General features: G+C 63.6%; 50 protein-coding genes (1 of these 50 running past the window's edge). 21 read left to right on the top strand and 29 right to left on the bottom strand.

Going from position 1 to position 57671, the window contains the following annotated elements:
- Positions 1-16: 16 nt before the first annotated feature.
- Positions 17-1135 (bottom strand): alanine dehydrogenase, encoded by a 1119-nt coding sequence (gene ald, locus D3I60_RS07315; RefSeq protein WP_262775479.1) that lies wholly within the window; start codon positions 1133-1135, stop codon positions 17-19.
- A 286-nt stretch (positions 1136-1421) separates the two neighbouring features.
- Between ald and D3I60_RS07320 the strand changes: the two genes are divergently transcribed.
- Genes D3I60_RS07320 through D3I60_RS07330 form a run of 3 tightly spaced genes read left to right on the top strand, consistent with a single transcriptional unit; the run spans position 1422 to position 6062 of the window.
- Entirely contained in the window at positions 1422-1658 is a 237-nt protein-coding gene (locus tag D3I60_RS07320) for a hypothetical protein (RefSeq protein WP_346659557.1), read from the top strand.
- A 4-nt stretch (positions 1659-1662) separates the two neighbouring features.
- Positions 1663-3021 (top strand): type I glutamate--ammonia ligase, encoded by a 1359-nt coding sequence (glnA, locus tag D3I60_RS07325; protein WP_062242448.1) that lies wholly within the window; start codon positions 1663-1665, stop codon positions 3019-3021.
- Positions 3021-6062: a bifunctional [glutamine synthetase] adenylyltransferase/[glutamine synthetase]-adenylyl-L-tyrosine phosphorylase gene (locus D3I60_RS07330; protein ID WP_262775480.1), complete on the top strand. Its 3042-nt coding sequence runs from the start codon at positions 3021-3023 to the stop codon at positions 6060-6062. The genes glnA (D3I60_RS07325) and D3I60_RS07330 overlap by 1 nt, the downstream gene beginning before the upstream one ends.
- Positions 6063-6139: 77 nt before the next feature.
- Here the strand turns inward: D3I60_RS07330 and D3I60_RS07335 are convergent, their stop codons facing one another.
- Together D3I60_RS07335 and glnA (D3I60_RS07340) are read right to left on the bottom strand one after the other, a co-directional pair.
- On the bottom strand, positions 6140-7606 hold the full coding sequence (locus D3I60_RS07335) for a mycothione reductase (protein ID WP_262775481.1): 1467 nt from the start codon (positions 7604-7606) through the stop codon (positions 6140-6142).
- A gap of 150 nt (positions 7607-7756) precedes the next feature.
- The gene (gene glnA / locus D3I60_RS07340) at positions 7757-9181 is read right to left on the bottom strand and encodes a type I glutamate--ammonia ligase (protein ID WP_262775482.1); all 1425 of its coding nucleotides are present in this window, start codon (positions 9179-9181) and stop codon (positions 7757-7759) included.
- A gap of 143 nt (positions 9182-9324) precedes the next feature.
- Here glnA (D3I60_RS07340) and D3I60_RS07345 point away from each other — a divergent pair, with 143 nt between their 5' ends.
- Positions 9325-9765, top strand: coding sequence for an RDD family protein (locus D3I60_RS07345; protein ID WP_262775483.1), 441 nt, complete (start codon positions 9325-9327; stop codon positions 9763-9765).
- A gap of 171 nt (positions 9766-9936) precedes the next feature.
- Here the strand turns inward: D3I60_RS07345 and D3I60_RS07350 are convergent, their stop codons facing one another.
- From D3I60_RS07350 to lipB, 3 genes are all read right to left on the bottom strand, one after another.
- Positions 9937-10674, bottom strand: a complete 738-nt coding sequence (locus D3I60_RS07350) for a DUF4191 domain-containing protein (RefSeq protein WP_262775484.1) — start codon at positions 10672-10674, stop codon at positions 9937-9939.
- Between the two features lie 63 nt (positions 10675-10737).
- Positions 10738-11790: a lipoyl synthase gene (gene lipA, locus D3I60_RS07355; RefSeq protein WP_262775485.1), complete on the bottom strand. Its 1053-nt coding sequence runs from the start codon at positions 11788-11790 to the stop codon at positions 10738-10740.
- Positions 11791-11800: 10 nt separating this feature from the next.
- Positions 11801-12439 (bottom strand): lipoyl(octanoyl) transferase LipB, encoded by a 639-nt coding sequence (gene lipB, locus D3I60_RS07360; protein ID WP_262775486.1) that lies wholly within the window; start codon positions 12437-12439, stop codon positions 11801-11803.
- Positions 12440-12597: 158 nt separating this feature from the next.
- Here lipB and D3I60_RS07365 point away from each other — a divergent pair, with 158 nt between their 5' ends.
- On the top strand, positions 12598-14016 hold the full coding sequence (locus D3I60_RS07365; protein ID WP_262775487.1) for a hypothetical protein: 1419 nt from the start codon (positions 12598-12600) through the stop codon (positions 14014-14016).
- Positions 14017-14078: 62 nt separating this feature from the next.
- Here D3I60_RS07365 and sucB read toward each other — a convergent pair whose 3' ends face one another.
- The 3 genes from sucB to D3I60_RS07380 form a co-directional block, all read right to left on the bottom strand.
- Positions 14079-15896, bottom strand: coding sequence for a 2-oxoglutarate dehydrogenase, E2 component, dihydrolipoamide succinyltransferase (gene sucB / locus D3I60_RS07370; RefSeq protein WP_262775488.1), 1818 nt, complete (start codon positions 15894-15896; stop codon positions 14079-14081).
- Positions 15897-15917: 21 nt separating this feature from the next.
- Complete coding sequence (gene lpdA, locus D3I60_RS07375) at positions 15918-17306, bottom strand: dihydrolipoyl dehydrogenase (RefSeq protein ID WP_262775489.1); 1389 nt, start codon at positions 17304-17306, stop codon at positions 15918-15920.
- Positions 17307-17459: 153 nt separating this feature from the next.
- Entirely contained in the window at positions 17460-18935 is a 1476-nt protein-coding gene (locus tag D3I60_RS07380; RefSeq protein ID WP_262775490.1) for a leucyl aminopeptidase, read from the bottom strand.
- A gap of 121 nt (positions 18936-19056) precedes the next feature.
- Between D3I60_RS07380 and D3I60_RS07385 the strand changes: the two genes are divergently transcribed.
- Entirely contained in the window at positions 19057-20163 is a 1107-nt protein-coding gene (locus tag D3I60_RS07385; RefSeq protein WP_262775491.1) for a quinone-dependent dihydroorotate dehydrogenase, read from the top strand.
- Here the strand turns inward: D3I60_RS07385 and D3I60_RS07390 are convergent.
- Positions 20138-20749: a DUF3043 domain-containing protein gene (locus tag D3I60_RS07390; RefSeq protein WP_262775492.1), complete on the bottom strand. Its 612-nt coding sequence runs from the start codon at positions 20747-20749 to the stop codon at positions 20138-20140. The genes D3I60_RS07385 and D3I60_RS07390 overlap by 26 nt on opposite strands.
- A gap of 23 nt (positions 20750-20772) precedes the next feature.
- On the opposite strand from D3I60_RS07390, the gene D3I60_RS07395 reads away from it, so the two are divergent.
- The 6 genes from D3I60_RS07395 to D3I60_RS07420 all read left to right on the top strand — a co-directional run bounded on the left by D3I60_RS07395 (position 20773) and on the right by D3I60_RS07420 (position 26364).
- Positions 20773-22146 (top strand): dipeptidase, encoded by a 1374-nt coding sequence (locus D3I60_RS07395; protein WP_262775493.1) that lies wholly within the window; start codon positions 20773-20775, stop codon positions 22144-22146.
- Positions 22147-22228: 82 nt separating this feature from the next.
- Positions 22229-22582, top strand: a complete 354-nt coding sequence (locus D3I60_RS07400) for a HesB/IscA family protein (RefSeq protein ID WP_262775494.1) — start codon at positions 22229-22231, stop codon at positions 22580-22582.
- Between the two features lie 29 nt (positions 22583-22611).
- Complete coding sequence (gene aat, locus D3I60_RS07405) at positions 22612-23289, top strand: leucyl/phenylalanyl-tRNA--protein transferase (RefSeq protein ID WP_262775495.1); 678 nt, start codon at positions 22612-22614, stop codon at positions 23287-23289.
- Positions 23290-23399: 110 nt separating this feature from the next.
- A complete protein-coding gene (gene ctaC, locus D3I60_RS07410) occupies positions 23400-24272 on the top strand; it encodes an aa3-type cytochrome oxidase subunit II (protein WP_139467187.1) in 873 nt (290 codons plus the stop codon).
- Positions 24269-25966 carry an aa3-type cytochrome oxidase subunit I gene (gene ctaD / locus D3I60_RS07415; RefSeq protein WP_262775496.1) on the top strand — a complete coding sequence of 566 codons (1698 nt, stop codon included), beginning with the start codon at positions 24269-24271 and terminating at the stop codon, positions 25964-25966. Before ctaC ends, ctaD begins: the two co-directional genes overlap by 4 nt.
- Positions 25963-26364, top strand: a complete 402-nt coding sequence (locus tag D3I60_RS07420) for a cytochrome c oxidase subunit 4 (RefSeq protein ID WP_139467189.1) — start codon at positions 25963-25965, stop codon at positions 26362-26364. The genes ctaD and D3I60_RS07420 overlap by 4 nt, the downstream gene beginning before the upstream one ends.
- Before the next feature lie 1020 nt (positions 26365-27384).
- On the opposite strand, the gene qcrB is transcribed toward D3I60_RS07420, so the two are convergent.
- Genes qcrB through ctaE form a run of 4 tightly spaced genes read right to left on the bottom strand, consistent with a single transcriptional unit; the run spans position 27385 to position 31617 of the window.
- Positions 27385-29010, bottom strand: coding sequence for a cytochrome bc1 complex cytochrome b subunit (gene qcrB, locus D3I60_RS07425; protein WP_262775497.1), 1626 nt, complete (start codon positions 29008-29010; stop codon positions 27385-27387).
- Positions 29007-30050, bottom strand: coding sequence for a cytochrome bc1 complex Rieske iron-sulfur subunit (gene qcrA / locus D3I60_RS07430; RefSeq protein ID WP_139467191.1), 1044 nt, complete (start codon positions 30048-30050; stop codon positions 29007-29009). Before qcrA ends, qcrB begins: the two co-directional genes overlap by 4 nt.
- 49 nt (positions 30051-30099) lie before the next feature.
- On the bottom strand, positions 30100-30885 hold the full coding sequence (gene qcrC, locus D3I60_RS07435; RefSeq protein ID WP_101544143.1) for a cytochrome bc1 complex diheme cytochrome c subunit: 786 nt from the start codon (positions 30883-30885) through the stop codon (positions 30100-30102).
- 57 nt (positions 30886-30942) lie between these two features.
- Positions 30943-31617, bottom strand: coding sequence for an aa3-type cytochrome oxidase subunit III (gene ctaE, locus D3I60_RS07440; RefSeq protein WP_172169436.1), 675 nt, complete (start codon positions 31615-31617; stop codon positions 30943-30945).
- A 179-nt stretch (positions 31618-31796) separates the two neighbouring features.
- Between ctaE and trpD the strand changes: the two genes are divergently transcribed.
- Positions 31797-32918 (top strand): anthranilate phosphoribosyltransferase, encoded by a 1122-nt coding sequence (gene trpD, locus D3I60_RS07445; protein WP_262775498.1) that lies wholly within the window; start codon positions 31797-31799, stop codon positions 32916-32918.
- Here trpD and D3I60_RS07450 read toward each other — a convergent pair.
- Genes D3I60_RS07450 through D3I60_RS07460 form a run of 3 tightly spaced genes read right to left on the bottom strand, consistent with a single transcriptional unit; the run spans position 32886 to position 35960 of the window.
- Positions 32886-34643: a DEDD exonuclease domain-containing protein gene (locus D3I60_RS07450; RefSeq protein WP_262775499.1), complete on the bottom strand. Its 1758-nt coding sequence runs from the start codon at positions 34641-34643 to the stop codon at positions 32886-32888. The genes trpD and D3I60_RS07450 overlap by 33 nt on opposite strands.
- Before the next feature lie 47 nt (positions 34644-34690).
- Positions 34691-35143, bottom strand: a complete 453-nt coding sequence (locus D3I60_RS07455; RefSeq protein ID WP_262775500.1) for a hypothetical protein — start codon at positions 35141-35143, stop codon at positions 34691-34693.
- Positions 35144-35171: 28 nt separating this feature from the next.
- Positions 35172-35960, bottom strand: a complete 789-nt coding sequence (locus D3I60_RS07460; protein ID WP_262775501.1) for an alpha/beta hydrolase — start codon at positions 35958-35960, stop codon at positions 35172-35174.
- A gap of 106 nt (positions 35961-36066) precedes the next feature.
- On the opposite strand from D3I60_RS07460, the gene D3I60_RS07465 reads away from it, so the two are divergent.
- Positions 36067-36819 (top strand): lysophospholipid acyltransferase family protein, encoded by a 753-nt coding sequence (locus D3I60_RS07465; RefSeq protein ID WP_262775502.1) that lies wholly within the window; start codon positions 36067-36069, stop codon positions 36817-36819.
- Between the two features lie 249 nt (positions 36820-37068).
- On the top strand, positions 37069-37650 hold the full coding sequence (locus D3I60_RS07470; protein WP_101544153.1) for a MerR family transcriptional regulator: 582 nt from the start codon (positions 37069-37071) through the stop codon (positions 37648-37650).
- A gap of 201 nt (positions 37651-37851) precedes the next feature.
- Here the strand turns inward: D3I60_RS07470 and D3I60_RS07475 are convergent, their stop codons facing one another.
- Positions 37852-38697: a ParA family protein gene (locus tag D3I60_RS07475; protein ID WP_262775503.1), complete on the bottom strand. Its 846-nt coding sequence runs from the start codon at positions 38695-38697 to the stop codon at positions 37852-37854.
- Positions 38698-38872: 175 nt separating this feature from the next.
- On the opposite strand from D3I60_RS07475, the gene D3I60_RS07480 reads away from it, so the two are divergent.
- Genes D3I60_RS07480 through D3I60_RS07490 form a run of 3 tightly spaced genes read left to right on the top strand, consistent with a single transcriptional unit; the run spans position 38873 to position 43678 of the window.
- Positions 38873-42274: a pyruvate carboxylase gene (locus D3I60_RS07480; protein ID WP_262775504.1), complete on the top strand. Its 3402-nt coding sequence runs from the start codon at positions 38873-38875 to the stop codon at positions 42272-42274.
- Positions 42267-42773: a peptide deformylase gene (locus tag D3I60_RS07485; RefSeq protein ID WP_262775505.1), complete on the top strand. Its 507-nt coding sequence runs from the start codon at positions 42267-42269 to the stop codon at positions 42771-42773. Before D3I60_RS07480 ends, D3I60_RS07485 begins: the two co-directional genes overlap by 8 nt.
- A gap of 50 nt (positions 42774-42823) precedes the next feature.
- On the top strand, positions 42824-43678 hold the full coding sequence (locus D3I60_RS07490; protein WP_262775506.1) for a 3-hydroxybutyryl-CoA dehydrogenase: 855 nt from the start codon (positions 42824-42826) through the stop codon (positions 43676-43678).
- An 86-nt stretch (positions 43679-43764) separates the two neighbouring features.
- On the opposite strand, the gene D3I60_RS07495 is transcribed toward D3I60_RS07490, so the two are convergent.
- Entirely contained in the window at positions 43765-45024 is a 1260-nt protein-coding gene (locus tag D3I60_RS07495; protein ID WP_262775507.1) for an aminotransferase class I/II-fold pyridoxal phosphate-dependent enzyme, read from the bottom strand.
- Positions 45025-45153: 129 nt separating this feature from the next.
- Between D3I60_RS07495 and D3I60_RS07500 the strand changes: the two genes are divergently transcribed.
- Positions 45154-45888: a class I SAM-dependent methyltransferase gene (locus D3I60_RS07500; protein ID WP_262775508.1), complete on the top strand. Its 735-nt coding sequence runs from the start codon at positions 45154-45156 to the stop codon at positions 45886-45888.
- 112 nt (positions 45889-46000) lie between these two features.
- Here D3I60_RS07500 and D3I60_RS07505 read toward each other — a convergent pair whose 3' ends face one another.
- Complete coding sequence (locus D3I60_RS07505) at positions 46001-46471, bottom strand: Hsp20/alpha crystallin family protein (RefSeq protein WP_262775509.1); 471 nt, start codon at positions 46469-46471, stop codon at positions 46001-46003.
- Positions 46472-46553: 82 nt separating this feature from the next.
- Here D3I60_RS07505 and D3I60_RS07510 point away from each other — a divergent pair, with 82 nt between their 5' ends.
- Complete coding sequence (locus tag D3I60_RS07510; RefSeq protein WP_262775510.1) at positions 46554-47486, top strand: AEC family transporter; 933 nt, start codon at positions 46554-46556, stop codon at positions 47484-47486.
- 144 nt (positions 47487-47630) lie between these two features.
- On the opposite strand, the gene D3I60_RS07515 is transcribed toward D3I60_RS07510, so the two are convergent.
- The 5 genes from D3I60_RS07515 to D3I60_RS07535 form a co-directional block, all read right to left on the bottom strand.
- Entirely contained in the window at positions 47631-48146 is a 516-nt protein-coding gene (locus tag D3I60_RS07515) for a ferritin (RefSeq protein WP_139467206.1), read from the bottom strand.
- A gap of 159 nt (positions 48147-48305) precedes the next feature.
- Positions 48306-49739 (bottom strand): amidase, encoded by a 1434-nt coding sequence (locus D3I60_RS07520; protein ID WP_262775511.1) that lies wholly within the window; start codon positions 49737-49739, stop codon positions 48306-48308.
- The gene (locus D3I60_RS07525; RefSeq protein WP_262775512.1) at positions 49736-50977 is read right to left on the bottom strand and encodes an amidohydrolase; all 1242 of its coding nucleotides are present in this window, start codon (positions 50975-50977) and stop codon (positions 49736-49738) included. Before D3I60_RS07525 ends, D3I60_RS07520 begins: the two co-directional genes overlap by 4 nt.
- 104 nt (positions 50978-51081) lie before the next feature.
- Positions 51082-51819 (bottom strand): hypothetical protein, encoded by a 738-nt coding sequence (locus D3I60_RS07530; RefSeq protein WP_262775513.1) that lies wholly within the window; start codon positions 51817-51819, stop codon positions 51082-51084.
- Positions 51820-51828: 9 nt separating this feature from the next.
- Complete coding sequence (locus tag D3I60_RS07535; protein WP_262775514.1) at positions 51829-52575, bottom strand: DUF5058 family protein; 747 nt, start codon at positions 52573-52575, stop codon at positions 51829-51831.
- Positions 52576-52817: 242 nt separating this feature from the next.
- Here D3I60_RS07535 and D3I60_RS07540 point away from each other — a divergent pair, with 242 nt between their 5' ends.
- Entirely contained in the window at positions 52818-53378 is a 561-nt protein-coding gene (locus tag D3I60_RS07540) for a maleylpyruvate isomerase N-terminal domain-containing protein (RefSeq protein WP_262775515.1), read from the top strand.
- Between the two features lie 37 nt (positions 53379-53415).
- On the opposite strand, the gene D3I60_RS07545 is transcribed toward D3I60_RS07540, so the two are convergent.
- The 4 genes from D3I60_RS07545 to D3I60_RS07560 all read right to left on the bottom strand — a co-directional run.
- Positions 53416-53934, bottom strand: a complete 519-nt coding sequence (locus D3I60_RS07545; RefSeq protein ID WP_262775516.1) for a hotdog fold domain-containing protein — start codon at positions 53932-53934, stop codon at positions 53416-53418.
- Between the two features lie 48 nt (positions 53935-53982).
- Positions 53983-54408 carry a DUF1801 domain-containing protein gene (locus D3I60_RS07550; RefSeq protein ID WP_262775517.1) on the bottom strand — a complete coding sequence of 142 codons (426 nt, stop codon included), beginning with the start codon at positions 54406-54408 and terminating at the stop codon, positions 53983-53985.
- Between the two features lie 314 nt (positions 54409-54722).
- A complete protein-coding gene (locus tag D3I60_RS07555; RefSeq protein ID WP_262775518.1) occupies positions 54723-55160 on the bottom strand; it encodes a transglycosylase family protein in 438 nt (145 codons plus the stop codon).
- Between the two features lie 170 nt (positions 55161-55330).
- Positions 55331-57671 carry the 3' portion of an excinuclease ABC subunit UvrA gene (locus tag D3I60_RS07560; protein WP_262775519.1) on the bottom strand. Its footprint extends 32 nt past the window's final position, so the window shows 2341 of its 2373 coding nt (coding positions 33-2373); the start codon falls outside the window, past its right edge; its stop codon occupies positions 55331-55333.

Here is a 57671-nt window from a genome sequence, read left to right on the forward strand (position 1 = left end):
TAGTAATAGGGGTTCTTCAGTTGGCTAGGGCGTGGGCCACGGACACTGCTTCGAAGCCGAATGCCTCGGCGACGTTGTCGTTCGTGACGTGCCCGTTGTGGATGTTGAGACCACGGGCCAGAGCCGAATCGTTCGACAGTGCCTTGTGCCACCCCTGGTCGGCGATCTTCACGGCAAAGGGCAGAGTCGCGTTCGTCAGCGCCGCCGTAGCTGTGTTCGGCACCGCACCCGGCATGTTCGCCACGCAGTAGTAGACCGAGTTATGGACGGTGAACGTCGGATCGTCGTGAGTCGTCGGACGAGAATTCTCGAAGCAGCCGCCCTGGTCGATGGCGATATCGACGAGCACCGATCCCGGCTTCATCCCGGCGACCATTTCGTCGGTGACGAGCTTAGGCGCCTTCTTGCCCGGGATGAGCACCGAACCGACGACGAGGTCGGCTGTGGCCAGAGACTTCGTGATCTCGTACTTGTTCGACACTTTCGTGCCGATGGCACCGGCGAAGGTCTCATCGATCTGCCGCAGACGCGGAATGTTGATGTCGATGACCTCGACGGTCGCTCCGAGGCCCAGAGCCATCCGGGCGGCATTCGTCCCGGCCACACCGGCACCGATGACGACGACATTCGCGCGCTCGACACCGGGGACTCCGGACAGCAGGATTCCGCGGCCGCCGTTGGCCTTGAGCAGGCTGTGAGCGCCGACCTGAGTCGACAGGCGTCCGGCGATCTCGCTCATCGGAGCCAACAGCGGCAGTCCGCCGCCGTCGGGCTGGACGGTCTCGTAGGCGATGGCGGTGGTGCCGGCCTCCATGAGAGCAGTGGTGAGCGCCTCATCCGCGGCCAGGTGGAGGTAGGTGAACAGGACGAGATCCTTGCGCAGGAAGCCGTACTCCTGGGCGATCGGCTCCTTGACCTTGAGCACGAGGTCGCCGGCTGCCCATGTGGTGGCGGCGTCGGGGGCGATCTTCGCTCCGGCAGCCTCGTATTCGGCATCGGCGATGAAGGAGCCCTCGCCTGCTCCTGCCTGCACGGTGACCTCGTGGCCGTGGGCGACGAGTTCATGGACGCCGGCAGCGGTGATGGCGACTCGGAACTCATTGTTCTTGACCTCGGTGGGCACTGAAATGCGCATGGTGTGTCCTTCTCTCCTGATTGTGTGCCGCAGGGGCGGAGGCGACCGACTTCTCCGTCGGTCGTCGATGGTGTCAACTCTATTCCTTAGAAGGTTTGGAGAGCAAACCTTTAAATCTGTTTTCGTCACCAATCATGCGAAATCAGTGCGTCTGGGTGCCAGATAACGCGGAAAACATGATTCCAGTCGGGCTCAGGCTGCACCAAAGATGCAGATAGGGCGCTTCCGACGCATTAGCGACACATGCCGTCAGTTCGCGACTTGAAACGGTAAGCTGAAAGCGTCAATGCAGAACCTCGCAGAGGAGAGAAGGCTCGCCATGGGACTCTACGAAGATATCGACGACCCGAACTCGAAGTACTACTTCAACCTCGAGACGAACACCGTGGAAAAGGGCCTGGTCAGCGACTGGACCCACCGCATGGGGCCCTACGAGACCGAGGAAGTTGCCCGCGCCGCCCTGGAGAAGGCACGTGAGCGCAATCAGCAGTGGGACGAAGACGACGAGAAGTGGAACGGCTGAATAGATGTCGCGTCAGGAGGAATTCGTTCTCAGGACCGTCGAAGATCGTGAAGTGCGATTCATCCGACTCTGGTTCACCGATGTCCTGGGACAGCTGAAGTCCGTGGCCATCGTCCCCGCCGAACTCGAAGGCGCCTTCTCCGAAGGCATCGGATTCGACGGCTCGGCAGTCGAAGGGCTGTCCCGGGTGTTCGAGGCCGATATGGTGCTCAAGCCCGATCCCTCGACGTTCTCTCTGCTGCCCTGGCGCGGGGAGACCGAGCCCACCGGAAGGATGTTCTGCGATATCCACGTGCCCGGGGGAGAGCCGGCGCCGGCCGATCCGCGCAACGTCCTCAAACGCACTCTGGCCAAAGCTGCCGAACGCGGCTTCACCTTCTATGTGCATCCTGAGATCGAGTTCTACCTCTTCAAGACCGACAACCTCGACCCTGTGTCCGGGATCAGCGACGGCACAGCGCCGATGCCCGTTGACACAGCCGGCTACTTCGACCATGTCAACGGGGGAACGGCCAATGACTTCCGCCGCGAAGCTGTCACCATGCTCGAAGCAATGGGGCTGTCCGTGGAATTCTCCCATCATGAGGCCGGGCCCGGTCAGAACGAGATCGACCTGCGCTATGCCGACGCGCTGACCATGGCCGACAACGTCATGACCTTCCGGTCGGTCATCAAAGAGGTCGCGATCTCCCAAGGCGTCTACGCTTCGTTCATGCCCAAGCCGATGGCCGACCACCCAGGCAATGGGATGCACACGCATGTCTCCCTGTTCGAGGGCGAGAACAATGCCTTCTTCGAACCGGGGGCGGAATATCAGCTGTCGAAGACCGGCCGACAGTTCATCGCCGGACTGCTCACCCACGCCGCCGAGATCTCGGCAGTGACCAACCAGCACGTGAACTCCTATAAACGCCTCTGGACCGGCCATGAAGCCCCGTCGTACATCTCCTGGGGCCACCGCAACCGTTCTGCTCTCGTGCGGGTCCCGCAGTACAACTCCGGAAAGTCCTCATCCGCCCGTGTCGAGTACCGTGCTCTGGACTCCTCGGCCAATCCGTACCTGTCGTATGCGCTCATGCTCGCAGCGGGACTCAAGGGGATCGAAGAGGGCTACGAACTGCCCGAAGAGGCCGAGGACAACGTCTGGCTGCTCTCTTCCACCGAACGTCGGGCGATGGGGATCGAAGCGCTGCCGCGCAGCCTGTCCCATGCCCTGGAGCTGATGGAGGGATCGGATCTCGTCGCCGAGACCCTGGGCGAAGAGGTGTTCGACTTCTTCCTGCGCAACAAACGGCAGGAATGGACCGATTACCGCGCGCAGGTGACTCCATATGAGCTCGCGAAGCACTTCACCTCGATGTGATGGCCGCTATCACCTCACGCACGACCAGCGTCCCGGAGGCCACCTCTCGGTTCCTCCATGAGCTCGATGAGCTCCTCGGCGTCCCTCTGGCCACTGATTCGCGGTTCGTTGATCTCCTCATGGCAACCCCGGATCCGCATGGAGCGGCGCTGGGTCTGCTGCGCGTGATCGAGGCCGCAGGGGAGGGTTCCGCGGCCCTGCTGGATGCAGTGCGGACCGGATCGGAGAGCGAGCTGGCCGAGGACGAACTCAACCGCCCCCTCCTGGCCCGGCTCCTCGCGGTCGTCGGCACCTCGGAGGCGATGGTCGACCATCTGGTCCGGCATCCCGACTCCCTGCCGCTGCTGCTCGTTCCCGACCCGTTCCTGCTGATCTCCACGCCTGCCGCCTCGGCGGTATCCCTGCGAGCAGAGATGCTCACGGTCCTCGGTGCGGATCCCGAGGATCCGGCTCCGCGCGCGACTGTGACCGGAGATGACGGGGTCAAGGCGCTGCGACGGAACTATCGAGATGCGGTGCTTCGCATCGTCGCCGATGATCTGTCGTCGGAGTCTCCGGACGAAATCGTCGACCATGTCATGGCAGTCCTCTCCGACCTGGCCGCCGCTGCCCTCGACTCGGCCCTGGCCATCGCACGAGCCGAACTCGACGAGGCGGCCGACATCCGTCTGGCGGTCATCGCCTTGGGCAAGACCGGAGCACGAGAACTCAACTACGTCTCCGATGTCGATGTCGTCTTCGTTCTCGATTCCGCCGAGACCGAAGGGGCCAGGAGCCTGGCCACCGACCTCGCTCAACGCATGCGCGGCATCCTCTCCGATGCCGGTGGTGAGCCTGCACTGTGGGAAGTCGATACGGCGCTGCGCCCGGAAGGCAAAGCCGGAGCGCTCGTGCGTACGCTGTCGGAGTTCGAGCACTATTACGCCGATATCGCGGAGAACTGGGAATTCCAGGCTCTCCTCAAGGCCCGGCCTGTGGCCGGCGATGTCGAAGTAGGGGAGGCGTTCTCCGAGTCCCTCCTGCCCTTGGTCTGGCAGGCGGCCAGCCGTCCCGGCTTCATCGACGGGATCCGGGCGATGCGTCGGCGGGTCGTCGACCTCATCCCGGCGGTCGAAGCCCCGCGTCAGATCAAACTGGGTCGCGGCGGTTTGCGTGATGTCGAATTCTCCGCACAGATGCTCCAGCTCGTCCATGGACGCAATGATGAGGACATCCGCACCCCGAATACGCTCGTCGCCCTCGGCGAGCTCGGAGAACATGGCTATATCGGGCAGCAGGACGCCTCCGTATTCTCCACAGCATACCGGTTCATGCGCGTCGTCGAACACCGAGTGCAGATCCCGAGGATGATGCGCAATGCGCTCATCCCCGTTGATGAAGCCAAGCTGCGGTCGTTGGCCCGTTCCGTCTTCCGGTCCGGATCTCGGACCGGGGATCGCCTCGAAGAGGCCCGCCGCGACTATGCCAGACAGGTCACCCGCCTCCACGAGCAGATCTTCTATCGGCCCATCCTCGAGGCGGCTGTCGGCGTCCACGGTGCCGTCGTCGATGCACAGAAGCGGGGGTCGAGCCTGCAGGCTGCCGCCGATCGTCTCCAGGCGTTCGGATACGTGGACCCACAAGGAGCTTTGGCTCATATCAAGGCGCTGACGACTGGGATGTCACGCACTGCCATGGTCATCAAGCAGGTGCTTCCTGCTCTGCTCGATTGGTTCTCCGATGGAGTCGAGCCCGACCGAGCACTGCTGGCCTTCCGTCGGCTGAGCGAATCGCTGTCCTCCTCCGGCTGGTTCCTCAAGATGCTCCGCGACTCCGGTCTCGCGGCCAAATCTGTGGCCGAAGTGCTCTCCCTGTCCGGATATGCGACGGAACTTCTGCTGCGCCAGCCCGCCGCAGTCGCCTGGTTGGACCGCCACGAGAACCTCGAGGCCCGTGACCTGGAGATACTCAATGCTGAGGTCGATGGACTGCTCAAGCGCCATGGCGCCGAGGCGGTGACTCCGATCCGTGAGACCTACAGCCGTGAACTTCTGCGGATCGCGTTGCGCGACGTCCTCGGGGTCGGGGACCGAGTCGCCATACCCGGTGATCTCTCCGACCTCATGGACCTGGCGGTCAGAGGTGCTCTGCAGGCGGTCCGAGCAGACCTCGACGGGCCCGAGACCCCTGACTACGAATTCGCAATCGTCGCCATGGGCCGGTGGGGCGGACGGGAGATCGGCTACTTCTCCGACGCCGATGCGATGTTCGTCTACCGTCCCGTGTCAGACGACCTCGACGCCGAGGGGCGCGGAAGACTGAGCAAGCACGTGACGAAGGTGGCCCTCCAGCTGTCGACTCGTCTCAAAGCCAGCGAAGGCGCTCAAGGGGTCGATCTCGATGCTGATCTGCGTCCGGAGGGCAAGAACGGCCCGTTGGTGCGCAGCTTCTCGTCTTACCAGGCCTATTACGCAAAGTGGTCCCAGCCATGGGAGGCGCAGGCGCTGCTGCGGGCTAGGCCGGTGGCAGGCGATGACGGACTCATCGCCGACTACCTGGCACTCATCGATCCGCTGCGCTATCCCTCGGAGATGCCGCAGAAGGCACTGACGCAGGTGCGCACTCTCAAGGCGCGGATGGAAGATGAGCGACTGCCGCGCAATGCCGATAAGCGCCGACATCTCAAGCTCGGCCGGGGCAGCCTATCCGATGTCGAATGGACCGTTCAGCTTCTGCAGCTCCAGCACGGGCATCAGGTGGAAGGGCTGCGCACGACCTCGACGCTGCCGGCCCTCGACGTGGCCGCTGACGAGGGTCTGCTGCCGACCGATGATGCCGAACAGCTGGCCGCTGCCTGGCAGCTGGCCACCGATGTGCGTTCGGCCTTGATGCTCTTCCGTGGGCGGACCGCCGAGTCGCTGCCGGCCGACCATACCGAGCTCGAGGCCACAGCCCGCCTGCTCGGCTATCCGGCCGGGGCGGGCCATGACCTCGAAGACGACTATCTGCGCACCACCAGGCACGCACGTTCAGTGATGGAACACCGCTTCTACGACTTCTGACTCACCGGGTGCGGCAGTCCGTCTACGTGCGATCTGCTCCTCCCGGTCATCGGCCGAATCGACTGTCGGGGATGTGCTCAGTCGTCGAATTCGAGTCCGAGCAGGGCGTTTTCGACCACCTCGGGCAGGGCGGGGTGGATCCAGTACTGGCCGGTTGCCACCTCGTCGGCTTTCTGGCCGAAGGCCATGGCCTGGATGAGCGGTTGAATGAGCATCGAGGCTTCGTGACCGACGATATGAGCGCCGAGGATGCGCCTAGTGCTGCGATCGGCGATGATCTTCACGATTCCCGGATCATCGGCCATCGCCCAACCGTAGGCGACATCGGAGAACTTCTGCACCTTGGTCGTGACATCGTGTCTGGCATCAATGGCCTCTGCTTCGGTCATGCCCACATAGGCTACCTGTGGGGAGGAGAAGACGGCACCGGGAACGGCATGGTGATTGACTGCGGCGAGATCGTTCGCCCGAGCACTGCCGGGCGACCCTGCGGCAACGTCTGCGGCCAGATTGGCGCCGACGATCTTCGCTTCGTGGTTGGCGACGTGTTTGAGCTGATGGGGTGAGGAGATGTCTCCGAGAGCGAATACTCCGGGAACGGGCTGACCGGCCGAGAGGACTCTTTGGTGCTCGTCCACGGACAGGCGGTTGCCGTCGGTGATGTCGAAACCGGCGGCCTCGACGTCGAGCTCGGCGGTGTTGGGAACCCTTCCCGTGGCCACGAGCACGCCGTCGGCGGTGATCGTCTCCGGCAGGTCCGCCTCGGCGAGGCGGCCGCTGGGTTCGAGGGTCAACGTGACTTCACCGTCGACGATGTCGATCTGCTTCGACTGGGCACCGTGGAGGACGGTGTGGGAGGAGTCGAAGATGCGGGTGAACTCGTCGGCGGCCTCCTCGTCGATATTGCCCAGGAGGCGGGAGCCGCGGGCGAGGACGGTCACCTCGGTGCCGAGGGCGGCGAAGACGTGGGCGAATTCCATGGCGATGATCCCGGAGCCGATGATGACCAGTCGCTTCGGCTGTGCGGCGCGGCGCATCACCGTGTTCGATGTGAACACCGGGTAGCCGTCGGTGTCGATGCGGGCTGTGTCGAGCCCGGCGATGTCGGGGATGATCGGGTGTGCGCCGGCGGCGATGACGATGCGTTCGGCGGTGATCTCCTCACCGGAGGCGGTGCGCACGGTCTTCTGCCCGGTGAAATGAACATGTTCAGCGACAACGGTGATATTGGGCTGGCGGTCGCTGCTGCGGTACTCGCGTCCTCCGGACTCGATCGCGTCGATGCGCGAGAAGATGCGGTTCTGGAGTCCGGCCCAATCGACTTTCGGGTGGGTCGGTGTGAGGTTGTAGCGATCGGCCTGGCTGGCCTGCTCGGCGAGGGTGGCGGGGTAGACGAACATCTTCGTCGGGATGCACCCGACGTTGAGGCAGGTACCGCCGAAGTGCCATTCCTCGGCGATGGCGGTCTTCAGTCCGGCGAACCGCTTGTCGAGGAACATGTTTCCCGATCCGGTGCCGATGAGCAGCAGGTCATAATGCGTCAAAGTCCATCCCTCCGATGGTGCGTGGTCCGACCGGCCGCGTCGACGACCGCAGAGCCGAAAGGGCGCCACGGGTGATAACCCGTGACGCCCTCACTCTATTCCACCCGGCGGCGGGATCTCAGTTCAACTGGAATCGACCGCCGACCGAGGTCAGAGTGCGTAGTAGAGCTCGAACTCGGTCGGTGTCGGACGCAGTCGAGCGACATCGAGTTCGTTCTCACGCTTGATGCGGATCCACGTCTCGATGAGGTCGGGAGTGAACACATCGCCGGCGGTGAGGAAGTCGTGGTCCTTCTCGAGCTCGTTGAGCGCCTCGTCGAGGGTGCCGGGGACGAGCTTGATGTCCTTGGCCTCCTCGGGCGGGAGCTCGTAGAGGTCCTTGTCGATGGGCTCCGGCGGTTCGATGCGGTTGCGGATACCGTCGAGCCCGGCCATGAGCTGGGCCGAGAAGGCGAGGTAGGGGTTCGACGAGGGGTCCGGAACGCGGAACTCGAGCCGTTTGGCCTTCGGCGAGGATCCGGTCACCGGAATGCGGATCGCAGCAGAACGGTTGCGGGCGGAGTAGACGAGGTTGACCGGAGCCTCATAGCCGGGCACGAGGCGGCGGTAGGAGTTGATAGTCGGGTTCGTGAACGCCAGCACCGCGCCGGCGTGCTCGATGAGTCCGCCGATGTACCAGCGAGCCAGGTCGGAGAGTCCGCCGTAGCCGTTCTCATCGTAGAACAGTGGCTCGCCGTTCTTCCACAGCGATTGGTGGCAGTGCATGCCGGAGCCGTTGTCGTCGAAGAGCGGCTTGGGCATGAAGGTCGCGGACTTGCCGAGCTCGAAAGCGGTGTTCTTGATCACGTACTTGAAGTCGAGCAGCTGATCGCCTGCGTGCTGGAGCGTCTTGAACTTGTAGTTGATCTCCTGCTGACCGGCGGTGCCGACCTCATGGTGCGCCCGCTCCATCTCGAAGCCGATCTCCTCGAGCGTCAGCGACATCTTGTCGCGGACATCTGCGTACTGATCCTGCGGCGAGACCGGAAAGTAGCCGCCCTTGAACGGGGTCTTGTAGCCCTGGTTTCCGCCGACCTCATCAGAGCCGGTGTCCCACGCGGCTTCCTGCGACCCGATCTTGTAGAAGCTGCCGCCGGGAGTGTTCTCGTAGCGGATGGAGTCGAAGAGGTAGAACTCAGCCTCGGCGCCGAAGAAGACAGTGTCGGCGATTCCGGTGGATTCGAGGTAGGCCTCGGCCTTGGCTGCGACCTGACGCGGATCACGCGAGTAGGGCTCGTCGGTGAACGGATCGACGATCGAGTGTGTGACGACCAGCGTCTTGGCCTCACGGAAGGGGTCGATGTACGCGGAGGTGACATCGGCCAAAAGCTTCATATCCGATTCGTGGATGCCCTGGAAGCCTGTGATGGAGGACCCGTCGAAGAGCAGACCTTCGGTGATCTCCTCGGTGCCGTATGAAGCGGCGGGGAGGTTGAAATGCTGGACCACACCGGGCAGGTCGCAGAACCGGACATCGACGAATTTGACGTCATTGTCCGATATGTAGTTGACGAGTTCTTCAGCAGACGAGAACACTTAGGTCTCCTAGTTCGTGTACGGTGGCCGTTTGTCTTGACCACGGTCAATCTTAGTCGCCGAAGAATGAAGTGGTGATGTCGACCATGTTTCGGGCATGTTTCCTGAGGATCCATTCAGGCCGGATTTCGTAGGCTGGGGGAGTGATCAATCGTGACGACCTTGGTTCCTGGCTCGAAGGACCCCGGTTCGACAGGGAAGAAGACGACTGGCCCGGAAAGCGGCTGGGTCTGCCTGTCAACGGCTCGCATTCTCTGGCCCCGGCGTGGAAGCGTATCCTCGCCCTGCTCGTCGACTGGATGATGTGTCTGGCGATCGCCAATCTCATCGATCCGGCGAATCCGATCCTCGCGCCCGCGTTCTTCGCCCTCGAGAATTTCGTGCTCGTGGGAACTCTCGGGTATTCGGTTGGGCACCGCCTCTTCGGCATCGAAGTCCGACGCCTCGACGGCCACGTGCCGGGACTGCTCAAGTCGCTCATCCGCGCCGTTCTCGTCGTGCTCGTCATTCCGGCGCTCATCTTCAACCGCGACAACCGAGGAGTCCACGACCTTGCGGCAGGAACAGTCATCCTCCGCCGCTGACCGCCCAATTGCTACCTGACGGCGGCCCAGCAACCTCGCGCGAGGTTGCTGGGCCGCCGTCAGGTAGCAAGTAGGGAATGGGTGGGAAAGGGAAGCGGCGCCGACTCTCGAGAAGTCAGCGCCGCTTTCTTTTCGCCTTGGCCGAGGGGCTTCGGCGGAGGGGATGTGGGATCAGCGTCCGCGCATCGCCTTGTGGTTCGGGCGGGCCTTGTTCGGGTCGATGCCTTTCGGGATCGGCGGGCGCGTGCCCTGCGTCCCGAGAGCAGCCAGACGATTGCGCACGGCCAGGACCTCGGCGCGGTTGAGCTTGCGCGGCAGCTTCTGCACGGCCGGGACGACCTGCTTCATCGCGAGCTGGCCCTCTTCCTTGCCGCCCTGGAAGGTGTGGACCGGAACATTGGGGAGGATGCGCTCGTGGCGCTTCTTCTCCTTGGCCAGCAGCTTTGCGCTGCGTCCCTTCGGACCTTCGCTCAGCAGCACGACGCCGGCGCGACCGGTCGACCGGAACACGAGGTCGCGGCTCTTCGGATCGACGGCGATGGGCTTCTCATCCATGAGGTAACCGCGGCGGGCCGTGTTGAGAACGGCGCCGAAGGCTCCGGGCTGTCCGTCCATCTGAGCGAAAGCGGCGGTCTCGGCGAAGCGGCCGAGCATGAACATGCCCAACAGCAGACCGACCATGAAGCCGAGGATCGTCGTGAAGATCGCGGTGGTGCCGCCGATGAGCAGACCGATCAGCAGACCGATGAGCGTGCATCCGAGGATCGCCGCAGCCAGCAGCCACGGGGTCGCTTTGTTGTGTTTGGCGGACAGCTCGTAGACCTGACGCATCTGCGCCAGTCGGCCGGGCTTCTTGTTCGGATCCTTTGGCTTGCGCCGGAAGAGTCCCTTACGCTGTTCTTCGCTCATTCTCTCACTTGCTCTTGAGGGGCGTTGCGACGTCGCCTCCGGAAATCAGGGGGAGGCCGACGCTCATTGCTCAGCAGTCAAGTCTACCTCTTCGCCGGGGCCGAAGGTATCCACAACGGCCTGCGCCTCCTGCTTGGCGGGGGTGTGCTTGTCCAGGTGCGCCAGATGCGAGGGGATCTCCTCTCCACGGCGACGCATGGCGGTGGCCCACAGGCGGCCGGCACGGTACGACGAACGCACGAGCGGACCCGACATGACACCGAGGAAGCCGATCTCCTCGGCCGCATCGCGCAGCATCACGAAGTCGGCGGGCTTGACCCACCGGGTGACGGGATGGTGCCGGGGAGAGGGACGCAGGTACTGCGTGATGGTGATGAGGTCGCAGCCGGCATCGTGGAGGTCCTGCAGTGCGGAGATGATCTCGTCATTCGTCTCACCCATCCCGAGGATGAGGTTCGATTTCGTGACCAGGCCGGCCTCGCGGGCCTGAGTGATCACCGACAGCGATCGTTCGTAGCGGAATGCGGGACGGATGCGCTTGAAGATGCGCGGAACCGTTTCGACATTGTGCGCGAGCACTTCGGGTCGGGAGGAGAACACCTCGGCGAGCTGATCCGGCTTGGCATTGAAGTCGGGGATGAGCAGCTCGACGCCGGTGCCGCGTCCGTCGACATACGAGAGGTCGTGGATCTGGCGCACGGTCTCTGCATAGAGCCAGGCGCCGCCGTCTTCGAGGTCGTCTCGTGCCACACCGGTGATCGTCGAGTAGCGCAGACCCATCTCCGCCACCGAGGCGGCCACGCGGCGAGGCTCGTCAGCATCGACTTCGGCCGGTCGGCCGGTATCGATCTGACAGAAGTCACAGCGCCGGGTGCACTGTTCGCCGCCGATGAGGAAGGTCGCTTCGCGATCCTCCCAGCATTCGAAGATGTTCGGGCAGCCTGCCTCTTCGCAGACAGTGTGCAGCTCCTGCTTGCGCACGAGCGACTTCAGCGCGGTGTATTCGGGGCCGATATGGGCCTTCGCTTTGATCCAGGCCGGCTTGTCCTCGATGGGAGTCTCGGAGTTGCGGGCTTCGACGCGGAGCATGCGGCGGCCCTCTGGTGCGATCGTCATCTGAGTTCTCCTAAGCGGTGATGGTCTCGTGCAGGATTTCGTCGAGTCGCGATGCCACATCTTCGGGAGCGACCGTGCGACCGAGCTCGGCACTGATGGACGTGGTGTCGGCGTCTGTGATCCCACACGGGATGATGGACTCATAGGCGCCGAGGTCATTGCTGCAGTTCAGGGCCAGGCCGTGCATCGTCACGCCTTCGTGGATGCGGATGCCGATGGCGCCGATCTTGCGGTCACGACGGAGTTCGTCGCCGCGCAGCCAGACACCGGCACGGCCCTCGATGGTGGTCGCCTCGATCTCGTATTCGGAGAGCAGTCGGATCATCGCGTCCTCGAGTTGGGACACGAAGAGTCGGACCTCTTTGGGGTCGTTGAGTTTGTAGATGAAGTAGGCAACCAGCTGTCCCGGGCCGTGCCAGGTGATCTTCCCGCCGCGGTCGACGTCGATGACATCAGTGCCGTCGGTCGGTCGTTCGAAGTCCTCGGTGCGCTTGCCGGCCGTATAGACCGGGGAATGCTCGAGGAGCAGGATCGTCGATCGACGGTCACCTGCGAGCACTTCGTCGTGGTATCTCTTCTGCAATTCCCAAGTCTGCCGATAGTCCGAGAGGACAGGGGCGAACCCGAGCGTTTCTGTGGCCAGGGGCATGGCTCCACACTAAGACTCTTGTCCCCAGTGTTCAATTTGTTTCCAATCACATCTGGCGTCCGCCACCGAGGCTGTGGCCCTTGACACATAGCGACATCGGCGAGCATCATTAAACAACACTAAACGCGATCTAGCATCATCAATGGAGATGACGAACGATGACATGGAAATTCCAAGCAACGATCGCGGATGATATCCATTGCGTGGTCGATTCCGACGGTCGCAGTGCGTGGGGCGTCGTCGTGCACAATGATTTCGATGCCGACGATCCCCGTGTTCTCGCCATCACCGAGGTGGCCCTTCCGACCGGCGTGCGTTCCGTGCTCATCGTCCCCGCATCGCCCGGTGGGCTCGTTCTCGACGTGATCCGCGCCTATCAGGGATTGACCGAGGCCGAGCTGTGCACCCTGTTCCTGGGCATCATCGAGGAGCTCACGACGTGCACGCGGCCAGAGGATCGGCTCACTCTGTCCGCGTTCTCCCTTGACGCCCGCGGTCGACCGGTCATCATTCCCGGAGTCTCGGCGTCCACAGCGACGACACCACGCCGCGCGGTGGGAGAGATGATCTATCACGCCGTCTACGGGCGGCCGTGGGCCGAGGTGCTGCTTCCCGTCGATCTCGCGCTGTCCGAATCATCGTCGGCTCTGCGGTCGCTCGTGGCAGGTCTACTGGACGATGCGGCGTCCGATATCGGGTTGGTCACCGCCCTCGCCGAGGCGGCCGGTTCCCTTCGTACGCTCGACCGTCCCGCTGCGCTTCCGCTGGTGCCGGCCGAGAGCGGAACGTCGCCGGAATCGGCCCTCACGGCTCGTCTGCGCGTGGCAACCGGGCTCAAACCGAACCGGCGATCCGAGGAGGACAGCGGTTCGACGCTCAGCGCACCGGCTCCGCCTCTGCGCGGGGGCGGAGTGTCTCCGCTGCGTGCCGAGGCGAAGAGCTCGCGACGCTCGAGACGCGACCGCAGGCGCGCAGATGGCCGAAGGGTATGGATGACACCGCTGTTGCACTCCGTGAACTCCCTGCGGACCCGCGTGCCGGCGGTGGACCTGCAGCGTTGGTTCGGACGCAGCACCCTGCTCATCGGCCTCACCGTGTTCCTGACTGTTCTCGGCGGAATCGTCGTCTGGTCCTCATGGTCGTCAACCGCGGCCGTGAGCGGAGAAGAGGCGTCGTCCGCCGAGGGGGCCGACCGGTCGGCCGAAGCGACGTCGACGCCGAGCGCAGGCGACGTGGCCGCAGTCCTCGAGGAACTGTGTGAGTCACGGGCCACAGCTCTCAGCAATGGCGACGAGGACGCGCTGAAGGCGCTGACAGTGCCCGAATCGGCCGCCGCAGCGGCCGATGAGCTCATCGACCTTTCGGCGTATGCCGACTCCGACTATTCGATCGATGTCGAGGAGGTGGAGATCGTCACCGCCGACGATTCCCGGGTGGTCGCCTCGGCGCTCATGCGTTCGAGCGGAGGCACCGGGGCCGCCCTGGTGGAGTTCGCCGAGCAGACCGTTGAGTTCGAACTCCACAGAGTCGAGGGGGCATGGCTCGTGGCGGAGGTCCGGGAGGCGACGACGGGGTGAATGGCCCGAGGGGCCGACCACGAATGGTCGGCCCCTCGGAAAGGTGTGTCGGAGAGTCGGGCTCAGAGGTCGAGATCGGCCTCGAAGTTGCCTTCTTCCAGACGTGCCTTGATGGTCTGCAGGAATCGTCCTGCATCCGCACCGTCGACCAGCTGGTGGTTGTAGGTCAACGGCAGGTACACCATGTCGCGGATGGCGATCGCCTCATCACCGTCGGCCGTCTTCACGGCGATGGGACGGCGGACGATCGCACCCGTGCCGATGATGCCCATCTGCGGCTGGTTGATGATCGGCGTGTCGAACAGCGCCCCGACGGAACCGATGTTGGTCACCGTGAAGGTTCCGCCCGAGAGCTCGTCCGGCATGATCTTGTTGTTGCGAGTCCGGTCGGCGACATCGTCGATGGCCTTCGACAGACCTGCGACGCTGAGATCACCGGCATCCTTGATCACGGGCACGAGCAGTCCGCGCGGGGTATCGACCGCGACGGCCAGGTGCTCGTGATCGAAGTAGGTGATCTGCTGCGACTCGAGATCGTACTGGGCGTTGACCTTCGGGTGCACCTGAAGCGCTTCGACGATGGCCTTGGCGAAGAACGGCAGATAGGTCAGCTTCGAACCGTGCTTGGCCTGGAATGCCTCCTTGTTGGCCTTGCGCAGCTTGACGACGCGAGACATATCCACTTCGATGACCTGCGTGAGCTGAGCGGAGACATCGAGGGACTCGCTCATGCGCTTGGCGATGGTCTGGCGGATACGCGAAGCCTTCTCCGTGGTGCCGCGCAGCTTCGCGGCCTCCTCGGGGATCTCAACCTTGAACGGAGCCTTCGGAGCTCCGGCCGACGCGCCGGACTGTGCCGCGGGAGCGGCAGCAGGGCCGTTCTTCGCGGCCGACTCGACATCCTGCTTGCGGATGCGTCCGCCCACTCCGGTGCCGGAGACCTGCGAGAGGTCGACACCCTTCTCGCGGGCCAGACGGCGCACGAGAGGAGTGACGTAGGCAGCGTTCTCACCGACAGTGTCGGCGGCGGCAGGTGTCTGTGCAGCTGCCTCAACCGGCTCTTCGGCCTGAGCGGCCGAGGCGGACTGCGCCGATGCGGTCGCGGCCGGCTTGGGAGCCGATTCCTGCTTGGGCGCCTCCTCCTTGGGGGCTGCCTGTTTCGGAGCCTCTTCGGCGGGAGCTTCCTGCTTCGGACTTTCCTCGGCGGGGGCCTCTTCCTTGGGCGCTTCCTCAGCCGGTGCGGATTCGGCCGGGGCACCGGAACCGATGCGGGCCAGAGGCGCGCCGACTTCGACGGTGTCGTCCTCTTCCGCCAGGTGAGCCTGAACGACTCCGGCGACGGGGGAGGGGACCTCGGTGTCGACCTTGTCGGTCGAGACCTCGAGGAGCGGTTCGTCGACCTCGACCTCTTCACCGACCTCCTTGAGCCAACGGGTCACGGTGCCTTCGGTGACGGACTCGCCGAGCGCGGGCATCGTGATCTCGGTGCCTTCGGAGGATCCGGAATCCGAAGCGGCAGGTGCCGACTCCTCGGCCGGTGCCTCTTCGGCAGGTGCTTCTTCGACCGGGGCCTCTGCAGGCTGTTCTGCAGGCTCCTCGGCGGGTTCCTCGGTCGGTGCCGCTTCGTCGGATGAAGCGCCGCTGCCGTCGCCGATGTAGGCGAGGTCGCCGCCGACCTCGACCACGTCATCTTCTTCGGCCAGGATCTTTTCGAGGGTGCCTGCGTAGGGGCTCGGGATCTCAGTGTCGACCTTGTCGGTCGACACTTCGAGCAACGGTTCGTCTACCTCGACTTCTTCGCCCACTTCCTTGAGCCAGCGAGTGACAGTGCCCTCGGTGACCGACTCTCCGAGAGCCGGCATCTGAACGGAATTCGACATGAGTATTCGTCTCCTCGGATCTTATGAGTGGAAGTGCAGGGGTTTGCCGGCCAGGGCCAGGTGGGCCTCGCCGAGTGCTTCGTTCTGCGTTGGGTGCGCGTGGATGAGCTGCGCGACTTCCTCGGGGAATGCTTCCCAATTGACGATGAGCTGAGCTTCACCGGCTTGCTCGGACAGACGAGCACCGATTCCGTGCACGCCCACGACCGGACCGTCCTTTTCGCGGATGACCTTGATCAGGCCCGTGGTGCCCAGGATCACGGACTTGCCGTTGCCGCCGAGGTTGTACTCGAGCGATTCGACCTGATCCTTGCCGTACTTCTCGTCCGCCTGAGCGGAGGAGAGTCCGACGGAGAAGATCTCCGGTTCGCAGTAGGTCACGCGCGGGATGCCGGATTCGACGACCGGTGCCGGGTTGAGACCGGCGATCTCCTCGGCCACGAAGATGCCCTGACCGAAGGCGCGGTGGGCCAGCTGGAGTCCGGGGACGATATCGCCGCAGGCGTAGATGTTGCCGACGCCGGTGTGGAGACGTTCATTGGCGAGGACGAATCCACGATCCATCGGGATGCCCTGCTCTTCGAAGCCGAAGCCCTCGGTGACCGGACCGCGGCCGACGGCCACGAGGAGGTACTCCGCCTCGAGCGTCGAACCGTCTTCGAGAGTGACCTTGACGCCATCGGCCGTCTCCTCGACGCCCTTGAACATCACGCCGAGCTTGAACTTGATCTTGCGCTTCTTGAAGGCGCGCTCGAGGTTCTTCGAGATGGTCTCGTCCTCGTTCGCAACGAGGTGCTTGAGGCCCTCGACGATCGTGACGTCAGCTCCGAAGGAGTTCCAGACGCTGGCGAACTCGACGCCGATGACGCCGCCGCCGAGCACGATGGCCGAGCTCGGGACCTTGTCGAGCTGGAGAGCCTCGGTGCTCGTGATCACGCGGTCGGTGACCTCGAGACCGATGGTCTTCGATGTCGAACCGGTCGAGAGCAGAACGTTCGCGCCCTTGACGGTGTGGTTGCCGTCTTCGCCGGTGACCTCGACAGTGTCTTTGCCGACGAGCTTGCCGGTGCCGAAGTAGGTGTCGATTCCGCGAGCCTTGACCAGACCCTGCAGACCTTTGTAGTTGCGGGTGATGACCCCGTCCTTGTACTCGAGCACCTTGGCGATGTCGATCCCCTTGAACTCGGCTTCGATGCCGAAGGTCTCAGAGTTCTTGGCGGTGTCGGCGACTTCTGCGGCGTGCAGAAGAGCCTTCGTCGGCACGCAGCCACGGTGCAGGCAGGTGCCTCCCACCTTGTCGCGTTCGATCAAAGCGACCTTCATGTCGAGCTCTGCGGCTCGCAGAGCAGCGGCATAGCCACCGGTTCCGCCACCCAGAACGACAAGGTCGTAGGTCAATTCGTCACTCACGGATTTCTCCTCGTAGCTGTGAATAAGCCTGCAGTACGCAGCTTTCAGTCTTATCTTTCCACTTTTCTCGCGCGGGGCGAAGAAAAACGCTGTCTGATTGGACACAGGTGGGCATCATCACGTTCACCTCGACAGCGTGTAGAACCACTGTGCTCAGGCCGTCGCCTTCGCGATTTCGATGAGGGTGCGCACCGCGGCGCCGGTCGCGGCCTTCGGTGTGTAGCCGAAGGGTGCTGAACCGTTGAAGCTCGGTCCGGCGATGTCGATATGCGCCCAGTTCGCATCCTCTCCGACGAATTCACGCAGGAACGCGGCAGCGGCGAGCATGCCGCCGGGACGGGGTCCTGAGTTCGTGAGATCGGCGGCGGTGGAGTCGAACCCGGAGAGCATTTCCTCGGGGATCGGCATCGCCCACATCTGCTCACCGGCCGCGGACGCCGAGGCGATGACCTCTGCCCGTGCGGCTTCGGCGCCCATGACACCGGAGGTGCGTTCGCCGAGTGCGACGATCTGAGCACCGGTGAGTGTGGCCACATCGATGAGCAGATCCGGTTTCTCGGCCCCGGCATCGGTGAGCGCATCAGCGAGGACGAGTCGGCCCTCGGCGTCGGTGTTCGTGACCTCGACGGTCTTGCCGCTGCGCATCTTCAGCACATCGCTGGGGCGTTGTGCCGAAGACCCGGGCATGTTCTCCGCCATCGGCAGCCACGCGGTGACACGCACCGGAAGCTTGAGGTCGGCGATGCCGAAGAGCGCCTGCACGACGGCCGCGGAACCGGCCATATCGGACTTCATGTCCTCCATGCTCTTCGCCGGCTTGAGAGAGATGCCGCCGGAGTCGAAGGTGATTCCCTTGCCGACGAAGCTCAGGTGGCGCTTGGCACCGCGAGGTGCGTATTCGACCTTGACGAGGCGGGGTCCGCGGGTCGAGCCCTGGCCGACGCCGATGATTCCGCCGTAGCCTCCGGCCTTGAGCTCCTTCTCGCCGAGCACTGTGACCTTGAGCTTGCGGTCCTTGGCTTGGTCCTTGACGATCTCGGCGTAGGACTCCGGGTAGAGATCCAGTGGGGGAGTGTTGACGAGATCGCGAGCCCTGTTCGTCGCGGCCGCGATCACTTCGCCGGCGTCATGGGCTGCGGCGAAGGTCTTGCCCTTGGGGCCGATGACGGTGATCTCGCCCGGAGTCGTGCCTTCGCTGCGGTACTCGAGGAAACGGTAGGTTCCGAGTCCCGCGCCCACCGTGATCGCTTCGACTTCGGTCGGAGTGGCGGCGGGCAGGGCCAGTGCGATCGACTCGACACCGTCGAGTGCGCGCAGCGCCGCTCCCGCGCCGCGACGCAGCGTTTCAGCAGTTGCGGCGACCTCGGGGTCATCGGGATCGAAGTCGCCGAGCCCCACGAGCATGACGGAGTCGGCGGCGACACCCTTCGGAGCGGGAACACGAGCGGTGGAGCCGGCCTTTCCGCTGAATCCGATGGCGCGGGCGGCTTCGTCGAGAGCGGTCTTCGCCGTCTTCGCTCCTTCGAGGCCGAGGACCGTCGAGTCCGCTGCCGCCAGCACCAGAACGGAAGCGGTGGCCTTCACCGGTGAGGTCGTGGAGTAGCTGCTGAGGGTGGATGCACCAGCCATGAATTCCCTTTCAGTCGTCTTTGAACGTTGATTCGATCCTAATGCCAAACACCTCGACTTGCTGAAGCAGTGCGTCGAGCGCCTGCTGAAGCGATGAGGGACTTTGGCATATTCTGGGTGCGTGTACTCATTGATCTTCAGACTCCTCTTCGTTCCCATGGATGCCGAACGGGCCCATCACCTCTCGTTCTCCGCTCTGCGCCTTCTTGACTCCATTCCTCTGCTCGGTCGCCTGCTCCGCGTCGTCTGTGCCCGCGGAACCGTCCGTCCCGCAAAGGTGATGGGACTGCCCTTCCCCAACCGAGTGGGTCTGGCCGCGGGGTTCGATAAGAACGGTGTGGGGGTCCGTGCTCTGTCGTCGTTGGGCTTCGGACATATCGAAGTCGGGACGATCACCGCCCATGCGCAGCCGGGCAATGATCGTCCGCGGTTATTCCGTCTGCGGAAGAATCTCGCCCTGCTCAATCGGATGGGGTTCAACAACGACGGAGCCCGGCAGGCGTCGTTCAACATCGCCGCCGAACGGAGGAAGATCGAATCTCTCCCGCAGCGCCTGCGTCCGATCGTGGGCATCAACATCGGCAAGACGAAGGTCGTCGAGGCGGCCGATGCGGTAGCCGACTACGCCGCCTCGACCCGTGCGCTTGCTCCCTTGGCCGACTATCTCGTCATCAATGTCAGCTCACCGAACACACCCGGTCTGCGGGACCTGCAGTCCGTGGGCAGCCTGGAGCCGATCATCACCGCCGTCCGCGACACCGCCGCCGAGGTGGTCGAGCGACCGCGGTCGACGCTGGGTCATGTGCCCCTGCTGGTCAAGATCGCCCCGGATCTCGCCGACGAGGATGTGGTCGAGATCTGCGACCTCGCTCTGCGCACCGGCGTCGACGGACTCATCACGACGAACACGACGATCGATCGCGGTGTGCTGACCGGTGCCGAGGCGGACTTCGCCGAAGGTCAGGCAGGCGGCATCTCCGGACGTCCGGTGGCCGAACGCTCACTCGAGGTGCTGCGTCTGGTCAAGAGGCATGTGGGCGACGAGCTCACCGTCATCTCCGTCGGCGGTGTCGCGGATGCGAACGACGCCCGGGCTCGAGTGGCCGCGGGCGCCGATCTGGTTCAGTTCTATTCGGAGATGATCTACTCCGGTCCGTTCTTCCCCGGCCGCATCGCACGCGGCCTCGAGTCGAGCCGACTGCTCACTCGGGGTACTGGCGGCGCTTGACCTGAGGCTTGGGCATGCGCAGCGGACGCAGCTGGATGCTGCGCATGACTGCGTAGAAGGTGATGCCCCGTTCGACCTCGCCGAACTTGTTGCGCAGTCGGTTCTTGAGGATGTAGTTGAGCACGAACCCGTCGAGGACGATCAGTGCGATGAGACCCCAGACGGCGTAGGTGAAGTACTGCTGGATCTGCACCGGCTGCGTGAACGCGATGACGAGGATGAGGATCGCGGCAGGGATGAAGATCTCGCCGATCGAGAAGCGGGCATCGATGTAGTCGCGGATGTACCGGCGCTGCGGACCCTTGTCACGGCGGGTGAGGTATTTCTCTTCGCCGTTCATCATGCCGATGCGTGCGCGGTCGCGCTCCTGCCGCTGCCGCTCCTTGGCTTGTCTGTTCGCAACCTTGCGATCCTTGTTCACCAAGGGCTGACGGCGCGCAGACTCCTGTTGGCTGCGCTTGGGCGTGGGCCGTCCCTTCTTCGCCTCCGCTTCGCGACGGGCGTCGGATTCTGCGGAGAGGTCGTCATGGACTGGCTGAGAGGCGGAGGTTTCGTCCTCCGCGCGAGATTTTTTGCTTCCGAACACGAGATGAATACTACCTTTGGAGAATGAGCGAATCGACTTCAGCACTTGACGGTGCACAATTACACGCCGAATTGGACACCATCTTCGACGAGGTCCTCGGCAATCTCACGGATCTCGTCGCCATCCCCTCCGTCGCCTGGCCGAGCTTCGACGCCGGGAATGTCACGGCCAGCGCCGAAGCGGTCGCGGGCTTGGCGCGTCAGCTCGGCCTCGAAACGGAGGTCCTCACCGCGAAGCAGTCGGACGGCACCGACGGGTACCCGGCCGTCGTCGCCTCCGTGCCGGCGCCGGAGGGCGCCCCGACCGTCCTCCTGTACGCCCATCACGATGTGCAGCCGCCCGGACGCGCCGAGGATTGGGACACCGAACCCTTCGTCGCCACCCGGAAGGGCGACCGTCTCTTCGGCCGCGGCGCCGCCGATGACAAGGCCGGGATCATGGTCCATCTCACGGCTCTGCGTCTGCTGGCCGACCGCCTCGGCGTCGGTGTGACCCTCTTCTTCGAAGGTGAGGAGGAAGCCGGCAGCCCGAGCTTTCGCAATTTCCTCGAGACCTACCGGGACCGTCTGCGCGCCGATGTCATCGTCGTCGCCGATTCGGGCAACTGGGCCGCGGGTACTCCGGCCCTGACGACGAGCCTGCGCGGAATGTGCGCCGTCGAATTCGAGGTCTCCACCCTCGACCACGCTGTGCATTCGGGAATGTACGGGGGAGTGGCACCGGATGCGATGCTCGCGATGACGAAGCTGCTGGCCACCCTCCATGACGACAACGGCTCCGTCGCGGTCGCCGGCCTGCACTCGAGCACAGAGACGTCCATCGACTTCGACGAGACGACTCTGCGCGCCGACTCCGGGGTGCTCGCGGAAACCGAGCTCATCGGCACGGGCACTTTGGCCTCCCGTCTGTGGACCCAGCCGTCGATCACCGTCATCGGTCTCGACATTCCCGATGTGGCGGTCTCCTCGAATACCCTGCAGTCCTCTCTGAAGGCCAAGCTCTCGATCCGGCTCGCGCCCGGGGACACCCCCGCCTCGGCGGTCAAGGCCGTCGAAGAGCATCTGCGCGCGAATCTGCCCTTCGGTGCGCGGCTGCGAATCGGGGAGACCGAGGGCGGTAGCCCCTGGCAAGCCGATGAGAACGACCCCGTGGTCCGGATCGCCCGCCAGGCGCTCACTGACGCTTGGGGCACCGAATCGGTGACGATGGGCATCGGCGGATCGATCCCCTTCATCGCCGATCTGCTCGATGTGTTCCCCCGCGCATCGATCCTCGTCACGGGCGTCGAAGATCCCGACGCCAGGGCTCACAGCGCCGACGAATCGCTCTACCTGCCCGATTTCAAAGCCGCGATCGTCGCCGAAGCCCTGCTACTGCAGCGCCTCGGCGACCACTGATGACACAAACGGGGAATAGCTTGCCGGGCACCGACGTTGTCACCGGTGTAGCCTGGGGACAGGAACGCGATAAGGAGTAACCATGACTGTGACCGAAAAAGCAGAAGCCACCCACGAGGTGGAGCTGTCGTCGACCGCTGCCGACAAGGTCCGCAGCCTTCTGGAACAGGAAGGTCGTGACGACCTGCGCCTGCGCGTGGCTGTCCAGCCCGGCGGATGTTCCGGACTGATCTATCAGCTCTATTTCGATGAGCGTTTCCTCGACGGAGACGCGGTCCGCGACTTCGACGGCGTCGAGGTCATCGTCGACCGGATGAGCATTCCCTACCTCAGCGGTTCGACCATCGACTTCTCCGACACCATCGAGAAGCAGGGCTTCACCATCGACAACCCCAACGCCGGCGGGTCCTGCGCCTGCGGAGACTCGTTCCACTGATCAGCCTCGGCTGAGGAGGAGCGATTCTCATGGACCTGGAGGATCTGCGTGCCGTGTCATACACGGCAACGCAGCCCCAGGTCCTTTTGTCGTATCGGGCCGGACTCTTCCCGATGGGCGTCGGCCACGGGGGCACAGGTCGGATGGGATGGTGGGCTCCACGACGACGTGGAGTTCTGCTTCCCGGTGACCTGCGCGTGACGAAGAGCCTGCGCAAATCGATGAAGCACTTCACCTTCACCACCAACCGGGCCTTCATGCACGTCATCCGGTCGTGTGCCGACCCGCGGCGGACGGGCAGCTGGATCACCGAGGAGATGATCGAGCTCTACCAGGGCCTCCACGATGACGGGTGGGCGCATTCGGTCGAGGTCTGGAACGACGATGAGCTTGTCGGCGGACTCTACGGAGTCGCCATCGGTTCGTTCTTCGCCGGCGAATCTATGTTCCACACTCAGCGGGACGCCTCGAAGGCCGCGCTGGCCCACCTCGTCGGACTATTCGACGGAGCTGACGTCGTCAGCGGAGAAAGCCGATCCACCTCGGCGGATGCGGATACGGGACCGGGGGACTGGCTCATCGACACCCAGTGGCAGACATCACACCTCGCCACCCTCGGCGTGTCGGAGATCAGCGGCCTGGAGTACTCCGCGCACCTAGATTCCGCGCTCAGGGGCGGTGTCTGTCAGCATATTCTCAACAAATGAACATCTGCAGGTGAATTTCTACCGCGTGTAGCGGTAGTCTTATGGGTGACAGAGTAAGTACACGTCTCTCGGCCTGACCTGGAGACGCAGAACGTTGTGAAAGGCTGCACGTGGATTCTCCGAATCAGTCAGGACCGCAGCGGTCCTGGGCGAAGCGGCTCGGCATTCTGAGCGCCGTGTTGATACCGGCGTTGCTATCGGGTTGCACTAAAGAGCAGATCGCCACAGGATTTTTTCCCGTCGAATCGCAAGGCGCGACGAACCACACGGATGCCTATACAGCGCTGTGGAACGGCGGCTGGATCGCCCTTCTCATCGTGGGCCTCATCGTGTGGGGACTCATCCTGTGGGCCATGGTCGCCTACCGCCGCCGCAAGAACGATCGCGGACTGCCGGTGCAGATGCGCTACAGCATGCCGATCGAAATCCTCTTCACGGTGACTCCGGTCGTCCTCGTCCTCGGCTTCTTCTTCCAGAACGTCCAGGTCATGGAGAAGACGACGGATGACTCCACCCCTGGCGAGCAGGTCATCGAGGTCGCTGCCAAGCAGTGGGCCTGGGACTTCAACTATGAGACCGAAGACGTCTACTACGCCGGCACTCAGGTTGCCCTCGACGGCACCGAAGCCCCCGAGAAGACCGCTCCCGTCCTCTACCTCCCCGTCGACACCGACCTGGAGATCCGCCTGCACTCCCGCGACGTCCTCCACTCCTTCTGGGTTCCCGCCTTCCTCGAGAAGCGCGATATGATCCCCGGCCACGATCAGAGCCTGCATCTGCGTGCCGAGAAGGAAGGCGAGTACGTCGGCAAGTGTGCCGAGCTGTGCGGTGAGTACCACTCGGAGATGCTTTTCAACGTCAAAGTCGTGTCCAAGGAAGAATTCCAGGAGTACACGCAGTCGCTTGCCGATCAGGGCAACACAGGCCAGCTGGGACCGGAGTACGATCGCAACTGGTACCCGAAAGAAGGTGCTGAGAAATGACCGCCACGATGGATCAGGCGGCTCTTGATGCTCCGGTAGTTCCACGGAGCAAGGGCAAGATCATCGTCGACTGGATCACGTCGACGGACCATAAGACGATCGGGTACATGTACCTCATCGGCTCGTTCTTCTTCTTCTGCGTCGGCGGTGTGATGGCGCTCATCATCCGCCTCGAGCTCTTCGAACCCGGGATGCAGATCGTTGAGACCAAGGAACAGTACAACCAGCTGTTCACCATGCACGGCACATTGATGCTGCTGATGTTCGCCACCCCGCTGTTCGCCGGCTTCGCCAATGTCATCATGCCGTTGCAGATCGGCGCTCCGGACGTGGCGTTCCCGCGGCTGAATGCCTTCGCCTTCTGGATGTACCTCTTCGGCAGCCTTGTGGCCATCTCCGGATTCCTCACCCCTCAGGGTGCGGCATCCTTCGGCTGGACCGCCTACGCGCCATTGAGCAATACGACGTTCACACCGGGCGCCGGTGGTAACTTGTGGGTCCTCGGACTCGCCCTGCAGGGCTTCGGAACCATCCTCGGCTCCGTCAACTTCATCACCACTGTGATCACAATGCGCGCCCCCGGCATGACTATGTTCCGCATGCCGATCTTCACCTGGAACGTCCTGGTCACCGGCATCCTCGTGCTCATGGCCTTCCAGCCGCTGGCGGCTGCGCTGCTAGTGCTCGGTTCCGACCGCGTCCTCGGTTCCCATGTGTTCAGTCCGGGCAACGGCGGACCGATACTCTGGCAGCACCTGTTCTGGTTCTTCGGCCACCCCGAGGTCTATGTCATCGCGCTGCCGTTCTTCGGCATCGTCACAGAGATCTTCCCCGTCTTCAGCCGCAAGCCGCTCTTCGGATACAAGGAACTCGTCTTCGCGACAGTAGCCATCGCTGCTCTGTCGGTGACCGTGTGGGCCCACCACATGTACGTCACGGGCGTCGTGGCACTGCCGTTCTTCGCGTTCATGACGATGCTCATCGCAATTCCGACAGGTGTGAAGTTCTTCAACTGGATCGGCACGATGTGGAGAGGCTCGATCACATTCGAGACGCCCATCGTGTGGTCGATCGGCTTCCTCGCGACGTTCCTCTTCGGCGGTCTGACCGGAGTCATCCTGGCCAGCCCGGCCCTCGACCAGCATGTGTCCGACACCTACTTCGTCGTGGCGCACTTCCACTACGTCGTCTTCGGCACCGTCGTGTTCGCGATGTTCGCCGGATTCTACTTCTGGTGGCCGAAGTGGACGGGCAAGATGCTCAACGAGAAGCTCGGACACATCCACTTCTGGATGCTGTTCATCGGCTTCCACGGAACCTTCCTCGTCCAGCACTGGCTGGGTGTCGACGGCATGCCGCGTCGTTACGCCGACTACCTGCCGCAGGACGGCTTCACCTGGATGAACCAGGTGTCGACGGTCGGTTCGCTGCTGCTGGGTCTGTCCATGGTTCCGTTCTTCTGGAACGTGTGGATAACCCACCGCAATGCACCCAAGGTGACGGTCGACGACCCATGGGGCTACGGAGGATCGCTCGAATGGGCAACCTCCTGCCCGCCCCCGCGTCACAACTTCACCTCGCTGCCGCGGATCCGCTCCGAACGTCCTGCCTTCGACCTCAACCACCCCGAGCTGCTTGAGTACAGCGGTCACGGTCAGGCAGAACCCCAGCTCACAGGAGACAATGCCAAATGAAGTCATCGATCTACGTCTTCAACCTCTGCGGCCTGTTCTTCATCGCAGTCGGGATCTTCTACGGCTTCTTCACCGACTTCACCGAGCTCGTCGGATTCCCGGCGCTGCTCCTCGTCGGACTGATGGCCCTGATGATCGGCGTGTACCTCTGGCTGACGGATCGACGCGTCGGTCGTCAGCCTCAGGACAACGACGACGCCGAGATCTCCGACGCCGATGCCGACTACGGTATGTTCAGCCCGTGGAGCTGGTGGCCGATCGTCAGTGCGGGTGCCGCCGCCGTCGCATTCTACGGAATCGCCATGGGTTGGTGGATCTTCCCGTTCGGTGTCGTGCTCGGCATCGTTGCTCTGGTCGGTCTCACCTACGAACACGATCGCGGCGATTTCGCCCACTGATTCAGTGATCTGATCGCCCGGCCACTGTGGCCCGGACTCAAGTCGAGTCCGGGCCACAGTGCTATTCACAGAACTTCTGGCGGGCCTGTTTCGCCGGGATTTTCGCCGAGGTTGGTGACTGAATGAGGTCTGTGCCGGTGTGGCTGGCGGACGCATACGTGGTCCACTGCGGCCCCATATGTACCTCCGCAGGGTAACACTTCTGCCGTTCGCAGCCGGGGCTAGCGGAGGAATGCTCTTCCGGAGCAAGCGGCGGACTGCTGTTTGGTCTAGGTTGTTCTGAACTCATCACTTTCTTCGGTGAGCATTTCAGAATATTCAGTATCAATTCGACAGAGCACACCGCGAGGAAGGAGGCGTTGTGCCGACGCAATCGCCAAGAGCAACATCAGGTCCACCACTGTTCGCGGCGAGCGTCCACGGGGGCTCCGGCGCCAGCGAGTGTATGACTGGAGCCTGACTCTTATGCAGTCGTTGAGATGTCAGATAAGTGTGGACGAACCGAATCCGTGCAGTCGCCTCGACACGTGGAATCCACTAGGGCGGACGCAGTCGCAGCCGGAGACGACTCTAGGCTGAAGAAAGCCCTGGTGACACTCGTTCGCTGGCCACGCTGTGGCAGTGAGTCACTGTACCGCTCAGCTCATTCTCATTCTGCCAAGCGTGGGGCCGATGAGCCTAGATCGGCAGTCGCGGCTTTCAGAGCAGCTATGCGGCGCCAGGCAACGGGCAGGGGAGAGGCAGAGCTCTCATAGCCTTCGGCGGGTGTTCCGATTCGCGGAGAATCGGATCGGATCGACACGACACTATTTCGATCAACTCGTTAGCGGCGCAATCCAGGTGGTGCGGCCCATAGCGAGCAGGGCCTGAGACCGACAGGCTCAGGTGCAGATCTCCACGTCAGGAGGCGGAGGGCGGAGTACGCGACGGGGAGTGACGAGTGACCGCCTCTTCTGTGAATGGAGCGAGGGGCTCAGCAGTTGAACTGCTGAGCCCCTCATATCTGGCGTGGCGAACCTGTCAGTGTCCGAGTTCCTTGTTGTTCGAACCCTCGACAGCGTCATGGTCGTGGTGCGAAGCTTCGAGTTCCTGCTTCGTCACCGGAGCCACACGATCTTCGAAGAAGAAGCGAGACAGACGTGCGCGCAGCTTCTCCATCCCCGTGATCTTGCCGTCGGCATTCGGCTCGGCCGGTACGTAGGCCGGCGACTCGAACGCGGTGATCTTCCACAGCTTGTGCGGGGGAAGAGCCTCGTGACGTTCGAGGAACTCACCGTGGGGCAGACGGATGATATGGGCCGTCTCCCGTCCGTGCAGAGCGATCTCACGGTCCTTGCGCTGAAGCGCGAGGCACATGCGCTTGGTGATGATGTAGCCGATTATCGGTCCGAAGAAGAACACGAAGCGGAAGATGTAGATCATGTCGTTGAGCGACATCTGGAAGAACACTGCGATGATGTCACCCGATGCAGCCGCCCACATGTTGCAGTAGAAGATGATTCCTGCAACACCGATGGCGGTACGAGTCGGGTTGTTGCGCGGACGATCGAGGATGTGGTGTTCCCGATGGTCCTTCTGCAGCCACGCCTCGAAGAACGGGTAGATGAACATGACAGCGAACACGCCGCCCATGACGATCACGGCACTGTTGATGTTGAGCGAGATCGGCCATCCGAAGATGTAGAACTCGAACCAGCCCGGAACGATGCGGAGGAATCCGTCGGCCCAGCCGATGTACCAGTCAGGCTGGGTACCAGCCGAGACGGGCGAGGGGTCATACGGACCGTAGTTCCAGATCGGGTTGATCGTGAACAGAGCCGAGATCAGCGAGAGCAGACCGAAGATGAGGAAGAAGAATCCTCCGCCCTTGGCCGCGAAGGTCGGCAGAACAGGTTCTCCGACGACGTTCTTCTCGGTGTTTCCAGCACCAGGGTACTGAGTGTGCTTGTGCACGACGACGAACATCAGGTGGATGCCGATGAGTGCGATGAGCAGAGCCGGCACGATCATGATGTGCAGGGTGTAGAGGCGGGCCACGATGTCGATGCCCGGGAACTCTCCACCGAAGAGGAAGAACGAGATATAGGTTCCGACGAGCGGCAGCGACTTCAGGATGCCGTCGATGATTCGCAGGCCGTTGCCCGACAGCAGATCATCGGGGAGCGAGTAGCCGGTGAAGCCGGCAGCCATGCCCATGATGACGAGCAGAACACCGACGACCCAGTTGAGCTCACGCGGACGGCGGAAGGCACCGGTGAAGAACACGCGGAGCATGTGGACGCTCAATGCGGCGACGAAGAGCAGCGCGCCCCAGTGGTGCATCTGTCGGATGAACAGACCGCCGCGGATCTCTAGGGAGATCGCGAGTGTCGAATCATAGGCTTCGGAGATCTCGACGCCGCGCAGCGGCAGCCAGGGTCCGTCGTAGTGCAGTTCGCCCATGGCCGGCTGGAAGAAGAACGTGAGGAACGTTCCGGACAGAACGACGATGATGAAGCTGTAGAGAGCAACCTCGCCGAGCATGAACGACCAGTGGGAGGGGAAGATCTTGCGACCGAACTCGCGCACGAGGACAGATGCCCCGACGCGGGTTTCGGCGAAGTTCGCCGCCTTCCCGATGGTGGTGGTTGGCTGTGTAGTACTCATGGGTGGTTGATCTCCCAGAACGTAGGTCCGACAGGCTCAGGGAAGTCCGACTGGGCAACCAGGTAGCCTTCGCTGTCCACGGTGATGGGCAGCTGAGGAAGCGGTCGTTTGGCCGGTCCGAAGATGACCTTGCAGTGTTCCGTCACGTCGAAGGTCGACTGGTGGCAGGGACACAGCAGGTGGTGCGTCTGGTGCTCGTACAGTGCGACGGGGCAGCCGACGTGAGTGCAGATCTTCGAGTAGGCGACGATTCCGTCGTGCGACCAGTCCTTGCGATCCGGATCCTCTTTGAGTTCCTTGGGATCGATGCGCATGAGAAGCACGGCCGCTTTGGCCTTCTCGTTCAGCGGGTGCTCGCTGGCCTCCTCGTCGCCGATGCCCGAAGGCAGGACGTGGTAGGCCGAGCCGATTGTGACTTCGTCAGCCTTGATCGGACGTTCGGAATCCACCGAGGGGATTCCGCCGACGTCGCGGATGAGGCGAGTGCCCTTCTGCCAGAGCGTGTTGAACATCTTGTCGCCCGGCAGCGGACCGAGGTCGCGGAAGACGAGAACTGCCGGCAGCGGCGCGATCGCCAGAGCGGCGATGAGCGTATTGCGCAGCAGTGGACGGCGGGCGATGCCCGACTCTTCCTTGGCCTGGTGGAGGATCTCGAGCGCAATCGCCTGATCCTCTTCGCTGCCGCCGATGTCATGGCGTTCGTCGATGCCCTCGTGATCGCTCATGAGGTTCTTGGCCCAGAGCACTGCACCGAAGCCGATGGAGAACATCGCGACAGCGGCGCCGAGGCCGACGAACATGTTGTGAAGGCGGATGCTCTGCATCGATTCGCCCGGGGTGAACAGGAAGTACGCCACGATGAACCAGATGGTTCCGATCATCGAGAGGATGAACCAGGCGGCTACCTGTCGTTCGGCGACTTTCTCGGCGCGCGGGTCCGAGTCGGCCAGGCGCGGTTTGTGCTCGGGCAGACCTGGGTTCGTGAACCCGTTCAACTCCTCGAGCTGGCTGCCGCCGCCGGAGTGCTCTTTCGAGGTCATTGAATTCCCCGTCTATTCTCGTAATTGATGGTGAACGACACTGTCAGCCTCACTTGGCCCTGGATGACAGCCACACTGTCAGACCGATGACGGCAGCAAGTCCGAAGAACCAGATGAACAGGCCCTCTGCCACTGGGCCCAGCGATCCGAGCTTGAAGCCGCCGGGGGAGGGGTTGTCCGAGACTTCCTTGACGTAGGCGATGACATCGCGCTTGTCTTCGGGAGTCAGGTTCGCGTCGTTGAAGATCGGCATGTTCTGGGGGCCGGTCTGCATCGCTTCGTAGAGGTGCTTCTCAGATACTTCGGACAGGTTCGGTGCGTACTTGCCGCGGGTCAGCGCACCTCCGGAGCCGACCACGTTGTGGCACATGGCGCAGTTGGTGCGGAACAGACCGCCGCCGGCAGCGGGGTCCCCCTTCGAAGCATCGAGGTACTCGTCTTCGGGAACTGCCGGCCCGGGGCCGAGCGAAGCAACGTAGGCCGCGATCTGAGCGGTCTGCTCTTCGTCGAACTGCGGTTCCTTGACGCGAGCCTGCGGGCCGTTGGCCTGCAGCGGCATGCGTCCGGTTCCGACCTGGAAGTCCACTGCAGCAGCACCGACGCCGATGAGGCCGGGACCGGCCTTCGAGCCTTCGGCGTTCATGCCGTGACAGGTGGCACAGTTTGCCGCGAAGAGTTTCTTGCCTTCTTCGATATCAGAGGCGCTGGCTGTGTCCGCCTTGGCGCTCGAAGTCTGCGTGAAGAGTGCATAGGCTCCGCCGGTCAGCAGCAGTCCCACGAGAAGAAGCGCGACCAGCGCCATGGGATGTCTGCGGCGATCTGCTAGAAGCTTCACTTGATCGTCCTTTGCTTGAAGTGTTGTGAGTCCTGGGCGCCGAGCATCTCGGGCCGGCTACTGGAGCAGGTAGATGACGCCGAACAGACCGATCCAGACGACATCGACGAAGTGCCAGTAGTAGGACACGCAGATTGCGAATGTGGCTTCATGGTGACCGAACTTCTTCGCTCCGTAGGCGCGTCCGATGACGAGCAGGAAGCAGATGAGTCCGATGGTCACGTGAATGCCGTGGAAGCCCGTGGTCAGATAGAAGACGGAACCGTAGCCGTCGGAGCTGATCGAGATGCCCTCGCTGACGAGGGTCGCGTACTCCATGACCTGACCGGAGACGAAGATCGCGCCCAAGGCGAAGGTGAGGTAGAACCACTCGACCATTCCCCATTTGGCGATGTTGAACAGCGACCCGGTCCGCCGGGGGCGGAACCGCTCGGCAGCGAACACACCGATCTGGCAGGTGAACGAAGACGACACCAGGATCAACGTGTTGCCGAGAGCGTAGGGGATGTCGAGGATCTGGGTCCTCGCCTCCCACAGCTCCGGAACAACGGACCGGACGGTGAAGTACATGGCGAAGAGCGCGGCAAAGAACATCAGGTCGCTCGCGAGGAACACGATGAAGCCCACCGTGGTCACATTCGGACGATTGACAACCGGATGTGCTGGCGCTGTTTGAGATGCAGTGGCAGTTGACACAACCCCATTATTACCCGTCTCGGGGTGAGTTTTCATCTTTTACCCAGGTTTCGAGAAAGAAATTTCTACACGACGTAGCAAAAACCGCGATCTGGTGCCGAAATCTCGTTTCGGATGCCGCTTCGGCCCGCGTGTCGAAGTCGCGATAGTATGCCGCAGGTAAGGTCCGCCCTGAGCTTCAGGGCGGCGTCAGCCCCTAGTGAGAGTTCAGACGGATGACCGATTCCACGCCCATGACCACCCCGGCAGCTCAGGCTTCCGGGGCCCGCACCACGGTTCCGGCGACCGCTGAGAACTGGCCCGACCTGCTCATGGCTCTCATGCACCAGCAGGACCTCGATGGCGTTCAGGCGGCTTGGGCGATGGATCAGATCATGTCGGGCAATACCCCGGATGTGACAATGGCCGCATTTCTCGCCGCACACCATACGAAGGGCGAGACGGTCGAGGAGATCGCCGGCCTCGTGGCGGCCATGATGGATCATGCCGTTCCCTTGCCGGGGCTGGAAGACTCTGTCGACATCGTCGGCACCGGAGGCGACCGCGCGAAGACGGCGAACATCTCGTCGACCGCGGCCATGATCATCTCCGCCACCGGACAGCGGGTCGTCAAGCACGGAAACCGCGCGACATCCTCGGCGTCGGGATCGGCCGACGTGCTCGAAGCCCTCGGCGTGCGGTTCGACATCACACCCGAACAGACAGGTCAGATCGCCCAAGAGGTCGGACTGGCCTTCTGCTTCGCCAACGTGTTCCACCCGTCGATGCAGTTCGTCGCTGCAGTGCGGCGCCAGATCAACGTCCCCACCGCGTTCAACATCCTCGGCCCTCTGACGAACCCGGCTCGGGCCAGGCATACGGCCATCGGCGTCGCCGATGCCCAGATGGCCCCGCTCGTCGTCGGCACGCTGGCCAAACGCGGGCACCAGGCCGTGGTCTTCCGGTCACGCGACGGTCTCGACGAGTTGAGCAACACCGATGTCAACGATGTGTGGGAAGTCCGTCACGGCGAGATCGAACACACGACGTTCGACGCCCTCGACCTCGGCATCGAGCGGGCGACGAAGGACGATCTGCGCGGCGGCGGCCCGAATGAGAACGCGGCCATCACGCGCGCGGTCCTCGACGGCGAACGATCGGCCGTGCGCGACATCGTGGCCATCAACGCCGCGGCGGCGCTCGTCGCCGCCGACGAGTCGGCTGTGGGCACCTTCACGGAGCGTTTGGCCCTCAAACTCGAAACTGCGGTGGCGACGATCGACAACGGGGGCGGCGCGGACAAGCTCCAGCAGCTCATCGACGTCTCACACAGAGTCGCTGAGACGAACCGCTCCTGAGCTGCGTGCATGGCTGGTCGCTCCCTGACGGGGCAGCGACCAGCCATGATCGCCTGCGGGCGTCACAGAGACGAGCTCGGCGGTCTCCAGCCAGCCGGCCAGCAGACGCGACTCCTCCGGGAGCGAGTCGGTCTCCTGCGGCAGCGCTCCGGGGGCAGGGACCCATTCGGCCGTCGAACTCAGCGCCGACAGGGAATCTCCCATGGCTTGTCTGGTCGACACATGGCCGGCGGCGGCGAGTTTCCCGTGGCGGATGATCGCCAGATCCCAGCCGGAGTCGAAACCGGGGGCCGCCGCAATCAGTTCGGGAACTCTCCGCAAGGCCGTCACCTGTTCGGCTCGCGCCGCGATGGACACTGCCGAGCGCATTGAGTCACGGACCTCGGCGGCCGTTTCGAACCGGGCTTCTCCTGACAGTCGCTGCATCCGCTCAGCGGCCAAGCGCTGCAGTGAGGACAGGTCCCCATCGAGCAGAGCGAAGAGCTCGCGGATCGAGTTCCGGTAGTCATCGACATCGGTGATCCCCGCGCAGGGACCGCCGCACTGACCGACCTGTGCACTCACACAGGGACGATGTTCGCCGAGGCTGCGCTGCGTGACCGCTGCCGTGCACCTCTTGACGGGGTAGAGGGTGTCGAGGAGTTCCTTGACGGCCTGTGCCGACTTCCGTGAACGGAACGGTCCCAGCGGCGGAGCGGGGGAGCGTTCGAGCGCCGAGTTCGCCCGAACCACCGACAGTCGGGGGAAGAGCTCATCGCTGAGGACTATCCAGGAATTGCGTTCCGGGTTCTTCGACCGTCGGTTGTACGGCGGCGCCAACTCTCCGATGAGGCGGATCTCGCGGACTTCGGCTTCCAGCGCGTGGGCGCAGGGCAGACAGCTGACCTCCTGTGCCGCTGTGATCATCTCGGCCATGCGGCCACGGTTCTCCGAGGCGTTGAAGTACCCGCGCACCCGCCTGGCCATATTTCCGGACTTGCCGATGTAGAGCACACGGCGAGTGCCGTCGAGGAACATGTAGACGCCGGGCTCCGCGGGAACGCCCCTGGCCAGATGGGATTTGGCCTGTCGCTTCGCCCACCCCGACTGCCTGACGGTCGACAGCTCCTCCAGCGTCGTCACTCCGTAGCCGCCGAAGCGTTCGAACAGATGGTGGAGGACCTCGCCGGTCGCTCGCGCATCGGAGAGCGCACGGTGATCGGGCTCGACCTGCGTGCCGAAATGAGCGGCGAGCGTCGAGAGTTTGTGGTTGCGCACTTCGTCGCGTCCGACGACGCGCCGGGCCAGCGTGACGGTATCGAGGACTGTAGGCGCCGGCCAATGGTAGTCGAGACGTTCACAGGCCGAGCGGAGGAATCCGATGTCGAAGGGCGCATTGTGTGCGACCAGCACCGCACCGACGGAGAATTCCAGAAAACTCGGCAGAACCGAGCTGATCGGAGGTGCGTCATCGACCATCGCATGAGTGATGCCGGTGAGCCGGGCGACGAATGGGCTGATCACGGAGTGTTCCGGTTTGACCAGGGTCTGGAACTCGCCGATGACCTCGCCGCCGAGAGTCTTGACCGCGCCGATCTCGGTGATCTCCGATTGCCCGGCTCGGGTGCCCGTCGTTTCGAGGTCGACGATGACGAAGGTGACGTCGGACAGGGGAGTTCCGAGGCTGTCGAATGACAGCTGAGTGTTGTGCAGTGCGCTGGGCGCGCGGTCGAACGGGACGGTCATGATGCACAGTCTCTCAGGAGTCGCTGACACAAAGCGGTCAGCATCGCTCACACCGAGGATCCGTCGCCGTCGTCGGCGGAACGATGGCTCGGCAGATGGAAGAACAGACCGACCGCGCCGCCGATGCCGACCGCCAGACCGATGAGCAGGTACCACCCCGGCAGCGGCCTGAAGAAGATCACGCCGATGAGCAGGAGCACGACCGCGCCGAGAGCCGCGGCCCAGGACAGCACCAGAGTGGGCGAAGCGGTGCGCCACCCGATCGGCTCCGCCGGTTCGCGCTCCCAATGCTCGGTGTCCTCGAGTGCGTCGCGAACATCCTCGGCGGGCATATCACCCGTCGTCGCCGAGGGTTCGGCGATCTGCCGGACGAGGTCGTCCCATTCTTCGTCGCTGATGCGCGATCGGTCGTGCCCGATCCTCTCCGGATCGGGTACCTCACCTCGCCAGTCCTCCCGGCCCTCGTCGTCGGGAGTCGAAGCGGTGCCCTCGTCGTTCATACCTGAGTCAGCAATTCCGCGGCCTCAGCTATTCCCCGGTCTCGGACTGCCGTGGCACGGCAGTTTCGGTGGAGACCGCCTGCAGGACCGCCTCCGCGATGGATTTCGCATCGAAGTCGAGGGTCGCCACATGGCGGGATCGGCGGAGGGCGACTATCCTCGGCGGGTGCGGAAGGTTCGATCTCAGCGCACGCAGCGTCCGCGGACTCACGACATTGTCCTCACCGGAGACCATGGCAGTGACGGGACAGTTGACTTTCCACAGATCGTCGCGCAGAGTCCGCAGCGCACGATGGAACGTGGCCAGGGGAGCCACCGGCGTCCGTTCATAGGCGTACTCGTCGCGGTCCGGGTGCGCGATGTCGCCGCCGATCGACGGGATCGTGCGCACGACGTGCCTGAGCACCGGCAGCAGGGGAGCGAAGGGAGAGTCGATGTAGAGAGCAGGATTGACCACGACGATCTCGTCGGGCGCTCCCTCTGCCGCCGCCAGGGCAAGTGCCAGGGCTCCACCCATCGACAGACCGGCGACGACGACACGCTCGTGGTCGGCCTGCAGCCGACCCATCTCGGTGCGCGCCTCGCCGAGCCAGTCGGACCACCCCGTAGCGTCCATGTCCTGCCATGAGGTGCCGTGCCCGGGCAGCTGGGGGACGCTGACGTCGACGCCCTCCGCCGCGAGCGCGCGGGCGATCGGCACCCAGGAGACGGGCGAACCGGTGAGTCCGTGCAGGAAGAGGACAGCGGAGGCTGAACCGCTGTCGAGGCTGCAATAGGCGGCCGTCGGATCCGCCCCGAGTGTGAAATCGATCTCCATGCTCCCAGCATGGCACGGATGAGTCCAAGACAGACTTCGCTGTTCACCGTTCGTGTCGATATATGATTGCCGAGGACGACAAAGAGTCGTAATCGGAAGGGTGCGCGTGATCTACTGGTTTCTCAAGCGAGTCCTCGCCGGACCCATCCTGCGGATCCTCTTCCGCCCGTGGGTGCGGGGCCTGGACAATCTGCCGTCCGAGGGCCCGGCGATCATCGCCGGAAACCACAACCACTTCATGGACTCGATCTTCGTTCCGCTGCTCGCTCCGCGTCCCGTCGTCTATCTGGCGAAGAAGGACTACTTCACCGGTCGCGGAATCAAGGGTGCGGTGACTCGATGGTTCTTTAAGCTGAACAATCAGCTGCCCATGGACCGCGGCGGCGGATCGGGATCTCAGGCTTCGCTCGAATCGGGTCTGAAGGTTCTCCGTGAGGGAAACTCGCTGGGCATCTATCCCGAAGGCACTCGCTCGCCCGACGGGAAGCTCTATCGCGGACGTACCGGCATTGCGCGTCTCGTCCTCGAGTCCGGCGCGCCAGTGGTTCCAGTGGCGATCATCGGCACGGACAAGCTGCAGCCTGCCGGTCGCCTCGTTCCCAAGCTCCGGCGTGTCGGAGTCGTCTTCGGCGCACCGATGGACTTCTCGAAGTATTCGGGTCTTCCTGTCGACCGTTTCATGCTGCGGTCGGTCACCGACGAGATCATGTACGAGATCATGCGCCTGTCCGGACAGGAATACGTCGACACCTATGCGTCGACGGTCAAAACCAGGCTGCTGACGAGCGCCAAGCCGAAGAAGGCGGATCCTCCGAGCCGGGCTGAACCGAAATCAGACGGCGAAAGCCCGTCGAACTAGGCTCTTCGGACCCCGGCTCCTTCCGCTCCGAGTCGCCTGAATGACATCCATGTGACATGTTCGAATACTGCGGTAACGGCGACACGCGGAAATTGTTACCTCGAGATGTTTGTCCTGGCGGGGACGGCAGAATAACTTGGAGTTGTTGAATCCCACTGTAGGTTCGCTGGGAAGAGGGCTAGAATGACTATGTTCTCGGTCCTTCCAAGCGACCTTCGCTTCCCCCAGGGACTTTAAGGAGGAGTCGGTGTGAACCGCTCAAGTCATGAAAGCGTCGACATGACGCCGATGCCGTCAGCAGCCCAAGGGCTGCTGTTCGATGATGATCTGCCCGTACTCGATGAAGAGGCCGGCTACCGCGGTCCCACCGTCTGCAAGGTCGTCGGCATCAGCTATCGTCGCCTCGATTACTGGGCGCGCACCGATCTGGTGACCCCTTCTATCCGCAACGCGACCGGATCCGGCAGCCAGCGGCTCTACAGCTTCCGTGACATCCTCGTCCTCAAGATCGTCAAGCGACTTCTCGACACCGGCGTCGGACTGCAGTCGATCCGCACCGCGGTTGAGCACCTGCGCTCCCGCGGAGTCGACGATCTCTCTCAGATCACCCTCATGTCCGATGGCGCCAGTGTCTTCGAATGCACCTCGCCTGATGAGGTCGTCGACCTCCTCCAGGGCGGGCAGGGCGTCTTCGGCATCGCCGTCGGCCGCGTCTGGAACGAAGTCGAAGGTTCGCTGTCCGAGTTCCCGAGCGAACGAGTCCCCGAAGACGATGCGGCTCTCGAAGCCATGGATGAGCTCGCCGCCCGTCGCGCACGCAAATCCGGCTGACGGCCGACAGAGTACTCACACCACCACCGAGGCGGTCCGCTCAGTTCGAGCGGACCGCCTCGTTTGTCGTATGGAACGGAAAGGTGAGGTGCAGGTGCCTCGAATGCGTCCGAGGCACCTGGGAACAGAGAACTGCCGTCACGAACCTGAGTTCGCGACGGCAGTCGACGTGTTGGTGGGGGAGCGTGGGCAGCTGGTCGTTCACTTCTTCTCGGGCTGCTGAGCGCCGTTCTTCGCCGGGGCGGCACCGCGCCGACCGCGGATGTTCTCCGAGCGCAGTGCTCGTTCGAGAAGAGCATCGAACGAGCCGGCGACTTCTTCGGCGGGTTTGCCTGGCCAGGAGTGGATCGGACGCGCCGATCCCTGAGCCTGCTGCATGACGGCCCGTTCGGCCAAAGGCGGATTGAGGACGAGAGGACCGAACATCTCACGCATCTCCTGGATGCGATAGTCATGTTCGGTCGAACCGGCACGCACTCGATTGACGACCAGGCCGAGTGGCTGCAGATCGGAAGCACCACGCTGCCGCAGCTCGTCCGTCGCCCGCAGGGCACGGTCGGCAGCCGCTACGGAGAACAGGCTGGGCTCGGTGACGACCGCGACTCGGTTGCTCGCTGACCATGCCGTACGGGTGAGACCGTTGAGGCTGGGCGGACAGTCGATGAGGACGAGTCGGTAGCCTTTCGCGATGCGAGTCAGGGCATCTTCGAGCCGGCGCAGATAGCGCTCGGACAGCGAAGGCCGATCGAATTCCGCGGCACGCGGAGATCCGGAGATCACATCGAGGTGGCCGAGCCTGTCACCGACCCACCCGGAGGGGATGATCGCCTCGGACAGGATCTTCTGGGACTTCGGAGCAGCGAGCACATCGGCGATGTCGACACGCGTCGAGGTCGGCACATCGAGGCCGGTCGACGAGTCCGCCTGCGGGTCCATGTCGACGACCAGGGTGGGAATCCCCCTGTTGTAGGCCGCCGAGGCCAGACCGAGCGTCACGGATGTCTTACCGACTCCGCCTTTGAGGCTGCTGATACTTAGGACAAGCACCCTCCTACGTTAACGTATCGGCGGCTGCCGAGCCGTGCCGACCACGCCGAGACTCACGTCTCAGTCCAAAGTCGACCCCCGGGCGCAGGGGTGTTCCAGGTCACTTGTAGAGTATGTTCCCGACAGCTTGTCGACCAGTCGCCCAGTGCGGCCGATACAGAAGTGAGAGACACCTATGTTCTCTAAAGTCCTCGTGGCCAACCGCGGAGAGATCGCCGTCCGCGCGTTCCGTGCCGCCTATGAGCTCGGAGCCTCCACCGTCGCAGTCTTCCCATATGAGGACCGCAACTCCGAACACCGCATGAAGGCCGACGAAGCCTACATGATCGGTGAGGAGGGGCATCCCGTCCGCGCGTACCTCAGCGTCGAAGAGGTGCTGCGGGTGGCGAAGGAGAGCGGCGCCGACGCCATCTACCCCGGATACGGCTTCCTCTCTGAGAACCCCGATCTCGCACGTGCCTGTGCCGAAGCGGGCATCACCTTCATCGGGCCCAAGGCCGATGTGCTCGAACTGGCCGGAAACAAGGTCCAAGCGCTGGCGGCAGCACGCAATGCGGGCATTCCGGTCCTCGATTCAACACGGCCGTCGGCCGATATCGCACAGCTGCTCGCCGATGCCGAATCGATGGAATACCCCCTCTTCGTCAAGGCCGTCGCCGGCGGCGGTGGTCGCGGAATGCGTCGCGTGGCTCAGGCCTCCGACCTCGAGGACGCTCTCAAGGCCGCCATGCGCGAAGCCGAAGGCGCCTTCGGCGATCCCACGGTCTTCATCGAGCAGGCGGTGCAGCGCCCCCGTCACATCGAGGTCCAGGTGCTTGCCGACAACGACTCAAACGCCATCCACCTCTTCGAACGCGACTGCTCCGTGCAGCGCCGCCACCAGAAGGTCGTGGAAATCGCTCCAGCCCCGAACCTCGATCCCGAGATCGCGGCCGCCCTGCACTCAGATGCCCTGAAGTTCGCAAAGGCGCTGGGCTACCAGAACGCCGGCACCGTGGAATTCCTCCTCGAAACCGACGGTCCGCGCGCCGGCAAGCACGTGTTCATCGAAATGAACCCGCGTGTCCAGGTCGAACACACTGTGACCGAAGAGATCACCGATGTCGACATCGTGGCTTCGCAGATGCGCATCGCCGCCGGGGCCACCCTCGAAGAGATCGGCCTGCGCCAGGACGAGATGCGGATCAAGGGCGCCGCGCTCCAGTGCCGCATCACCACCGAGGATCCCGCGAACTCGTTCCGCCCCGACACCGGTACGATCACCGCTTACCGCTCTGCCGGTGGCGCAGGTGTGCGCCTCGATGGCGGAACCGTCCACGCCGGTGCTGCCGTCAGCCCCCACTTCGACTCGATGCTCGTGAAGCTCTCGTGCCGCGGCCGCGACTTCGCTCAGGCTGTCGGCCGAGCCAAGCGAGCCCTGGCTGAGTTCCGCATCCGCGGCGTATCGTCGAACATCGGCTTCCTGCAAGCTGTCCTCGACGATCCCGAATTCGTCGCCGGAGACCTGTCCACATCCTTCATCGAAGAACGCCCGCAGCTCTTCGACGCTCGAGTGAGCGCCGACCGCGGATCCAAGCTGCTCGACTACCTCGCCGATGTCACGGTCAACCGCCCCCACGGCGAACCGGGCCTGCGCATCCGTCCGGGCGACAAACTCCCGAGCATCGACCTCTCCGCGGCACCCGCAGCGGGCAGCCGCGACCGTCTCGCCGAGCTCGGACCGGAGGGCTTCGCCCGCGCCCTGCGTGAGCAGAGCTCCCTGGCGGTCACGGATACGACGTTCCGCGACGCCCACCAGTCCCTGCTGGCCACCCGTGTGCGCACCCGAGACCTGCTGGCCGTGGCCGGGCACGTCTCCCGGATGACACCCGAACTGCTGAGTATCGAGGCCTGGGGCGGTGCGACCTATGACGTGGCGCTGCGTTTCCTCGGCGAGGATCCATGGGAACGTCTCGAAGCCCTGCGCACCGCGGTGCCCAACATCAACCTGCAGATGCTTCTGCGCGGACGCAACACAGTCGGATACACCCCGTACCCGACCGAGGTCACCGACGCATTCGTCGATGAAGCGGCCCGCACGGGTATCGATATCTTCCGCATCTTCGACGCTCTCAACGACGTCGAGCAGATGCGTCCGGCGATCGAAGCCGTGCGCGGAACGAACACGGCACTGGCCGAGGTGGCCCTGTGCTACACCTCGGATATCCTCGATCCGAAGGAAGAGCTCTACACGCTCGACTACTACCTGCGCTTGGCCGAACAGATCGTTGGCGCCGGAGCTCATGTCCTCGCCATCAAGGACATGGCCGGCCTGCTGCGCCCGGCAGCCACGGTCAAGCTCGTGACTGCTCTGCGGGAGAACTTCGACTTGCCCGTCCACGTCCACACCCACGACACTGCGGGCGGACAGCTGGCCACCCTCTATGCTGCTGCCGCCGCCGGTGCTGATGCCGTCGATGCCGCCTCGGCGGCCATGGCCGGAACCACCAGCCAGCCGAGTCTCTCCGCGCTCGTCGCCGCATTCGAGAACACCGAGCGTGACACCGGCATCAGCCTCGACGCCGTCAGCGACCTCGAACCCTACTGGGAATCGGTGCGCAAGCTCTACGCACCGTTCGAGTCCGGGCTCGCCGGACCGACCGGCCGCGTCTACCGTCACGAGATCCCCGGCGGACAGCTGTCGAACCTGCGTCAGCAGGCCGTCGCACTGGGCCTGGGGGAGCGGTTCGAGGACATCGAGCACATGTACGCGGCCGCGGATTCGATTCTCGGCCATCTCGTCAAGGTCACCCCGTCCTCGAAGGTCGTCGGCGATCTGGCGCTTCACCTCGTCGGCGCCGGAGTTGCGCCCGAGGAGTTCGCGGAGAACCCCGAGAAGTTCGACATTCCGGATTCGGTGATCGGGTTCCTCAACGGCGACCTCGGTGATCCTCCGGGCGGATGGCCCGAGCCGTTCCGCACGAAGGCCCTCGCCGGCCGTTCCGCCAAGCCGCTCACCGAACATCTCGAACCTGCGGATGCCGAAGCACTGCAGACGCCGGGCCGGGACCGGAAGGACAAGCTCAACGAGCTGCTGTTCCCCGGACCGACGAAGGAATTCCAGGCGATGCGCTCAAACTACGGCGACCTCTCCGTCGTCGAGACCTCCGAGTACCTCTACGGTCTCACCAGCGGCGAAGAGCATGCCGTCGAGCTGGCGAAGGGAAAGAACCTGCTCATCGGCGTCCAGGCCATCGGCGGCACTGACGAGCGCGGGATGCGTTCGGTCATGTTCACCCTCAACGGGCAGCTGCGTCCGCTGCAGGTGCGTGACCGCTCCGTCGAAAGCGAAGTCAAGACAGCGGAGAAGGCCGATCCGAACAACAGCGGACATGTCGGCAGCCCGTTCGCCGGAGTTGTGACCATGCAGGTCCACGAGGGCGACAAGGTCTCCGTCGGCGACACCGTAGCCACCATCGAGGCGATGAAGATGGAAGCGACGATCACCACGCAGACGGCCGGAACCGTCTCCCGTGTGGCCATCGCCGATGTCCAGCAGCTCGAAGGCGGAGACCTCGTCGTGGTGATCGATGCCTGAACGCGAGATCCGACTGTGGGGCGACCCCGTGCTCCGCAGCAAGTGCGAACCGGTGACGGTCTTCGACGATCACGTCGAAGCTCTGGCAGCCGACCTCGTCGACACCGCACGGCCCGAGGGCCGTGCGGCGGTCGCCGCTCCGCAGATCGGGGTCGGACTGCGAGCATTCGGCTACGACCTCGACGGTCGCACGGGGTATGTCATCAACCCGGAGATCGTCGAGCTCGGCGGGCAGCTGCGTGATATCGAAGAAGGCTGCCTCTCCGTCCCTGGGCTGTTCTTCCCCACCCCCCGCTACGAATTCGCTCGGGTGCGAGGGGTGGATGCGAAGAATCAGCCGATCGAGATCGAAGGCACGGAAGTCTTCGCCCAGATGCTCCAACACGAGGTGGGGCACCTCGACGGGCAGGTCTACATTCAGACTCTGCCCGGGGAACGCCGGCGGGAGGCCATGAAAGCCATCCGCTCGGCCGATTGGTTCCTCGCCCGAATGCCCTGAGCTGAGTCATTCGCACCCGACCGACCATATAGACCAAGAAGGAGAAGTTTGTGAGCATCCAGCGCACCGCTGTTATCGGCAGCGGACTCATGGGAGCCGGAATCGCCGAGGTGCTGGCGAAGTCCGGTCTCGACGTCATCGTCCGCGAGATCAACGAGGAGGCCTCGGCCGCCGGTCGTGCCCGTATCGAGAAGTCCCTGGCTCGCGCAGTCGACAAAGGCAAACTCGATGCCGCTGCCCGCGACGAGACGCTCGGCCGGCTGCAGTTCACCACCGATATCAGCGATCTCGCCGATCGTCAGCTCGTCATCGAGGCAGCCAGTGAGAATGAGGACATCAAGAAGTCGATCTTCGCCGAGCTCGACCAGGTCGTCACCGACCCGGAAGCGATCCTGGCCTCGAACACCTCGTCGATGCCGATCATCCGATTCGCGCAGGCGACCTCGCGCCCCGAACGCGTGCTGGGAGTGCATTTCTTCAACCCCGCACCGGTCCAGCCGCTCGTCGAGATCGTCTCCTCGGTGCTCACCGCCGAGGATGTCCGCAGCACTGTGACGTCCTTCGTCGCCGATGTGCTCGGGAAGAACCCGATCCAGGCCGATGACCGCCCCGGTTTCATCGTCAACGCCCTGCTCATCCCGTACCTGCTCAGCGCGGTCCGGATGCTCGAGGCCGGACACGCGACGAAGGAGGACATCGACGCGGGAATGGTCGGCGGCTGCGCCCATCCGATGGGGCCGATCAAGCTGGCCGACCTCGTCGGTCTTGACACCTGCCTCTATGCCGCAGAGAGCATGTATGAGGAGACCGGTGACCCGGCGAACAAACCTCCGATCCTGCTGTCGCGCATGGTCGATGCCGGCTTGCTCGGTGTGAAGTCCGGACGCGGATTCTACGACTACTGATCCGACGCCCCCCGGTACAGACAGGTCCGCCCCGAACCCTTCGGTTCGGGGCGGACCTGTCTCAGTCTGCAGGCAGCGCCCGGGTGTCAGCCGGCGAGCAGCTTCTCATAGCTGGCCAGGCGCACACACGCCACGAGGCCCTGCGCGGCGAGTTCGACTTCATCGAGTGTCGGCATCGTCGGCGCGATGCGGATGATGTTGTTGTGCGGGTCGAGACCGTACGGGTGCGTAGCACCGGCAGGAGTCAGCTTCACACCAGCTTCCCCTGCGAGTTTGACGACGCGATCGGCGATGCCCTCCATCGTCGTCAGAGTGATGAAGTACCCGCCGTCCGGTGAGGTCCACTGCGCCAGCTCTTCCGCTCCGAGTCCGTCCTCGAGCGCCTTGAGCACCGCATCGAACTTCGGTGCGACGATCTCGGCATGCTTGCGCATATGTGCTTCGACCCCGGCCGAGTCGGAGAAGAACCGGACATGGCGCAGCTGGTTGATCTTGTCGGGACCGATCGCGACCTTCCCGAGGTTCGCTCGCATCCAATCGACCGTGGCAGGGCCTCCGGCGAAGAACGACACCCCGGCCCCGGCATGAGTGATCTTCGAGGTCGAGGCGAAGACCCATGCACGTTCGGGATGACCTGCCTCTGCGCAGAGCGAGAGGATGTCGAGATTGTCCGGATGGTCCTCTCGCAGATGGTGCACCCCGTAGGCGTTGTCCCAGAGCAGAGTGAAGTCGGGCGCCGCCGTCGGCAGGGCAGCCAGCTCGCGTGCCCGCGCTTCGGTGACCGTGATTCCCGTCGGGTTGGAATACATCGGCACCAGCCACATGCCCTTGACCGCCGGATCTTCAGCCAGACGCTGCGCCTCGGAGATGATCGGGCCCTCGTCATCCATCGGGATGGTCAACAGCTCGAACCCGAGGGATTCGGCCAGGGTGAAATGCCGGTCGTAACCGGGCACTGGGCACAGCAGCTTATGCGGGCCCTGCCCCCACGGGCGATCATCGACGGCCGTGCCGTGCATGAGGGCGAAGGTCAGCGCCTGGGTCATGAATGTCAGCGAGGCATTGCCGCCGGCCAGCAGCTGGTCGGACGGAACCTTGAGCAGCGGAGCGAAGATCTCCCGCAGTTCGATGAGTCCGTCGAGTCCGCCGTAGTTGCGGGTGTCGACACCACCGGGAGTGCGGAAGTCGTCGCCGCTGACCGCAGTCAGAAGATCGGCAGAGAGGTCGAGCTGCTCCGGGGCCGGCTTGCCCCGTGTGATATCGAGCGCGAGACCGCGCGAGGCGAATTCCTCGTACGCGGCGGAGGCTTCGTCCAGTTTGGACGAGAGGTCGGACGGTGCGGACATGCTGGCTCCTTAGGGCTGGGAACGGGCCGTTGACTCCATCCTATCGACTCGGCGAATGTCGACGACGCTAGAGTGGTCTGGAGCGGTCGCCCGGACGACCGCAGGCAATTCGATGAAAGGCAGACTCAGATGGTGCGACCACGTGCGCAGGCCGCCCACGGACGCAGTTTCGGCACCCAGGCCGGAGTCTATGACGAGGTGCGGCCCGGATATCCCGACTCAGCTCTCGACCTCGCGCTGACCGGTTGGGAGCCGCAATGGTCTGGTCTGCGCGTATGCGACCTCGGTGCGGGAACGGGGATCCTCAGCCGTCGGCTGCTCACACACGGTGCTGATCTCATCGCCGTCGATCCCGACACAGCCGCGCTCGATCACAATCCTGCCTCCACAAAGATCGGCACCGCTGAGGACACCGGCCTGGAAGAAGGGAGCTTCGATCTGGTCACTGTTGCGCAGGCCTGGCATTGGTTCGACGAAGCGAAAGCGGCCGCCGAAGTGGCGCGGATCCTTCGCCCCGGAGGCCGGCTGCTCATCCTCATCAACCAACTCGATGTCCGGGTCGACTGGGTGCTGCGCCTGAGCCGGATCATGCACGCGGGCGACGTCTATCGACCGCAGTACCGACCTCAGCCAGGCAACGGTCTGGCTCTCGCCGACCACAGACTCGTCGAATTCACCATGGAGCTCACCGTCGACGGAATCGTCGACCTCGCCAGCACACGGTCGTATTGGCTACGCTCGAACGAGAAGACGCGAGCGCGAGTCGAAGCGAACCTGCGCGAGTACTTCAGTGTCGAGCATCCGGTGGCCGGCACGGTGGAACTGCCGTATATGTGCCTGGCGTACCTCCTCGAACGGGTCTGAACAGACGAAGCGGGCCGCACCCGTTGAGGGTGCGGCCCGCAGTCGGCAACCGGGAAACGCCTCGGCGTCCGAACCTCGGCCACCGTGATTTAGTTCGATTCCGGTGCCGGTGTCAGCTGTCGAGGCCGGGGGAGCGGGGTTCGTCGGACGAGGACGATTCGACTACCTCGGGGGAGGTCTGTCCGGCTGAATGCGAAACGGAGATCTTCCGGGGGCGGGCCTCTTCGGCGACGGGGATCGTCAGCGTGAGGACACCGTCGCTGTAGTCGGCGCGGATGCGATCCAGCGCTACCCGGTTGCCGAGCGTGAGCTGGCGAGCATAGGTGCCGTTGGTGCGTTCTCGGGTCAGCCACTTCACGTCCTTGTCGGCGACCTCGGACTCGCGGCGAGCGCGAACCGTGAGCGTGCGGTCTTCGACATCGACATCGATGCTGCTCGGATCGACTCCGGGCATATCGATGCGGGCGATGAAGACTTCGCCGTCGCGGTAGAGGTCCATCGGCAAAGTGGTGGCGTTCGGGGTGCGGGTCACCTCGGAGAAGAATCGGTCGAGGTCACGGATGGGGTCGAAACGTGTAGCCATGTGCTTCCTTTCGTTCGGGTCCTACATTGAGTCAAACACACTCAACTTTGAAATGATTCCAAACTCATGAAATTCTCAGTCTGTGAGCCTGGTTCCCATACTCCTCGCCCTTCTTCCCGTCACGGCGCTCATCGCCTTCGGGCTCGTCCTGAAGAGACTGCCGGGATTTCGGAGTCCGGAATTCTGGTCGGGCGCGGAGAAGCTCGCGTACTACTGTCTCCTTCCGGTGCTCCTCTTCACCTCCGTCGCCGAGGTGGACGTGGCCCATGTCCCGCTCGCGCGCTTGGCCGCAGCGCTCGTCATCCCCACCGTGATCGTGTCCCTGGGCATCGTCCTCGCCCGCCGGATCATCGCCCGCGATCTTCCGGCCTTCACCTCCGTGCTCCAAGGTGGGATCCGCTTCAACACGTATATCGGCCTATCGTTGGCGGGCAGCCTGTTCGGTTCCGAAGGCAGCGCCGTGGCCGCGATCGTCGCAGCGATCCTCGTCCCCACGGTGAATGTCATCTCGAGCCTCGGCTTCGAGTTCCTGCGCACCGGACCGAGCTCGCTGCTCGCGCTGTTCAAGGCGATCGTGACGAATCCTCTCGTACTCGGCTGCGTCGCCGGAACCGCGGCCAATGTCAGCGGTCTGGGTCTGCCGGACGCGGCGGCCACGGTCTTCGACCCCTTGGCGGCCGCCTCGCTGCCCATCGGGCTCCTCTGCGTCGGCGCCGGTCTGCAGGCATTCTCGATGCGTGCACATGCACGGGCCATCATCGCCTCGACGATCGTCAAGCTGATCGTGCTGCCGGGGCTGTCCCTCGCCGCACTGTCTCTCTTGGCAGTCCCGACGGTGTCGGCGCTGGTCGGACTGCTCTTCCAATCGATCGCCACGGCGAGCTCGGGCTATGTCATGGCCCGGCAGCTCGGGGGAGATGCGAAGCTCATGGCCGCACTCATCGCCGGTCAGACTGTCATCATGCTCGTGACCCTGCCCGTCGTGCTGCTCATCGGCAAGTCGGTCCTCGGCTGAGGACGGACCGGTCTCCCCGCAACCTCGGGCCCGAATACGAAGCTGCCGATCCCGTGCTGGGATCGGCAGCTTGAGTACTCGATTCGAGTTCACACTCGACTCAGGACTCGCTCTGAGCGCTGAGCCGGAGCGGTCATGCAGTTCTCACTCGCTGTCGGCGGTGATATCAGGGTGGCGTGAGCCGAGTTCGGAGTCGATGCGCAGCACGCCGGCACCGTCGTTGCCGACGCGCTCGAGGCGACCGATGATCTCGGAGATGCTCGACTCCTCCTCGACCTGCTCGTCGATGAACCAGTGGAGCAGCGGCAGGACATCGAGGTCGGCCTCGTCCTGAGCGGTGCGGTAGATGTTGCGGATGGACTCCGAGACCTTCTCCTCGTGGGCCAGTGCAGCCTTGAAGAAGTCGATCGGCTGCGAACCGGAGACCTTCGGAGCAGCGATATCGCCGATCTGAGGGGCGAAGCCGCGGTCGAGGCAGTGCTGGGTGAACTTAGCGGCGTGAACCTGCTCTTCTTCGGACTGGGCGCGCATCCAGCGCGTCATTCCGGGCAGATCGAGATCATCGAGCTGGATGGAGAGCTGGAGGTAGACCAACGAGGCTTCGAGTTCGAGGGTGACCTGCTCGTTGAGGACCTTCTGCATGGCGGGGCTCAGGTGCATCTTTTACTCCTTTGCGGTTCGAGGCGGATCCGTTCCGCCTGCTTAGAGAATATCCTGACACCTTTTCTAGAACCGTTCCAGTGTGGAAAGGCTCGGCAAACTCTGCCCAGGTATGCCATACCTGCCTAGACCGACGCAGCGTCCTGCGACTAATGCCGATCAGAGGTCTGGCCGTCTGAGGTGATGACCGGTGGCGGCTTCGAAAGCATGAGCGACTCGCAGCAGCTCGACGTCCGCACCGGGCTTGGCCACGATCTGCACACCCACAGGCAGGCCGGAAGCCGAGAAGCCGGCAGGCACCGAGATCGCGGGGCAGCCGGTCGCCGAGATCAGGCACAGTGCCCGCATCCAATCGAGATAATTCTCAAGCTGCACCCCATTGATCTGCCGGGGATACTCGATGTCCGCATCGAACGGCAGGACCTGGGACGTGGTGAGCACGAGTACGTCGTGGTCGGCGAAATAGCTGTCGACTTCCGCATGCAGGCGGATGCGGGCTGATTCGGCCGAAGCCACCTCGGCACCTGTGAGGTCGAGGCCCATGCGGATGTTCCACCGGACCGATTCCTTGATTCTGTCTGGGTGCGCCTCATACAGATCGCCCCACGAGCCCACGAAGTCGAGGGCGCGGCGGACGTTGAACACCTCGTCGGCGTCCGTGAGATCCGGGATCTGTTCGTCCACATGCGCACCGAGGCTGCCGAACACCGGCGCTGCGGACGCGACGATCTCCTTCACCTCGGATTCGACCGGAAGCAGTCCATCCAGGTCGGGGTTGAAGCCGACCCGCAGTCCGGCGAGGTCGGGGGAGCGGTCAGCGTCGAGTGCGAACTCCGGGAGGTCGAAGACACTGCCCGATTCCAGGATCGATTCCGGCGCCGAAGGATGCGGCCCGGAGGCCACCGACATGAGCAGCGCCACATCGGAGACCGTGCGAGCCATGAAACCGCTCTGGCCCAGCCACGCAAACGGATTGCCCGGTGGCACATGCGGGATGCGTCCGTTGCTCGGTCGCAACCCCACGACGTTGTTGAACGATGCTGGCGACCGCAGCGATCCGCCCATATCCGATCCGTCCCCGGAGGCCTGGATGCCTGCCGCGAGCACCGCTCCGACTCCGCCGGAGGATCCCGAAGCGGACTTCGTCCGGTCATACGGGTTCACGGTCGTTCCGAACACTTCATTGAAGGTGTGCGAGCCGGCAGCGAACTCGGGCACATTCGTCTTGCCCGTCGTCGTGATTCCGGCAGACTTGAGGCGGGCGATTATGAGCGCATCCGATTCGGGCACGCGGTCGGCCATGAGCGGCGAACCCCAGGTCGTCCGCATTCCCGCCGTGTCGTGAGTGTCCTTATGCGTCATCGGCACTCCGTGCAGTGCGCCGAGGCTTTCACCGCGGGCGGTTGCTGCGTCGGCGGCATCAGCTTGAGCAAAGGCGGCCTCGTCATCACGGGTGATCACGGCATTGAGAGCGGGATTGACCTCATCGATGCGGTCGAGGTGAGCCTGCAACGCCTCCCGGGCCGAGACCTCCTTGGCGGCGATCCGGCCGGCCAGCTCACGGGTCGACCACCACAGCATCTCCTCGCTCATGCGCGGTCCTTTCCGACCTTGCTCAGCACCGCGGACAGCGCGGCTCTGATGCCGGTCTCGAGAGTGGTCTCGACGTCATCGGGGGCGAAGAACGGGGAGTGATTTCCGGGTGGGGTCTCTTCGCCTTCGAATTTCGAGGGGGAGTAGCCGCCGAAGAACCAGTACACGTACGGGACTCCGATGTCATCGCCGAACGCTCCGACGTCCTCGCTGCCGGTGGCCGGCTTATCGAGGTGGACCTGATCGGTTCCGAGTTCGGCTCCGGCATGGGTGAGGAACGACTCCGTCTCCGCCGGGTCGTTGAAACAGCGCGGGAACCGGTACATCTCCTCGATCTCGGGCTCCGGCGCTCCGGACGCCAGCGCCTCGGCGAGGATGACCCGTCGGACGCGGTCGAGAACGACTTCGCGGACCTCCTCGTTGAAGGTGCGGATATTGAGTTTGAACTCTGCGGAGTCGGGGATGATGTTCTCCTTGAGTCCGCCGTGGAAGGTGCCGACGGTGACGACGGCCATGTCGTTGCCGGAGATCTCGCGTGACACGACCGACTGGAGGCGGGTGATCATATAGGCGCCGAGGACGATCGGGTCGATCGCGTTCTCCGGCTGGGACCCGTGTGCCTGCTTGCCCCTGACGGTCACGCGCAGGCAGTCGGACATCGCCATGGCGGTGCCGCTGCTGACGTAGAGGTGACCGGCGGCACCGGGCCACACGTGCTGACCGAAGATGACGTCGGGGCGCACGATCTCATCCCAGAGCCCGTCATCGAGCATGGCGCGCGCACCTTGGCCGGTCTCCTCACCGGGCTGGAAGAGCATGACGACTGTTCCCGACCACAGGTCCCTGTGTGCGACGAGGTGCTTGGCAAGGTAGAGACCGACTGTGATGTGAGTGTCGTGGCCGCAGCCGTGCATGACCTTCGTCGTCTCGCCGTCGGGAAGAGTCCCGTCCGCGGTTGAGGCATAGTCGAGGCCGGTGTCCTCACTGATCGGCAGCCCGTCGATGTCGGCGCGGTAGCCGATGACCGGCCCTTCGCCGTTCTCGATCACGGCGACGACTCCGGTTCCGCCGAAGGTGTGCGTGGTCAGTCCCAGCGCCTGGAGCTTGGAGGCGATCTCCGCCGCGGTGTTCGTCTCCTGCATCGACAGCTCGGGAGTGCGGTGGAAGTGCTTGTAGTCGGCGATCGCCTGGTCGAGATCAGCACTGATCGACGCGCGGAATGCGGGGTTGAGAGACATGATGTCCTTTCTGCAGTGGTCTGGTGCCATTTTGGCAGGAATTGTCGGATGCGGGGGTGAGTCTCGGCAGTTGAGCGACGACCGCATTCCGTCGGCTGCCGTCGTCAGTTGATTCCGACGGTGTCGGTGCCGTCGCTGTCGGGTCGCTTGTCCGTGACCGCCTTGTTGCGGGTGAACCATGTGATGAGGATGGTCAGGAACACGACGATGGCCACGTCGCCGGGGGCGAGCACGGGAACCAGCCGAACGAGGACGAGGATGACCAGCGCCGCCATACCGAGGGCGATGAGCGTCGACTTGAGTTGCTTGAGCGACGCGATGAGCTGGACGGTGACGCCGCCGAGGATGGCCGGGAGGATGTAGAGCTTCGCAACGAGGGTCACGGGCTCGGGAATGAGGGAGACGAGCCAGGTGCCGAGGATGCCGACGAAGATGATCATCGAGGCGACGTGGATGATCGCGGCGCCGCAGATGGCCATCGTCGCCGCATATTCGCCCTTGCGTGTGCCCGGCTTCGCCCCGATCGTGTCCTGAGCGACGATCGCCGAGGGCAGCAGTTTGTTCGAGACGTTGCCGATCATGAAAGCCTGGTACATTCCGGCGGGACCGAGGATCGGGAAGTACGTGAGCGGTTCGACGATGTAGAAGACTCCATAGACGGCGAAGACGGCGAGGAATCCCTTGAGGACCTCTCCGAAGTCGATGTCCGCGTCCGCGACGAAGAGCAGATAGAAGGGCACCGAGGTGGCGATGAGGAAGCCGATGAAGAGCGTGATCGAGCCCCACCGGCTGGTGGTGCGCTCGAATGCCGCATGCGAGGGTGATGTGATGATCGATGACATGTTCTCTCCTCAGGCTTCGGGCATGCCGAGACCGGCATAGTGGGCGAAATAGGCGGCGACGAGGCCGATGAGCAGGGAGATTCCCAGGCCCCATTCCTTCAGCCAGTTCTGTTTGAGCGTCCTGGCGAGCAGCAGGCAGATGCTCATCACCACTGCCGAGACGATGACGGCGATGACATGGGTCGGTGACTTCGGCAGCTCACGGAAGGTCAGCGCCGCGAAGGCCGCGAGCAGCGCCGCGCCCGGGATAATCGACATAAGTGCGGGATTGACCTTCTCGAGCTTGTGAGAGCTGCGTTTGAAGATCGGGGTGAGGATGAGGGTGGAGATCATCCAGCCGGCGCCCGAGAGGCTCATCGCCATGAGGGCGACGATGAAGACTCCCCGGGTGAAGGTCTCATCGCCGAGGTTGGCACCCATGGTGCCTGCCGCCAGGGACGCAGATGCGACCTCGGTGGCGGCGGACCCGATGAGTCCGACGCGGACGATCACCGGGGGAGTGCCGAACAGCGGCAGCAGAGCGATGGCGACGAGGACCACCGACAGCGATGGCCCGATGGCGGCGACACCGCCGGCGCGGAAGGCCGAACGGACCTCCTGTTGGCTCATACCCGCGGACTCGGCGTTCTTCTTCACCGCGGTCATATAGATGAGTGATTGAACGACGACTACGCCCATCACCGCCATCGCGAGTATCCAGAGAATCGGGGCGTTTGCGAGGCCGATGTAGTCGGCCGAACCGCTGGCCACGGTCATGGTCAGCTCCTCACTTCATTGTCGAGTTGCAGGGGCGCAAGACGGCAAGCCATATTGGCATACCATCACGCAGTGCGCAGGAACAACCTATACTGACCAATCGGTCAGGACCATGGTTTGACCAGAAGTTCTCGACACTCGAGATTCATCGGAGCGATATCCGACGCCCGTCCCGCCTTGCAGAACGACATCACCCGAGATCGTCGGGTACCGGCCCGGGTATTCGGACTTAGGCTGAGGGCATGGACGATGTCGCTACAACTCAGCTCGATCAGGCAGAAGCAGGTTGGGCCACAGCCCTCCATCGCGTCCGCACCTCCGATCTGAATCGGCCGAGCGGGGCGGCGCAATGGTCGAATGCGGAGCTCGTCAATCACCTGATCGGCGGGGGAGTCCGCTACACGAAGCTGCTGGAGCAGGCGAGCACGGAGGAGGTCGAAGCCACCAGGGGAGCCGATCACCTCGGAGAGGACATGATCGAATCCTTCTGGACTCATGAGAGGTCGTTCAGAGCACTGGTGAACGAATGCGACCTTCACGCGCCGGTCGCTCATCGGATCGGTAGCATCCCTGGCACGCAGCTGGTGCAGATGCGCATCCTCGAGCTCGCACTCCATGCGGCTGACCTCTCGCGCGGCACCGGACATGACTGGCCGATCGATGAGAGCCTTGCCGAGTTCATCTCAACCGACCTCGGCGATCTCATCATCGCTCTGGGTGCCGAGGGCGGATACAGGCCGCCACGCCCGATCGGCGAGGGAGTCACGCACGCTCAGCGCGTGCTGCTGCTGTCGGGCCGGTGACGGGCTCCAAACGGTGACCGGCTGGAACTGCGGTGCTTCAGCGCTTCTTCGGTGAGATGTACATGGTGATGCGTGCGGTGACGAAGGCGATGCCATTCGCGTCGAAGACATCCACGGGGACGACCAGGTCGAACTTCTCCTCGCCGAATTCGGGGATCTCTTCAAGCCGGGTGACGGCCGTGACCGGCCCTTTGCTGGCCTTGGCGTTGTATTCCACGGTCATTCCCGCCGGGATCCAGCGGTGAGTGGGCGGCACGGTCGCTTCCGTCATGACGCCGGCGGCGACTTCGGCCATATTGCACGACGCGATCGCGTGATAGGTGCCGATATGGTTGTGCATTCCACGGCGGTTAGGCGCAGTGACGCGACACAGCCCGGGTCGCAGCTCTTTGATCTGCGGGCGCACAGTACGGAAGTAGGGTGCTTTGAAGCAGATGCCCTGGGAGAACAGCCATGAACCGACGAGGCCGCCCAGAGGCATCTCCTGCATCTTCTTCCAGAGCTTGAAAGTGGGTGCCGATTCGTCGGTGTGCACGGCTGTGGTGTCTGCGGTCATGGAGGCGCCCTTTGCTGTGATCTGAGTTACTGTTCAGTACAAATGCTATCAGTCGGACCATTCGGCGAGCGTGTGGTCACGAGTGCGCTCGAGGAGTTCACGCAGCACCGATTCGTCGACATCATTCAAGCGCGTGAGATACAGGCACGACGTGCCGCTGCGGTACTTGCCGAGCCTGGAGGCCAGGTCGGGCCAGCGGACCTCATAGTCGCTCGTGAGATAGATCGTGTGCTGACGCGCAGCAGGGGAGTACGCGAGAACCGGCATCCTGCCGCCATGCCCTGATTCGCAGCGATACTCGACCTCGCCGAATCCGATGATGCGCGAGGCCCACACCACAGGTTCCTCGCCGGAGATCTCTGCGAGGATCTCGCGCAGGCGGTCGGCCTCGGCGCGCCTGGGACCGCCTGCACGCACGAGCACGTCACCGACGGGTTCGCCTGTCGGTCGCATTGCAGGTTGCTTCGTCGCCATTTCGCCCCCTGGTGTCGGCCTGATGGATAACAGGCTCAGATCGCCGGACTCAACTGTGACTGCGCACCACGGGGACCGGCTCAATGTCGTTACTTAACATAATGTATATTATCGGCGTTCTACCCGAAGACAGAGAGGAGCCTCGAAACTCACGAATGACGCTCCCAACACCAAAGCACAATGCACGGTGACGACCCTCACCGACAGAAATGGCCGTGAGCGACGCACGGATCACTCACGGCCATTCCATGATCACGAGCACAGCGCACGTGTCCATGCCTGCAGATCGTTGATCGTCAGATCATCGTGTGGTCTCAGCTGCCGACGGTGACGTGGCCGCCGAGGCCGACCTTGCCGCCGTCGTCCTTCTTGCCGCCTCCGTCATCGGCAGCGCCATTGGACTTCGTCAGTCCGGCCTTCTCGCCGCAGGTCGGCCATGCGCCCGGTCCCTGCTCCTTGAGGACCTTCTGAGCAATCCGGATCTGTTCCTTCTTGCTGTGCTCATCCGCAGTGCCCGAACCGCCGAAGCCGTTCCAGGTCTGCTTGGAGAACTGCAGTCCGCCGTAGTATCCGTTGCCGGTGTTGATGTGCCAGTCTCCGCCGGATTCACATTCGGCGACCTTGTCCCAGACGCCCTTCTCAGATGCCTGGGCCGGCTGCCCTGCGCTCATTCCGGTCAGTCCGGCGGCCGCGACAGCGCCGGCGCCGACGAGCAGGGCGACCTTGCGGAGGCTTGTGCTGTAGAGGTTCACTGTGTCTTCTCCAAAGTACGACTGCGTTTCGGTTCTGTAACCCGGTCGTTACCGAGCCGTTATACACGGTAACGAATCAACTGCCGCATTTGAACCCGAGACCGTGAATTCAGCATCCGAATCGTCTCTGCGGAACCTGAGTGAGGCCTGAAGAGCAGCGGCTCCCCCAGTCAGGAATTCACATACTGTGCCAGATGCTCCGCGGTCAGCGATCCATTCGCCTTCGCCCCTGCGACCAGCTCAGTCGGGCTGCCTTCGAAGACGATCGCCCCTCCGTCATGGCCGGCGCCGGGCCCCAGGTCGATGATGTGATCGGCGTGAGCCATCACGGCCTGATGGTGTTCGATGACGATGACGGTCCGCCCCGAATCGACGAGCCCGTCGAGGAGCTGCAGCAGATTCTCGACATCGGCCAAGTGCAGACCGGTCGTCGGTTCGTCGAGGATGATCACCTGAGCGGCATCAGCGGCCTTCGCCGACAGATGAACAGCCAACTTCAATCTCTGCCGCTCTCCCCCGGACAGAGTCGTCAGCGGCTGACCGAGGCTGACATAGCCGAGTCCCACCTCGGCGAGGATCTTCAGAATCTTCACGACCGCGGGGATACGCGACTCCCCCGCACCGAAATGCTCGATGGCTGTGTCTACCGGCAGGTCGAGGACCTCACGGATATTCAGTCCGCCCAAGGTGAACTCGAGCACCTCGGCTTGGAAACCCTTGCCCTCGCACTCGTCGCAGGGTGCGGACACGCCGCCCATGAGCGCCATATCCGAATAGATGATTCCGGCCCCGTTGCATACGGGACAAGCACCTTCGGAGTTCGCGCTGAAGAGAGCGGGCTTGACCCCATTGGCCTTCGCGAATGCCTTCCGAATGGGTTCGAGCATCCCTGTATACGTGGCTGGGTTGCTGCGCCGGGATCCCCTGATCGGAGCCTGATCGATCATCACGACCCCATCACGTCCACGCAGAGATCCCTCGATGAGGCTGCTCTTACCGGATCCTGCGACGCCGGTGACGACGGTGAGCACGCCGAGGGGCACGTCGACATCGACATCTCGCAGATTGTGCGACCCGGCGTTGCGGATCTCGAGAGCTCCCGCCGGTTCCCGCACCGTTTCCCTGAGCGACGCCGTGTATCCGAGGTGGCGACCGGTGAGCGTACCGGATGCCCGGAGGCCTTCGACGGTGCCGGTGAAGGTGACCTCTCCCCCGTTGCTGCCGGCTCCGGGTCCGAGATCGACGATGTGGTCGGCGATGAGGATCGTCTCGGGTTTGTGTTCGACGACGAGCACCGTGTTCCCTTTGTCCCGCAGCGCCAGCAGGAGGTCGTTCATCGATCGGATGTCGTGTGGGTGCAGGCCGATCGTCGGTTCGTCGAAGACGTAGGTGACGTCCGTGAGCGAGGACCCGAGATGGCGGACCAGTTTGATCCGCTGCACCTCTCCCCCGGACAGCGATCCAGCCGATCTGTCCAAGGACAGATATCCGAGGCCGATGTCGTTGAAGGCGCGCACATCCGCGCGCAGGGAATCGAGCAGCGCCGAGGCGGCTCCCGGCTCGATCTGGTCCAACCAACCCGTGATGTCCGAGATCTGCAGAGCGCAGACATCAGCGATCGATTTGCCGGCGATCAGCGAGGACCGGGCGGCTCCGTTGAGCCGTGTCCCTGCGCATTCCGGGCAGGTGGTGAAGACGACGGCACGGTCGACGAATTCACGGATGTGCTTCTGCATCGAATCCCGGTCCTTGGACAGGAACGACCGTTGGATCCGCGGGATCAGCCCGTCGAAGGTGATGTTGGTGCCATTGATCCTGACCTTCTCGCCTTCGGCATAGAGCAGATAGTGCCGCTCCTTCTCATCGAAATCGGCGACCGGTTTGTCCGGATCGAAGTACCCGGATTCGGAGAACATGCGCACCGACCAGCCGCCGGGTTTGTACCCGGGGACGGTAATAGCTCCGTCATTGAGAGATTTCGACTCATCGACCACCTCGGCGATGGAGATTTCTGTGGCTGTGCCCATGCCCTCGCAGTGCGAGCACATGCCGCCGTTGACGGAGAATGACTTCCGTTCGACCTGTTTGCCCTCGCCCTTGTCGATGGTCACCGCGCCCTTGCCGCTCAGGGTGGCGACGTTGAAGGAATACGCATTCGTCGATCCGAGGTTCGGTTCTGCCAGACGCGCGAAGAGGGTGCGCAGCTTCGCATTGATGTCAGAGACCGTGCCAACCGTGGAGCGCGGGTTCGCCCCGATCCGCTCCTGGTCGACGAGGATGGCCGTCGTCAGTCCCTCGAGGACGTCGACCTCGGGTCGGGCCATCGCCGGCATGAAGCCTTGGACGAAGGCGGAGTAGGTCTCGTTGATCATCCGCTGGGACTCGGCGGCGATGGTGTGGAAGACGAGCGAGCTCTTGCCGGAGCCGGAGACGCCGGTGAAGACCGTGAGACGGCGCTTGGGGATCTCGACACTGACGTTCTTGAGGTTGTTCTCCCTGGCGCCGCTGACA

Source organism: Brevibacterium permense, from assembly GCF_025506275.1.
In the GTDB taxonomy this organism is placed as follows: Bacteria; Actinomycetota; Actinomycetes; order Actinomycetales; family Brevibacteriaceae; genus Brevibacterium; species Brevibacterium permense_A.

What these genes read in the sequence shown, in the direction of transcription:
- lipB (WP_262775486.1), bottom strand. Translation starts at nt 12,439, where the DNA reads ATGCCCCTGGCCACAGAAACGCTCGGGTTCGCCCCTGTCCTCTCGGAC.
- D3I60_RS07350 (WP_262775484.1), bottom strand. Translation starts at nt 10,674, where the DNA reads ATGAGCGAAGAACAGCGTAAGGGACTCTTCCGGCGCAAGCCAAAGGAT.
- D3I60_RS07495 (WP_262775507.1), bottom strand. Translation starts at nt 45,024, where the DNA reads ATGTCCGCACCGTCCGACCTCTCGTCCAAACTGGACGAAGCCTCCGCC.
- glnA (WP_062242448.1), top strand. Translation starts at nt 1,663, where the DNA reads ATGTCGCGTCAGGAGGAATTCGTTCTCAGGACCGTCGAAGATCGTGAA.
- D3I60_RS07420 (WP_139467189.1), top strand. Translation starts at nt 25,963, where the DNA reads ATGAAGTCATCGATCTACGTCTTCAACCTCTGCGGCCTGTTCTTCATC.
- aat (WP_262775495.1), top strand. Translation starts at nt 22,612, where the DNA reads ATGGACCTGGAGGATCTGCGTGCCGTGTCATACACGGCAACGCAGCCC.
- D3I60_RS07520 (WP_262775511.1), bottom strand. Translation starts at nt 49,739, where the DNA reads ATGAGCGAGGAGATGCTGTGGTGGTCGACCCGTGAGCTGGCCGGCCGG.
- ctaD (WP_262775496.1), top strand. Translation starts at nt 24,269, where the DNA reads ATGACCGCCACGATGGATCAGGCGGCTCTTGATGCTCCGGTAGTTCCA.
- lipA (WP_262775485.1), bottom strand. Translation starts at nt 11,790, where the DNA reads ATGACGATCGCACCAGAGGGCCGCCGCATGCTCCGCGTCGAAGCCCGC.
- D3I60_RS07500 (WP_262775508.1), top strand. Translation starts at nt 45,154, where the DNA reads ATGGTGCGACCACGTGCGCAGGCCGCCCACGGACGCAGTTTCGGCACC.
- D3I60_RS07505 (WP_262775509.1), bottom strand. Translation starts at nt 46,471, where the DNA reads ATGGCTACACGTTTCGACCCCATCCGTGACCTCGACCGATTCTTCTCC.
- D3I60_RS07485 (WP_262775505.1), top strand. Translation starts at nt 42,267, where the DNA reads ATGCCTGAACGCGAGATCCGACTGTGGGGCGACCCCGTGCTCCGCAGC.
- D3I60_RS07380 (WP_262775490.1), bottom strand. Translation starts at nt 18,935, where the DNA reads ATGGCTGGTGCATCCACCCTCAGCAGCTACTCCACGACCTCACCGGTG.
- qcrB (WP_262775497.1), bottom strand. Translation starts at nt 29,010, where the DNA reads ATGAGTACTACACAGCCAACCACCACCATCGGGAAGGCGGCGAACTTC.
- sucB (WP_262775488.1), bottom strand. Translation starts at nt 15,896, where the DNA reads ATGTCGAATTCCGTTCAGATGCCGGCTCTCGGAGAGTCGGTCACCGAG.
- trpD (WP_262775498.1), top strand. Translation starts at nt 31,797, where the DNA reads ATGACCGATTCCACGCCCATGACCACCCCGGCAGCTCAGGCTTCCGGG.
- ctaE (WP_172169436.1), bottom strand. Translation starts at nt 31,617, where the DNA reads ATGAAAACTCACCCCGAGACGGGTAATAATGGGGTTGTGTCAACTGCC.
- D3I60_RS07450 (WP_262775499.1), bottom strand. Translation starts at nt 34,643, where the DNA reads ATGACCGTCCCGTTCGACCGCGCGCCCAGCGCACTGCACAACACTCAG.
- D3I60_RS07320 (WP_346659557.1), top strand. Translation starts at nt 1,422, where the DNA reads ATGCAGAACCTCGCAGAGGAGAGAAGGCTCGCCATGGGACTCTACGAA.
- D3I60_RS07330 (WP_262775480.1), top strand. Translation starts at nt 3,021, where the DNA reads ATGGCCGCTATCACCTCACGCACGACCAGCGTCCCGGAGGCCACCTCT.
- D3I60_RS07550 (WP_262775517.1), bottom strand. Translation starts at nt 54,408, where the DNA reads ATGGCGACGAAGCAACCTGCAATGCGACCGACAGGCGAACCCGTCGGT.
- ald (WP_262775479.1), bottom strand. Translation starts at nt 1,135, where the DNA reads ATGCGCATTTCAGTGCCCACCGAGGTCAAGAACAATGAGTTCCGAGTC.
- D3I60_RS07545 (WP_262775516.1), bottom strand. Translation starts at nt 53,934, where the DNA reads ATGACCGCAGACACCACAGCCGTGCACACCGACGAATCGGCACCCACT.
- D3I60_RS07365 (WP_262775487.1), top strand. Translation starts at nt 12,598, where the DNA reads ATGACATGGAAATTCCAAGCAACGATCGCGGATGATATCCATTGCGTG.
- D3I60_RS07535 (WP_262775514.1), bottom strand. Translation starts at nt 52,575, where the DNA reads ATGACCGTGGCCAGCGGTTCGGCCGACTACATCGGCCTCGCAAACGCC.
- D3I60_RS07530 (WP_262775513.1), bottom strand. Translation starts at nt 51,819, where the DNA reads ATGTCATCGATCATCACATCACCCTCGCATGCGGCATTCGAGCGCACC.
- D3I60_RS07460 (WP_262775501.1), bottom strand. Translation starts at nt 35,960, where the DNA reads ATGGAGATCGATTTCACACTCGGGGCGGATCCGACGGCCGCCTATTGC.
- D3I60_RS07515 (WP_139467206.1), bottom strand. Translation starts at nt 48,146, where the DNA reads ATGCACCTGAGCCCCGCCATGCAGAAGGTCCTCAACGAGCAGGTCACC.
- D3I60_RS07480 (WP_262775504.1), top strand. Translation starts at nt 38,873, where the DNA reads ATGTTCTCTAAAGTCCTCGTGGCCAACCGCGGAGAGATCGCCGTCCGC.
- D3I60_RS07540 (WP_262775515.1), top strand. Translation starts at nt 52,818, where the DNA reads ATGGACGATGTCGCTACAACTCAGCTCGATCAGGCAGAAGCAGGTTGG.
- qcrA (WP_139467191.1), bottom strand. Translation starts at nt 30,050, where the DNA reads ATGACCTCGAAAGAGCACTCCGGCGGCGGCAGCCAGCTCGAGGAGTTG.
- D3I60_RS07395 (WP_262775493.1), top strand. Translation starts at nt 20,773, where the DNA reads ATGAGCGAATCGACTTCAGCACTTGACGGTGCACAATTACACGCCGAA.
- D3I60_RS07525 (WP_262775512.1), bottom strand. Translation starts at nt 50,977, where the DNA reads ATGTCTCTCAACCCCGCATTCCGCGCGTCGATCAGTGCTGATCTCGAC.
- D3I60_RS07400 (WP_262775494.1), top strand. Translation starts at nt 22,229, where the DNA reads ATGACTGTGACCGAAAAAGCAGAAGCCACCCACGAGGTGGAGCTGTCG.
- D3I60_RS07455 (WP_262775500.1), bottom strand. Translation starts at nt 35,143, where the DNA reads ATGAACGACGAGGGCACCGCTTCGACTCCCGACGACGAGGGCCGGGAG.